Source organism: Nocardioides sp. WS12 (assembly GCF_014108865.1).
Taxonomy (GTDB): domain Bacteria; phylum Actinomycetota; class Actinomycetes; order Propionibacteriales; family Nocardioidaceae; genus Nocardioides.
Genome location: NZ_CP053928.1, coordinates 629,169 through 685,758, shown reverse-complemented (window position 1 = coordinate 685,758; position 56,590 = coordinate 629,169). Strand labels below are relative to the sequence as shown.

General features: G+C 66.3%; 54 protein-coding genes and 1 riboswitch (2 of these 55 only partly in view). Of the genes, 19 read left to right on the top strand and 35 right to left on the bottom strand.

Annotated features, from left to right (window positions below; all coding sequences use genetic code 11):
- The 4 genes from HRC28_RS03085 to HRC28_RS03070 form a co-directional block, all read right to left on the bottom strand.
- On the bottom strand, positions 1–1,128 hold the 5' portion of the coding sequence (locus HRC28_RS03085; protein ID WP_182378732.1) for a choice-of-anchor P family protein. It extends 5,547 nt beyond the left edge of the window; 1,128 of the gene's 6,675 nt are visible here — the first part of the coding sequence; the start codon lies at positions 1,126–1,128; its stop codon lies beyond the left edge, outside the window.
- A 217-nt stretch (positions 1,129–1,345) separates the two neighbouring features.
- Positions 1,346–1,687 (bottom strand): DUF2784 domain-containing protein, encoded by a 342-nt coding sequence (locus HRC28_RS03080; protein ID WP_182378731.1) that lies wholly within the window; start codon positions 1,685–1,687, stop codon positions 1,346–1,348.
- Between the two features lie 48 nt (positions 1,688–1,735).
- Positions 1,736–2,008 (bottom strand): hypothetical protein, encoded by a 273-nt coding sequence (locus HRC28_RS03075; protein ID WP_182378730.1) that lies wholly within the window; start codon positions 2,006–2,008, stop codon positions 1,736–1,738.
- Positions 2,009–2,050: 42 nt separating this feature from the next.
- Positions 2,051–2,851: an SDR family oxidoreductase gene (locus HRC28_RS03070; protein ID WP_182378729.1), complete on the bottom strand. Its 801-nt coding sequence runs from the start codon at positions 2,849–2,851 to the stop codon at positions 2,051–2,053.
- Positions 2,852–2,939: 88 nt separating this feature from the next.
- Between HRC28_RS03070 and HRC28_RS03065 the strand changes: the two genes are divergently transcribed.
- Positions 2,940–3,800: an aldo/keto reductase gene (locus HRC28_RS03065; RefSeq protein WP_202033206.1), complete on the top strand. Its 861-nt coding sequence runs from the start codon at positions 2,940–2,942 to the stop codon at positions 3,798–3,800.
- Here HRC28_RS03065 and HRC28_RS03060 read toward each other — a convergent pair.
- Positions 3,797–4,468: a DUF305 domain-containing protein gene (locus tag HRC28_RS03060; RefSeq protein WP_182378728.1), complete on the bottom strand. Its 672-nt coding sequence runs from the start codon at positions 4,466–4,468 to the stop codon at positions 3,797–3,799. The two genes, HRC28_RS03065 and HRC28_RS03060, sit on opposite strands and share 4 nt — an antisense overlap.
- Before the next feature lie 90 nt (positions 4,469–4,558).
- Here HRC28_RS03060 and HRC28_RS03055 point away from each other — a divergent pair, with 90 nt between their 5' ends.
- From HRC28_RS03055 to HRC28_RS03035, 5 genes are all read left to right on the top strand, one after another.
- Positions 4,559–6,076, top strand: a complete 1,518-nt coding sequence (locus HRC28_RS03055) for a hypothetical protein (RefSeq protein ID WP_182378727.1) — start codon at positions 4,559–4,561, stop codon at positions 6,074–6,076.
- Positions 6,077–6,171: 95 nt separating this feature from the next.
- Entirely contained in the window at positions 6,172–7,659 is a 1,488-nt protein-coding gene (locus HRC28_RS03050) for a DHA2 family efflux MFS transporter permease subunit (RefSeq protein ID WP_182378726.1), read from the top strand.
- A gap of 112 nt (positions 7,660–7,771) precedes the next feature.
- Positions 7,772–8,221, top strand: coding sequence for a DoxX family protein (locus tag HRC28_RS03045; protein ID WP_182378725.1), 450 nt, complete (start codon positions 7,772–7,774; stop codon positions 8,219–8,221).
- Positions 8,222–8,263: 42 nt separating this feature from the next.
- Positions 8,264–8,932, top strand: coding sequence for a hypothetical protein (locus HRC28_RS03040; RefSeq protein WP_182378724.1), 669 nt, complete (start codon positions 8,264–8,266; stop codon positions 8,930–8,932).
- Between the two features lie 47 nt (positions 8,933–8,979).
- Entirely contained in the window at positions 8,980–9,711 is a 732-nt protein-coding gene (locus tag HRC28_RS03035) for a hypothetical protein (protein ID WP_182378723.1), read from the top strand.
- A 60-nt stretch (positions 9,712–9,771) separates the two neighbouring features.
- On the opposite strand, the gene HRC28_RS03030 is transcribed toward HRC28_RS03035, so the two are convergent.
- The 3 genes from HRC28_RS03030 to HRC28_RS03020 are packed head-to-tail and all read right to left on the bottom strand — an operon-like array spanning position 9,772 to position 12,114.
- Positions 9,772–10,533, bottom strand: coding sequence for a MerR family transcriptional regulator (locus HRC28_RS03030; protein WP_182378722.1), 762 nt, complete (start codon positions 10,531–10,533; stop codon positions 9,772–9,774).
- Positions 10,534–10,537: 4 nt separating this feature from the next.
- Positions 10,538–11,326, bottom strand: a complete 789-nt coding sequence (locus HRC28_RS03025; protein ID WP_182378721.1) for an ABC transporter permease — start codon at positions 11,324–11,326, stop codon at positions 10,538–10,540.
- Positions 11,323–12,114 (bottom strand): ATP-binding cassette domain-containing protein, encoded by a 792-nt coding sequence (locus tag HRC28_RS03020; protein ID WP_182378720.1) that lies wholly within the window; start codon positions 12,112–12,114, stop codon positions 11,323–11,325. Before HRC28_RS03020 ends, HRC28_RS03025 begins: the two co-directional genes overlap by 4 nt.
- A 76-nt stretch (positions 12,115–12,190) precedes the next feature.
- Between HRC28_RS03020 and HRC28_RS03015 the strand changes: the two genes are divergently transcribed.
- The 3 genes from HRC28_RS03015 to HRC28_RS03005 are packed head-to-tail and all read left to right on the top strand — an operon-like array spanning position 12,191 to position 13,643.
- Positions 12,191–12,565: an MmcQ/YjbR family DNA-binding protein gene (locus HRC28_RS03015; RefSeq protein WP_182378719.1), complete on the top strand. Its 375-nt coding sequence runs from the start codon at positions 12,191–12,193 to the stop codon at positions 12,563–12,565.
- A gap of 59 nt (positions 12,566–12,624) precedes the next feature.
- Positions 12,625–13,002 (top strand): DoxX family protein, encoded by a 378-nt coding sequence (locus HRC28_RS03010; protein WP_182378718.1) that lies wholly within the window; start codon positions 12,625–12,627, stop codon positions 13,000–13,002.
- A 14-nt stretch (positions 13,003–13,016) separates the two neighbouring features.
- The gene (locus HRC28_RS03005; RefSeq protein WP_182378717.1) at positions 13,017–13,643 is read left to right on the top strand and encodes a hypothetical protein; all 627 of its coding nucleotides are present in this window, start codon (positions 13,017–13,019) and stop codon (positions 13,641–13,643) included.
- Here HRC28_RS03005 and HRC28_RS03000 read toward each other — a convergent pair.
- Positions 13,615–14,694 carry a HAMP domain-containing sensor histidine kinase gene (locus tag HRC28_RS03000; protein WP_202033205.1) on the bottom strand — a complete coding sequence of 360 codons (1,080 nt, stop codon included), beginning with the start codon at positions 14,692–14,694 and terminating at the stop codon, positions 13,615–13,617. The genes HRC28_RS03005 and HRC28_RS03000 overlap by 29 nt on opposite strands.
- Positions 14,687–15,361: a response regulator transcription factor gene (locus tag HRC28_RS02995; protein ID WP_182378716.1), complete on the bottom strand. Its 675-nt coding sequence runs from the start codon at positions 15,359–15,361 to the stop codon at positions 14,687–14,689. Before HRC28_RS02995 ends, HRC28_RS03000 begins: the two co-directional genes overlap by 8 nt.
- Positions 15,362–15,451: 90 nt before the next feature.
- Between HRC28_RS02995 and HRC28_RS02990 the strand changes: the two genes are divergently transcribed.
- The 3 genes from HRC28_RS02990 to HRC28_RS02980 are packed head-to-tail and all read left to right on the top strand — an operon-like array spanning position 15,452 to position 16,813.
- Complete coding sequence (locus tag HRC28_RS02990) at positions 15,452–16,051, top strand: M15 family metallopeptidase (RefSeq protein WP_182378715.1); 600 nt, start codon at positions 15,452–15,454, stop codon at positions 16,049–16,051.
- Entirely contained in the window at positions 16,048–16,665 is a 618-nt protein-coding gene (locus HRC28_RS02985) for a VanZ family protein (RefSeq protein WP_182378714.1), read from the top strand. Before HRC28_RS02990 ends, HRC28_RS02985 begins: the two co-directional genes overlap by 4 nt.
- 7 nt (positions 16,666–16,672) lie before the next feature.
- Positions 16,673–16,813 (top strand): hypothetical protein, encoded by a 141-nt coding sequence (locus HRC28_RS02980; protein WP_182378713.1) that lies wholly within the window; start codon positions 16,673–16,675, stop codon positions 16,811–16,813.
- Here HRC28_RS02980 and HRC28_RS02975 read toward each other — a convergent pair.
- The 12 genes from HRC28_RS02975 to HRC28_RS02915 all read right to left on the bottom strand — a co-directional run bounded on the left by HRC28_RS02975 (position 16,785) and on the right by HRC28_RS02915 (position 31,840).
- Entirely contained in the window at positions 16,785–17,474 is a 690-nt protein-coding gene (locus HRC28_RS02975; protein ID WP_182378712.1) for a (2Fe-2S) ferredoxin domain-containing protein, read from the bottom strand. The genes HRC28_RS02980 and HRC28_RS02975 overlap by 29 nt on opposite strands.
- On the bottom strand, positions 17,471–18,238 hold the full coding sequence (locus HRC28_RS02970; protein WP_182378711.1) for an ABC transporter ATP-binding protein: 768 nt from the start codon (positions 18,236–18,238) through the stop codon (positions 17,471–17,473). The genes HRC28_RS02975 and HRC28_RS02970 overlap by 4 nt, the downstream gene beginning before the upstream one ends.
- Positions 18,235–19,308: an iron chelate uptake ABC transporter family permease subunit gene (locus tag HRC28_RS02965; RefSeq protein ID WP_182378710.1), complete on the bottom strand. Its 1,074-nt coding sequence runs from the start codon at positions 19,306–19,308 to the stop codon at positions 18,235–18,237. Before HRC28_RS02965 ends, HRC28_RS02970 begins: the two co-directional genes overlap by 4 nt.
- On the bottom strand, positions 19,308–20,315 hold the full coding sequence (locus HRC28_RS02960) for an ABC transporter substrate-binding protein (RefSeq protein WP_182378709.1): 1,008 nt from the start codon (positions 20,313–20,315) through the stop codon (positions 19,308–19,310). The genes HRC28_RS02965 and HRC28_RS02960 overlap by 1 nt, the downstream gene beginning before the upstream one ends.
- A 57-nt stretch (positions 20,316–20,372) precedes the next feature.
- Positions 20,373–20,556, bottom strand: a riboswitch (cobalamin riboswitch).
- 119 nt (positions 20,557–20,675) lie between these two features.
- A complete protein-coding gene (locus HRC28_RS02955) occupies positions 20,676–21,701 on the bottom strand; it encodes an RNA polymerase subunit sigma-70 (protein ID WP_237111676.1) in 1,026 nt (341 codons plus the stop codon).
- Between the two features lie 70 nt (positions 21,702–21,771).
- Positions 21,772–24,264 carry a hypothetical protein gene (locus HRC28_RS02950; protein WP_182378708.1) on the bottom strand — a complete coding sequence of 831 codons (2,493 nt, stop codon included), beginning with the start codon at positions 24,262–24,264 and terminating at the stop codon, positions 21,772–21,774.
- Between the two features lie 181 nt (positions 24,265–24,445).
- On the bottom strand, positions 24,446–25,372 hold the full coding sequence (locus tag HRC28_RS02945; protein ID WP_182378707.1) for an alpha/beta fold hydrolase: 927 nt from the start codon (positions 25,370–25,372) through the stop codon (positions 24,446–24,448).
- 112 nt (positions 25,373–25,484) lie between these two features.
- On the bottom strand, positions 25,485–27,989 hold the full coding sequence (gene hrpB, locus HRC28_RS02940) for an ATP-dependent helicase HrpB (RefSeq protein ID WP_182378706.1): 2,505 nt from the start codon (positions 27,987–27,989) through the stop codon (positions 25,485–25,487).
- Between the two features lie 357 nt (positions 27,990–28,346).
- On the bottom strand, positions 28,347–28,487 hold the full coding sequence (locus HRC28_RS02935) for a hypothetical protein (protein ID WP_182378705.1): 141 nt from the start codon (positions 28,485–28,487) through the stop codon (positions 28,347–28,349).
- A 10-nt stretch (positions 28,488–28,497) separates the two neighbouring features.
- Positions 28,498–29,088: a hypothetical protein gene (locus HRC28_RS02930; RefSeq protein WP_182378704.1), complete on the bottom strand. Its 591-nt coding sequence runs from the start codon at positions 29,086–29,088 to the stop codon at positions 28,498–28,500.
- Between the two features lie 918 nt (positions 29,089–30,006).
- Positions 30,007–30,375 carry a hypothetical protein gene (locus HRC28_RS02920; RefSeq protein ID WP_182378702.1) on the bottom strand — a complete coding sequence of 123 codons (369 nt, stop codon included), beginning with the start codon at positions 30,373–30,375 and terminating at the stop codon, positions 30,007–30,009.
- Between the two features lie 181 nt (positions 30,376–30,556).
- Entirely contained in the window at positions 30,557–31,840 is a 1,284-nt protein-coding gene (locus HRC28_RS02915) for a hypothetical protein (RefSeq protein WP_182378701.1), read from the bottom strand.
- A 392-nt stretch (positions 31,841–32,232) separates the two neighbouring features.
- On the opposite strand from HRC28_RS02915, the gene HRC28_RS02910 reads away from it, so the two are divergent.
- Genes HRC28_RS02910 through HRC28_RS02900 form a run of 3 tightly spaced genes read left to right on the top strand, consistent with a single transcriptional unit; the run spans position 32,233 to position 33,876 of the window.
- Complete coding sequence (locus HRC28_RS02910) at positions 32,233–32,604, top strand: TIR domain-containing protein (RefSeq protein ID WP_182378700.1); 372 nt, start codon at positions 32,233–32,235, stop codon at positions 32,602–32,604.
- Positions 32,605–32,614: 10 nt separating this feature from the next.
- On the top strand, positions 32,615–33,595 hold the full coding sequence (locus HRC28_RS02905) for a caspase family protein (protein ID WP_182378699.1): 981 nt from the start codon (positions 32,615–32,617) through the stop codon (positions 33,593–33,595).
- Positions 33,595–33,876 (top strand): hypothetical protein, encoded by a 282-nt coding sequence (locus tag HRC28_RS02900; protein WP_182378698.1) that lies wholly within the window; start codon positions 33,595–33,597, stop codon positions 33,874–33,876. Before HRC28_RS02905 ends, HRC28_RS02900 begins: the two co-directional genes overlap by 1 nt.
- 149 nt (positions 33,877–34,025) lie before the next feature.
- Here HRC28_RS02900 and HRC28_RS02895 read toward each other — a convergent pair whose 3' ends face one another.
- The 7 genes from HRC28_RS02895 to HRC28_RS02860 all read right to left on the bottom strand — a co-directional run bounded on the left by HRC28_RS02895 (position 34,026) and on the right by HRC28_RS02860 (position 43,494).
- On the bottom strand, positions 34,026–34,304 hold the full coding sequence (locus HRC28_RS02895) for a hypothetical protein (protein ID WP_182378697.1): 279 nt from the start codon (positions 34,302–34,304) through the stop codon (positions 34,026–34,028).
- A 1,616-nt stretch (positions 34,305–35,920) separates the two neighbouring features.
- Positions 35,921–36,712, bottom strand: a complete 792-nt coding sequence (locus HRC28_RS25275; RefSeq protein WP_237111675.1) for a hypothetical protein — start codon at positions 36,710–36,712, stop codon at positions 35,921–35,923.
- 689 nt (positions 36,713–37,401) lie between these two features.
- Complete coding sequence (locus tag HRC28_RS02880; RefSeq protein WP_182378694.1) at positions 37,402–38,397, bottom strand: AAA family ATPase; 996 nt, start codon at positions 38,395–38,397, stop codon at positions 37,402–37,404.
- Positions 38,394–40,559, bottom strand: coding sequence for a hypothetical protein (locus HRC28_RS02875; RefSeq protein WP_182378693.1), 2,166 nt, complete (start codon positions 40,557–40,559; stop codon positions 38,394–38,396). The genes HRC28_RS02880 and HRC28_RS02875 overlap by 4 nt, the downstream gene beginning before the upstream one ends.
- Positions 40,560–40,623: 64 nt before the next feature.
- Entirely contained in the window at positions 40,624–41,715 is a 1,092-nt protein-coding gene (locus HRC28_RS02870) for a hypothetical protein (RefSeq protein WP_182378692.1), read from the bottom strand.
- A gap of 3 nt (positions 41,716–41,718) precedes the next feature.
- A complete protein-coding gene (locus tag HRC28_RS02865; RefSeq protein ID WP_182378691.1) occupies positions 41,719–42,201 on the bottom strand; it encodes a hypothetical protein in 483 nt (160 codons plus the stop codon).
- A 972-nt stretch (positions 42,202–43,173) separates the two neighbouring features.
- Positions 43,174–43,494: a hypothetical protein gene (locus HRC28_RS02860; protein WP_182378690.1), complete on the bottom strand. Its 321-nt coding sequence runs from the start codon at positions 43,492–43,494 to the stop codon at positions 43,174–43,176.
- 135 nt (positions 43,495–43,629) lie between these two features.
- Between HRC28_RS02860 and istA the strand changes: the two genes are divergently transcribed.
- The 3 genes from istA to HRC28_RS02845 all read left to right on the top strand — a co-directional run bounded on the left by istA (position 43,630) and on the right by HRC28_RS02845 (position 46,674).
- Positions 43,630–44,910 (top strand): IS21 family transposase, encoded by a 1,281-nt coding sequence (istA, locus tag HRC28_RS02855; protein WP_237111674.1) that lies wholly within the window; start codon positions 43,630–43,632, stop codon positions 44,908–44,910.
- Entirely contained in the window at positions 44,910–45,719 is an 810-nt protein-coding gene (istB, locus tag HRC28_RS02850; RefSeq protein WP_182378689.1) for an IS21-like element helper ATPase IstB, read from the top strand. Before istA ends, istB begins: the two co-directional genes overlap by 1 nt.
- Before the next feature lie 331 nt (positions 45,720–46,050).
- Positions 46,051–46,674, top strand: coding sequence for a DUF998 domain-containing protein (locus tag HRC28_RS02845; RefSeq protein WP_182378688.1), 624 nt, complete (start codon positions 46,051–46,053; stop codon positions 46,672–46,674).
- A 104-nt stretch (positions 46,675–46,778) separates the two neighbouring features.
- On the opposite strand, the gene HRC28_RS02840 is transcribed toward HRC28_RS02845, so the two are convergent.
- On the bottom strand, positions 46,779–47,759 hold the full coding sequence (locus HRC28_RS02840; protein ID WP_182378687.1) for a hypothetical protein: 981 nt from the start codon (positions 47,757–47,759) through the stop codon (positions 46,779–46,781).
- 352 nt (positions 47,760–48,111) lie between these two features.
- Here HRC28_RS02840 and HRC28_RS02835 point away from each other — a divergent pair, with 352 nt between their 5' ends.
- Positions 48,112–48,453: a hypothetical protein gene (locus HRC28_RS02835; RefSeq protein ID WP_182378686.1), complete on the top strand. Its 342-nt coding sequence runs from the start codon at positions 48,112–48,114 to the stop codon at positions 48,451–48,453.
- A 189-nt stretch (positions 48,454–48,642) separates the two neighbouring features.
- Here the strand turns inward: HRC28_RS02835 and HRC28_RS02830 are convergent, their stop codons facing one another.
- The 5 genes from HRC28_RS02830 to HRC28_RS02810 form a co-directional block, all read right to left on the bottom strand.
- Complete coding sequence (locus HRC28_RS02830; RefSeq protein WP_182378685.1) at positions 48,643–49,824, bottom strand: DUF3322 and DUF2220 domain-containing protein; 1,182 nt, start codon at positions 49,822–49,824, stop codon at positions 48,643–48,645.
- On the bottom strand, positions 49,821–53,309 hold the full coding sequence (locus HRC28_RS02825) for an ATP-binding protein (protein ID WP_182378684.1): 3,489 nt from the start codon (positions 53,307–53,309) through the stop codon (positions 49,821–49,823). The genes HRC28_RS02830 and HRC28_RS02825 overlap by 4 nt, the downstream gene beginning before the upstream one ends.
- Positions 53,306–54,115 (bottom strand): DUF4194 domain-containing protein, encoded by an 810-nt coding sequence (locus HRC28_RS02820; protein ID WP_182378683.1) that lies wholly within the window; start codon positions 54,113–54,115, stop codon positions 53,306–53,308. Before HRC28_RS02820 ends, HRC28_RS02825 begins: the two co-directional genes overlap by 4 nt.
- Positions 54,112–55,614, bottom strand: a complete 1,503-nt coding sequence (locus HRC28_RS02815) for a DUF3375 family protein (protein WP_182378682.1) — start codon at positions 55,612–55,614, stop codon at positions 54,112–54,114. Before HRC28_RS02815 ends, HRC28_RS02820 begins: the two co-directional genes overlap by 4 nt.
- 318 nt (positions 55,615–55,932) lie before the next feature.
- Positions 55,933–56,590, bottom strand: partial view of a hypothetical protein gene (locus tag HRC28_RS02810; RefSeq protein WP_182378681.1) — the 3' portion only. 134 nt of this gene lie beyond the right edge of the window; 658 of the gene's 792 nt are visible here — the last part of the coding sequence; the start codon falls outside the window, past its right edge; the stop codon is at positions 55,933–55,935.

The window sequence follows — 56,590 nt, the reverse complement described above, 5'->3', positions numbered from 1 at the left end:
GAGCCCGGTTCCACAACCGCTACCGGGGCCGGACGTGAAGGATCCGGGCATCACGGCGGAGTAGGTGAAGACCTGGGATGCGCCCGCGGCGATGCTGGACGTGGTGCAGTTGAGCACCTTGTTCGTGGTGCCGGCCGGCGTACACGTGCCACCGGAGGGGTTGCTCGTCACCGCAGACGGCGTGATGTTGTCGGCGTGGTCGTCGGTGAACGTCGTGGACGCCGGCTGACCGCCCGTGTTCTTGACCGTGACCGTGTAGTTGACCGTGTCGCCGGGAGCGGCGGTGGTCGGGTTCGCCGTCTTGGTGATGCTGAAGAGCGGCGGTGGCACGGGGCCGGTGGCGCTGGCCTGGATCGTGTTGGCGGTCGCGCCCGTGGAGCCTCCGTCGATCTGCTCGAGCTTGAAGGCGTACGGACCGCCGCTGACCGAGCTGGCACCGAGGTTCAGGCCCCAGGCGCGCGGGAGCGTGTTCGGGCCACCCACAGCGAGGTGCCCACCGAACAGCAGGACGACGTCGCGGGCCACCGTGGGCGTGGCGTTGCGGAAACGGACGGTCACGGTGACGAGGTCGTCGCCGCTGGTCGGTGAACTGTGGGAGATCACGGCGTCCGAGGTCAGCACGCCGCCGTACAGCGTCCACATGCGGTCGGCGGCCGGGAGCTGGTGGGCGGAGACGGCCGTGGAAATGGGGGACACGGACGGCGGGATGTTGGCCCCGTCAGTGGCCATGGGCAGGGTCGAAGGGGCGCCCGCACACAGGCTGGCGGCCAGGCTCTGACAGGGGTCGGCGTCGGAAACGGTCTTGTTCCACGTCGCGAGGGAGTCGTACGCGTGCACGTTGCCCTTGCGGTCCTGGTAGGTGAAGGTCAGCGAGTGTTCGGCGTTGTCGGCCGGCAACGAGAGGAGGGCGCGCTGCGGCACGACCTGGTCCTCGTTGTAGTGGGAATTGCTGTTCTGGATCGCCCCGTTGATCCAGCCGCCGGCGCAGGTCAGCGCCGTGCCGGTCCCGTTGGCGCATTGCGAGAAGCCACTGACGGTGGCGTTCGCTGCGACGGCCGGCGGAGCGGCGACGGCGGTCAATCCGGCTGCGGACACAGCACCGGCAAGAAGAATTCGCAACGCACGCATATTCAGAGCCCCCATGACTCGGTTGGAACAGAGCCCCCCGAGAGCACGACAGGCGAGGAGCCGCCTGAACCGGGCCAGTGCACAGAAATCTCCGGCACTATCGAGGGACGCTACGCGCGCACGACCCGATGCGAGAGCCTCGATTCCGCCCCTTGCAGAGCCCGAATCGATGTGTTATTTGAGATGGCTCGACAGAACGGGCGCGACGAGACTCGGGTCAGCGGACGACGAAGCCGAGCCACGAGCCGACGACGAGCGTCCCGACCAGGACCTCGACCCGGCGGGCGATCTTCGCGGGGTAGACGTTGCCCTCGAAGTAGTGCGCGATGAAGCCGCGCTCACTCATCAACGGCCGGCCCGCGCCCTCGCGGCCCCAGTCCTCGATGCGGGACAGCGGGCATGCCGCGCGCGAGATCGACATCCGGCCTCCCCAAGCCGCAGCGGCGAGGTGGGGAAGGAACACCCACGGCATCATCCAGGCGAGGAAGCCGCCGAGGATGGTGAAGGCAACGAAGACCATGTGGACGCCGCACGCTGCGGCGGCCACGAGTCTGTGCATGCCTCGACACTAGAGCCGCCGTGGTGGCGTCCCCTCATCCGCGCAGGCTCAGCGGAAGAACCCGCCCGGCCGCTCGGCCGTGTCGTCGAGGGCGCTGCTGTTCTTCCACTCCGCGAAGGTGCTGCGGGCGTCGAGGTCGATGCCCGGATTCGCGCGGGCGTACTCCGCGACGGCGACGGCTGGATCGACGCGTTCGCGGCGTTCGATCAGCCGCTGGTAGGCCACCAGCTGCCGAATGGGATAGGCCGTCGCTGGGCGGTGGGTGTGCGTGCTCGGCCGCGTTGCGGTGTGCACGCCGGTGCGTTCATGATCCCGAGTCATGTGCTCCACGCTAACCGCACCCTCGGTGGAACGCGCAACCCGTCAGCGCAGGCCGGGGTGGCTCTTCGTGAGGATCGGCAGCAACAGCGTGCGGGGTGTGACCTGCGCGAGCGCGGCGGCGGCGCGGTTGACCTTGCCGGGGATCACGACGAGGCGGCCCTTCTCCATGCCCTCGACAGCAGCAAGGGCGACGTCGCGCGCGGACACCCACATCACGCTCGGCAACGCGGCCTCGGCTTCTTCCTTGGTGAAGCCGGCGCGTTCGCCGAAGCCGGTGTCCACCGGGCCGGGGCACAGGGTGGTCGCACTGACGCCGGTGCCGCGCAGTTCACCGGCCAGGCTCTGCGTGTACGACAGGACGAAGGCCTTGCCGGCGCCGTACCCGGCCTGACCGGGCAGGGGCTGGAAGGCCGCCGTCGACGCGACGTTGAGGACGGCCCCCTCGCCGCGCTCGACCATGCCGGGCAGGACCCGGCTGCAGAGGTCGGCCACGGCGACGACGTCGACCTCGATCATGCCCATCTCGGCGATCGGGTCCGACGCACTGACCGGCCCCATCGTGGACAGGCCGGCGTTGTTGATCAGGATGTTCGGGACGCGGCCGTTGGCGGCGACCCGGTCGAGGAGCCCGGCGCGGCTCGGTCGGTCGGACAGGTCGGTGGCGAGCACGTCGGCACCGCTGGTCAGTTCGGCGGCCAGGGCCTCGAGCTTGTCAACGGACCGGGCCACCAGGGTCACGTGGTGCCCGCGGCGGGACAACTCACGCGCGATCTCCGTGCCGATGCCGGAGGAGGCCCCAGTGACGATCGCAGTGGTGTCGGGGCCGGGCAGGGGCAGCGTCATGCGCACACCCTAGGAGTCCCCTGGGGCTGGCTTCGTCGAAAGATCGCCGGTTGACCTCAAGTCTGATTGAGGTCCTAGCCTCACGATCATGACTCCATCGCCGCTCTGGTCGGCCGACAACCCGCCCCGCCAGGGCCTCGGCCTGATGCGCTTGCGGGACCCCGAACCGGGTGGCGCGAGGGAGCCGGACCGGGATCCCGTGGCCGTCGTCCACGCAGCGCTCGACCAGGGCGTCACCCTGCTCGACACCGCCGAGATGTACGGAAACGAAGAGCTCGTCGGGCGCACCATCGCGGGACGGCGCGACGAGGTACTCCTCTGCACGAAGTTCGGCGTGGTGTGGGGCGACGGCGGCGACTGGAGTGTTCGCGCCGATGCCGCGACCGTCGTGCGGTCCTGCGACACGAGCCTGCAGCGGCTGGGTGTCGACGTCATCGACCTCTACTACCTGCACCACCGAAGCGATGAGACCCCCATCGAGGAGACCGTCGGCGCGATGGCGGACCTCGTCGCCGCCGGGAAGGTCCGCGCCATCGGGCTGTCCAACGTCACCGTCGAGGACGTGCGCCGGGCCGATGCCGTGCACCACGTCACCGCTCTCCAGGAGCAGTGGTCGCTCGTGGCCAACGCTGCGGAGGCCTTCCTCCCCGTCCTGAAGGAGCTGGGCATCACCCTCGTTGCCCACTCGCCGCTGGGACATGGCCAGCTGTCGGGCGACGACACTCCCTCAGCCCTGCGGGCTGCCCTTGCCGGGCCTGCGGCCCGACTCGAGGTGCCGACGGGCCAGGTCGCGCTGGCCTGGGTCCACCACCAGCAACGCAGGCACGACCAGGCCGTTGTGCCCCTTCCGGGCGCGACCAGCATCAGCCACGTGCGGGCCAACGTCGCGGCCGCGTCGATCAGCCTGACCGACGACGAGCTCGCGATCCTGGACGCCGTCCGCTCCTAGAGCTCGGCCAGCAACGCCTTCATCCGGTCGATCTCGGCGCCCTGCCCGATCACGATCTCGTTGGCGATCTCGGTGACCTGGACGTCGGTGCCGCCCGTCGCGACGGTGTCCGCCATCGTGATCGCGCCTTCGTGGTGCTGGATCATGCCCTCGAGGAACAGCCGGTCGAACTCCGCGCCGCGGGCGGCCTTCAGGGCAGCGAGCTGCGCATCGGTGAGCATGCCGTGCATCGTGTCGTGGCCGTGCTCGCCGTGGTCGAAGTCGGCCGGGTCGTCCTTGGCCGACGGTACGGCGACGCCCTTGTTCTCGAGCCACGCCGCCATGGTCAGGATCTCGGGACGCTGGGCGGCAAGGACCCGGCGCGCGATTGACTTCACGGCGGGCGACTCCGCCCGCTTGGGGGCCAGCTTCGACATGGTCAGCGCCTGCGCGTGGTGGGGGATCATCATCTGCATGAAAGCCACGTCGTCGTGGGCGAAGTCGGACTGCTTCACGATCTGACCGGGATCGACCGTGGTGGCATCCTCCCCCGGCCCGCCGGGCTGCACGACCTGCGGCGAGGACCCGCTGGCGGGATCCGCGTCGTTCTCCTTCTCCAGACAGCCACTCAGGGAGAGCGCCGCCACGAGGACGACGAGGGCAGAGCCGAACGACCGAGACCGAGACACCGAGAAGCTCCTCAAAGGGGTTGCGTGAAAGCCTCACCATAGGCGAGGGTCGAAGTTCGGATCCGCAGCCAACTTTTCTCGGGAGTGAACATGGCGATCCCTGTCCCTCTGCGCCTGCGCAGGCTCGGCGTCACCACGCTGGGCGTGCTGGCCCTCGGCATCACGGCAGTGACCCTGCCCGCCGACGCCCATGACGGCGACCACGACAAACCAGCCGCGGCCTGTCCGCCCGGCCAGGAACGCGCCGCCGAAAGAGCCGGCGACAACTTCGACGACGCCTGCCAGCCCGGCCAGGACATCGCGCAGCTCGACGACAGCGCCGCGGTCCTCAAGCCCGGCGAGGTCGACAAGAGCCGCAACATCACGTTGCTCGCCAACCTCCCCAAGTCGGGGGCGTTCACGGCCGAGTCATCGTTCGAGACCGACCTCGCCTTCCAGGGCGACTACGCCTTCCAGGGCAACTACGACGGCCTGACCGTCTATGACATCCGCAAGCCGCACAAGCCGAAGATCGTGACCCAGGTGCTCTGCCCCGGGTCGCAGAACGACATCTCGGTCTACGGCGACCTGCTCGTCCTCAGCGTCGACTCCAGTCGCAGCAACAACACCTGCGACAACGTGCCCCAGTCGGCGACGATCAAGGAGTCGTGGGAGGGCATCCGGGTCTTCGACATCAGTGACCCGACCTCCCCGCAGTACGTCGCCGCGGTCGAGACCGCGTGCGGGTCCCACACCCACACGCTCGCCCCGTCGAAGGACAACAAGGACGTGTTCGTCTACGCGTCGTCGTACGCACCGAACGCGAGCTTCCCGGACTGCCAGCCGCCGCACGACCAGATCAGCGTGGTGAAGGTGCCGGTCGATGCACCCGAGGACGCGGCGATCGTGAGAACGCCCGTGCTCTTCCCCGAGGGCGGAAACCCCGCGGGTGGCTACTCCCGCGAGACCTCCGGCTGCCACGACCTCACGGCGTATCCCAGCAAGGACGCCATGGCTGGTGCCTGCATGGGTGACGGCGTGCTGCTCGACATCTCCGACCGGGCGAACCCGGTGGTGACCGAGTCGGTCCGTGACACGGAGAACTTCGCGTTCTGGCACTCGGCCACGTTCAACAACGCCGGCACCAAGGTCGTCTTCACCGACGAGCTCGGCGGCGGCGGTGGCCCGACCTGCAACCCGACCGTGGGTGACGTGAAGGGTGCCGACGGCATCTACGACATCGTCGACGGCAAGCTGCAGTTCCGCTCGTACTTCAAGATCCCGCGGACCCAGGCCAACACGGAGAACTGTGTGGCCCACAACGGTTCGCTGGTGCCGGTCAAGGGTCGCGACATCATGGTCCAGGCCTGGTACCAAGGCGGGATCTCGGTGTGGGACTTCACCGACTCGGCCAACCCGAAGGAGATCGCGTACTACGACCGCGGCCCCCTCTCGGAGGAGCGGCTGATCCTCGGCGGATCGTGGTCGGCGTACTGGTACAACGGCCACATCTACTCCAGTGACATCCAGCAGGGCTTCGACGTGTTCAAGGTCAACGACCCGCGCGTCGCCCCGGCCCAGGGTGTGTCCATCGGCGAACTGAACGTGCAGTCGCAGACGTCGTACTGATCGCCTCCGACCGCTGGAGCCCCCGCCAACTCTGGGCGGGGGCTCCAGTGCGTTCGACTTGACCTCAACAGAAGTTGAGGTTGGACGGTAGGTCCATGACCGCTGTCGCCAGTCCCTCCGTCGCGTCACGGAGCGCCACCACCGTCGCCCTCACCGTCATCGCCGGGACGGTGATGATCCCGCTCGATGTCACCGTCGTCGCCGTCGCCCTCGCCCCCCTCGCCCAGGAGATGGATGCCTCCCTGCCGGTGATCCAGTGGGTGAGCACCGGCTACACGCTCGCGCTGGCCAGCGTGATCCCTGCCGCCGCCTGGGCGATCAGGAGGTACGGCGCCCGGTCGGTCTTCCTCGCAGCGATTGCCCTGTTCACCGCGGGCTCTGCGCTGGTCGCCACGGCCTGGGACGCACCGAGCCTGATCGCGTTCCGGGTGATCCAGGGCTTCGGCGGCGGATTCGTGATGCCGGCCGCGATGACCCTCGCGCTGCGTGCCGCACCGGTCGGGGACAAGGGTCGGGTGATGGCGCTGCTCGGTCTGCCCATCCTGGTCGGACCGGTGCTCGGTCCGCCGCTCGGTGGCTGGGTCCTGGACACCCTGTCGTGGCGCTGGATCTTCCTGGTCAACGTGCCCGTCGGCCTGGTCGCGCTGTGGCTCGGGCGACGCAACCTGCCCGCACTGCCGGGCGACCCGACAGTGCCGCTCGACCGCGCCGGCCTGTTCCTGCTGGCTCCGGCGATGGCGTCGCTCGTGGTGGGGACGTCGCTGTCCGAGGGCAGCCTCTCGGACCTCCGCTCGGTGCTGCCGATCGGGCTGGGACTGGTGCTGCTCGCGGCGTTCGTGCGGCATGCGCTGACTGCCGTCGTACCGCTGCTGAAGGTGCGCCTGCTCGGGGTACGGGCGACGGGCGGCGGTGCCTTGCTGCTGGTGCTGTTCGCCGGCGGCTACTTCTCGACGCTCATCCTGGTGCCGCTCTACTTCCAGGTCGCCCGGGGCGAAACGGCAACCACGGCCGGGCTGCTGATGGTTCCGCAGGCTGTCGTCGCCGGGATCTCGATCCAGGTGTCCGGCCGACTGATCGACCGGGTGCCGCCCGTGCGGGTCATCTCGACCGGGATCGCGCTGGCCGTGATCGGCTACGGCGGCTTCACCCTGCAACTGGCTGCCGATGCGTCGTACTGGTCGCTGGTGCCGTTCCTGATGCTCGGCACGACCGGGGCCGGAGCGACCATGCTGCCGACGATCACGCTGGCGACCCGGGACCTGGCCGACGACGACATCCCGTCCGGCAGCACGATGATCAACGTCCTCAACCAGCTGGCCACCTCGGTCACCACGGCCGCTGTGGCGGTCCTGCTCGCGGGCCAGTTGTCGACGCGGCTCCCCCAGTTGGGCGACGACGGGATCGGCGACCTGCAGCGGCTGTCTCCGGCGGAACGACTGGTCCTCGCACCCGACGTCAGCGCGGCGGTGCAGTCGGCGTTCTGGCTCCCGGTCACCATGATGGCGGCGGCGCTGGTCGTTGCCCTGGTGGTGCTCCGGCCCCGCCGAAGCCCGGACCGCACCACCACCAGACCGGAGACCTGACCGGAGGTGCACGGGATTCCTTCAGGAACCCCACAGGTTCGTGCGGCAGCATCTGGATGAAGGTTCAACTACCTTGAGCCGCTCATCAATGACGCCCTACTCGGAGGCCCCCATGCACGCACTTCTCGGATTCAGCACGCCCGCTGCCCTGCGCGACATCGTCCTGCTCGTCGCCCGCCTGGGTCTGGGCGTCGTGCTGCTCACCCACGGCCTGGACAAGCTCGAGTCGGGCTTCGGCCCCACCGCCGACGGCTTCGCGGCCATGGGGATCCCGATGCCGGAGGTCGCGGCCGGCTACGCGCTGGTGGCGGAGATCGGTGGCGGCGCCCTGCTCATCGCCGGGCTGCTCACCCCGCTGGCCGGGCTGCTCGTCGTGGGCCAGATGGCCGGCGCGTTCTGGTACGCGCACCGCGGCACCGAGGTGCTCTCTTCGGCCGGTGGCTGGGAACTGGTCGGTGTGATCGGGTTCCTCGCCCTCGTCCTGGCCGGCACCGGAGCCGGCCGGATCTCCCTCGACCGGCTGATCGTCGGGCGCACCGAGCCCGCCCCGATCACCAGCTGACCCCCGGTCGAATCGGCCCGGGTCCGGTGGGAGGCTGGATCCATGCACGACGAGTCCCACGCCTGCCAGTCGACCGCTTCGGGGACCACCGAGGTCGGGACGCAGCTGGCGGGGTGGCTCGAGGAGCTCGACCTCGCCGAGCACCTGAGCGAAGCCGGCCTGCCGACCTTCGAGCGGGACGCCGACGGGAACGCACAGTGGCGCGACCCCGCGACCGGGCTGCCGATGAACGACGAGCAGATCCAGGCACTGGACCAGATGCTGCACCAGGACGGCGACGACCCGGCGCACGCGGTCCCGCTGGCGCTCGTGCAGTTGCGGCGGCAGGCGCAGGTCCGCACGACCCTGCTCGCCACGACGTCGCACAGCTACGCGAGCCTCGCTGAGGTTCGGGGCACATCGGAGAACGCGACCCGGTTCGCCGTACACAAGGCCGCGGAGCGGAAGGCCCTGCTGGTCGTGTCGCACGACGGCGGAACCCTGATCCCTGCGTTCCAGCTGGACGATTCCGGCGAGGTCCGGGCCGAGCTCGGCCCCGTGCTCGAACCGCTGCTCGCCTCGACGATGGATGCATGGCAGGTGTGGGCGTGGCTCACCCAGCCGGCGGGCCTGCTCGGCGGCGCGGTCCCCCACGAGGCGGCGCGCGACGGTGAGGAAACCGCGATCGTCCAGCACGCCGCCGTACGACTGGCGGAGCGAGCGGGTCGTTGACCGACGGCCCGGTGGACGCGGACCTGGAGGATCGCATCCTGTCTGTCTTGCCGTACGGGTCGGCGGAGGATCGAATTGCCCTGCTGTTCACGCTGGGCCGTGTCGGCGGCACCCGCGCCCTCGAACTGCTCGTAGCCATCGTCGATGGCTCGGCGAAATCGTCTGGCGCGGAGCGCGACTCCGCGTTGCAGGCTCTCGGCGCCCACCAATCGGCAGCGGACCACGTCCACCTCTATGCGCTCGCCCTCAAGGAGCGGAACCTGCACAACCAGACCGTCGGCCTGATGCTGCTGCGGCGCTGGGACACGAGCGGAGCAGCCGCTCCTGCGGTGACGGAGTGGGTCCGACGACGGCTGAAGGGCCGCGCGGCGCGGAAGATCACCGACTTCGCCGAGTTCCCCATGTCTGTCGGCTACTTCGCGGGCATCGACGACCTCGCCCCTCTGGCGTCGCTGTTCGAGCAGTACGACGACCAGGTGGATGGTGTCGATCGTCTGGTGCTGGAGTTCATGTGGCCGCGCGAACAGCGGCAGCGGTGGGCGAACGGAGCCGAAGGCGACCGTCCCGACCTCACTGGTCTCGGAGACTTCGGCCACTCGCACCAGTTCTACCTCCGTTTCGACGCGTCGTTGGCCGGGATCGAGAACCTCCAGTTGCCGCCTGAGATCACCGCCGAGGAGGTAGCGCAATGGGTGGCTGAAGGACAAGCGGAATGGGACGCGGAACTCCCCCAGCTCCTGACCAGGCTGGAGCGACGCCGGGACAAGGCTCGCTCGTAGCCCACAACGTCAGACGAATTGGCTGCTTGAGCGACCAATTCGTATGACGTCCTGAGCCACTCAGATCCGCTCGAGCTTCGTCCACCCGGTCCAGCCGCGCTCCTCGAGGAGTCCGAGCAAGGTGCGGGCGAGCGGCACCGCGTCGAGGAACACTGCGTCGAGCAGCTCCACCAGGTCGCCTGGCAACGGGAAGTCCTCCCACTCCTCGACGTCGGCGGGCTCGCCAGCCTCGAACATCGCCACCATCCGGTCCGCGAACCCCGGGAGACGCGGGTCGTCGGGCGCCCAGTCGAGCGCTTCGTTGAGGTCACGGTAGAAGTCAGCGACGACCGGTTCGTCCAGTTGGTTTCCCTTGAGCTCCATGAACAACGGCATGTGCTCCGGCAGTTGCGCCGCCACGAGGATCCAGGCATCGCGCTCACCCTCGATCAGGCGTTCCGAGACGCCGGCGGCCCGCAACCGGTCGAGGTAGGCCACCGCTTCGGGCGGCAGGGCGAGGTTGTCGCCGGCCGCAAGCTGGGCGATCCGCTCGCGGTGCCGCTGCCGCTCCCGGATCTCGGCCCGCAGCCGCTGGTCGATGTCGGTCACCGCAGCCGCGAACTCGTCCGGCTCGGCGGCCAACAGTTCCTGGACCCGCGCGAGGGGGACGCCGGCCTCCGCCAGCGTGCGGATCTTGATCAGATCGGCGACCGCCCTGGCGTCGTACCGCCGGTAGCCGGAGTGGTCCCGCTCGGGCTCCGGCATCAGCCCCTTCGCGTGATAGTGGCGTACGGCGCGCACCGTCACTCCGGCGTACGACGCCAGCTCACCAATCGTCAGCATGGGATCAGCGTGCCTGAGCCCGGGCGAAGAGTCGGCGCGCCCACGCGAAACTCAGCACGGTGATCAGCACGCACCAGCCGATCGCCCACGCCAGGTCGGCACCCGGAGCACGGCCCTCGAAGCAGGCACGGAGGGTGTCGATGATCGGCGTGAAGGGCTGGTTCTCCGCCACCCAGGCCAGTCCGGTCGACATGGACTCGGTCGGCACGAACGCGCTGGAGATGAAGGGCAGCAGCACCAGGAACATCGGGCTGTTGCTGGCCGTCTCCACACTGTCCGCGGCGAGGCCAAGGGCAACGCAGAGCCAGGTCAGCGCGATGGCGAGCAGGGTCAGGACGCCGATCGCCCCCAGCCAGCCGACCGGCCCGGCATCCGGACGCCAGCCGAGCGCGACGGCGAGCAACAGCACCACCGTCAGGGCCAGGGCGGTCTGCACCAGCGCAGCGAGGACGAGTCCGGACAGCACCGACGACTTCGCGATCGGCATCGTCCGGAACCGGTCGATGATCCCCTCGGTGGCGTCCTTGGCGGCATAGATCGCGATGCTGAGCGCGACCGAGCAGACGGTCACGAGCAGGATGGCCGGCGACACGTAGGCGAGGTAGTCGTCGCGACCGCCGCCGCCGGGCAGTCCGGCGCCCATGGTGCCGCCGAAGACGTAGACGAACAGCAGCAGGAAGAGCACCGGCTGGGCGATCAGCATGATCGTGAGCGACGGGTAGCGGACCATGTGCTTGAGGTTGCGGCGCAGCATGGTGACCGAGTCGCGGGCGGTGAGGGCGAGCGTGGTCATCGGACCGTCTCCTTGTCGTTGTCGTCGGTGTCGTCGGTGCTGTCGGGGGTGGCGGGGTGACCGGTCAGGGCCAGGAAGACGTCGTCGAGGGTCTCCCCTCCGGCCAGGGCCTTGAGCTCGGCTGGGGTCCCCTCGGCGACCAGCCGGCCGTTGTCGAGGAGCCCCACCTGGTGCGCGAGTTGGTCGGCCTCCTCGAGGTACTGGGTGGTGAGGAACACCGTCACCCCCTCGGTGAGCAGTTCGCGCACGATCTGCCACAGGTCGCGGCGGCTGCGCGGGTCGAGCCCGGTGGTCGGCTCGTCGAGGAAGATCAGCCGCGGCCGACTCACCAGCGTCATGGCCAGGTCGAGGCGCCGCTTCATGCCGCCGGAGTACGTCGCCGCGCGGCGATCGGCGGCGTCGGTCAGGCCGAAGCGCTCGAGCAGTTCGCTGGCGCGGGCCGCGGCGTCCCGCTTGGGCAAATGCGCGAGATCGACCATCAGCCGGACGTTCTCCCGGCCGGTCAGCAGCTCGTCGATCGCCGAGAACTGCCCGGTCACCCCGATCGAGCGTCGTACGCCGTCCGACTGGGTGCGGACGTCGTACCCGGCAACGGTGGCGACGCCGCCGTCGGCCGAAGTGAGGGTGGAGAGGATGCGGACGATGGTGGTCTTGCCGGCGCCGTTGGGGCCGAGCAGGGCGTAGACGGTGCCCTCCGGGACGGAGAGGTCGACGCCGTCGAGGACGGTGTGGTCGCCGTACGCCTTGCGCAGTCCGGCGACCTCGATGGCAGGTGCTGTCGTGTTCATGCACCCACCATCAAGGGTTGACGCTACGTCAGGGTCAAGCCCTGTTGTCGTAGGCCGGTGAGAGGCTGGGAGAACCATGGCAACGATCGAGGACGTGCGCGGGCTGGGCTCCGAGCTCGAGCGCTCCTACGAGGTCTACGTCCGCCATCGGTTGAAGTTCCGGGTCAAGCAGATCGTGTACGTCGCGTTCTCGCTCGACGAGACCGTGATGGGCTTCGCGTTCCCCAAGGAGGAGCGCGCAGGCCTGGTGGCCGGCAACCCCGACAAGTTCCAGATGCCGCGGGAGTCCGACCTGCGCTTCCACTGGGTGCACGCGAACCTGGCGGCGCTGGACCCGATCGAGGCACGTGAGTTCGTGGTCGACGCGTGGCGGATGGTGGTACCGCAGAAGGTCGCGCGGGCCTACGACCTCACCCATCCCGAGGGACCGGGCGAACCGCCGGACTCGTGAGTCAGGTCCACTAGCCTCGACAGAGACCGGAACACTCGAGTTCCGCTGAAGGAGTCACCGTGAACGTCGTCGTCTGGATCGTCTCGGGCCTGCTGGCCGCCCTCTTCCTCATGGCCGGCACCATGAAGCTGGCCAAGTCCAAGGAGCAGATCCTCGCTGACCCGAAGATGGGCTGGGCGGAGGACTTCTCCCCAGGCATGCTCAAGGTCATCGGTGCAGCAGAGGTCGCCGGCGGACTCGGTCTCATCCTGCCGGGCGCCTTTGACATCGCCACCTGGCTCGTCCCGGCCGCGGCGATCGGCCTGGCCGTGACGATGGCCGGTGCAGCGCTGACCCACGCTCGCCGCAGTGAATGGTCGAGCGCCGTGTTCACCGTGGTCCTGCTGGCCCTCGCCGTCTTCGTCGCGATCGAACGGATCGGCCCCCAGGCCTTCTGATCGATCGACGTCTCATGCCCGCCGCCGTCTTTGCCCACGTCAGGGACGCGATCCTGCTCGAGCTGGCCCTGTACGGGTGCCTGGCCCGCTGGATCATCCGGCGTCCCGCCGTACCCAGGGGCGCGACGCCGATCGGCTACGCCCAACTGGTCGGCCCGATGCTGTGGCTGTGGATCTTCGGCTCCGCGACCGAGGCGGTCGTGGTCGAGGTGGTGCTGCGCCAGATCGACACCGGGTGGGCCGAGGCGATCCGGCTGCCGTTCCTGGTCGTCGGGATCTGGGGCGTGCTCTGGATGCTCGGCCTGATGGCGTCGTACCGGATGCGTCCGCACCTGCTGACCGACGACACGTTGCGCATCCGCAACAGCGCACGGACCTGGGTCGACGTACCCCTCGCTGCGATCGCCAGCACCCAGTCGGCGGAGCACGAACTGCCTGGCATCGTGAAGTCGGTGCACCTCGATGGCGGCCTGCTCCTCGTGGGCGTCGGCAGCCGCACCAACCTCGAGTTGAAGCTCACCGAAAGCACCGTGCTGCGGACGTCGAAGGGCGACGTCACCGCCGACCGTGTCGACCTCTGGGTCGACGACCCGCGGGGGGTCGCCGCTCAGCTCAGGGCCGGGCTGGCAGCACCACGCTGACGACCAGGCCGCCCTCGGGGCGTGGCGTCAGGGTGAGCGTGCCGTCGTGCGCGTTCACGATGCTCTGGACGATGGCCAGCCCGAGGCCGATGCCGGCGTGATCGGTGCGGATCCGCTGATTCCCGCGCTGGAACGGCTCGACGAGGGTCGCCACCAGTTGCGGCGTCAGCGTCTCGCCCGTGCTCTCGACCGTGAGTACGACGCCCGCGGGATGAGCACCGGTCCGTACCCACACCGCTCCGTCGGCGGGCAGGTTGTGCACGATCGCGTTGTGGACGAGGTTCGTCGTCATCTGCAGGAGGAGGGCCTGCGAGCCGGTGGTCAGCGCCTGGTCGCCGGACGTCTCGATGGTGAGACCGCGCTTCTCGGCCAGCGGGAGCAGCGTCTCCGTTGCTTCTTCGGCAGCGAGTGACAGGTCGACGACGCCGCGCGCGAAGGCCTGCCGGTCGGCGCGGCTGAGCAACAGCAGCGCCTCGGTGAGGTCGATGGCGCGCGCGTTGACGTGGTGCAACCGGTCGATGAGTTCGTCGACGTTGCGGGTCGGCTCGTTGCGGGCGACCTCGAGCAGGGTCTGCGTGATCGTCAGGGGCGTGCGCAGTTCGTGCGAGGCGTTGGCGGCGAACCGCTGTTGCTCGGCGACGTGCGCCTCGAGGCGCGCGAGCATCGCGTCGAAGTCGTCGGCCAGTTGGCGGAACTCGTCGTTGCGCCCCTCCATCTCGATCCGGTGGGAGAGCGAGCCGGTGGTGGCCTGGCGGGTGGCGCGGGTGATCCGGTTCAGCGGTGCGAGCATGCGTCCCGCCAGGAACCAACCCCCGACAAGACCGAAGACGAGCAGGAAGGACATCGCCTGGATCGCCCGCGGGGTGAAGGCCTTCTGGAGATCGGTACGCGACGGCCCGAACGACGGCTGGAACGCGGCCTGGTCCGGCACGTAGCGCAGGAGGAACACCCAGACGGTGGCGAGCAGCAGGCCGCCCGCGACCATCAGGAAGCCCGCGTAGCTGAGGGTGAGCTTGAGGCGGACGCTCGGGCCCCACGGCCGCCTAGCCACGGTCCGCCACGTCCTCGATGCGGTACCCGACACCCGGCACCGTCGCGATCAGCCACGGTTCACCGAGCCGCTTGCGCAGGGAGGACACCGTGATCCGCACGGCATTGGTGAACGGGTCGGCGTTCTCGTCCCATGCCCGCTCCAGCAGCTCCTCGGCACTGATCACACCCCCGTCGGCACCGACGAGCACCTCGAGTACGGCGAACTGCTTGCGCGTGAGCGCGACGTACCGACCGTCGCGGTAGACCTCGCGCCGGAACGGATCGAGGCGCAGACCGGCGATCTCGCTGACGGGCGGCCGGTTGTGGGCGCGCCGGCGGTCGAGCGCCCGGAGCCGGAGCACCAGCTCGCGCAGGTCGAACGGCTTGGTGAGGTAGTCGTCGGCGCCGAGCTCGAACCCGGTGGCCTTGTCGTCGAGCCGGTCGGCCGCAGTGAGCATCAGGATCGGCATCCCGCTTCCCGACGCGACGATCCGCTGGGCGACCTCATCGCCCGACGGACCGGGGATGTCGCGGTCGAGCACGGCGATGTCGTAGGTGTTGATGCTGAGCAGTTCCAGCGCCGTGTCACCGTCGCCGGCGATGTCGGCCGCGATCGCCTCCAGCCGCAGGCCATCGCGGATGGCAACGGCAAGCAGGGGTTCGTCCTCGACGATCAGCACGCGCATGGCAATGCCGATGCTACGAGTCCCCGCATATCGCCGGCATATCGAAAACCCGATACGCCCCGGCAACGCCGCCTTGCCTTGGCTGGACCCATGACCTACGCCAAGACAGTCGCGATCGGGACGATCGTGCTCTTCGCAGCGATCGCGGTTCCGCTGAGCCAGCAGGTGCTGGGCTCCACCGCTTCCACGATCACGACACCGTTCGACGCCTTCCTCGGTGGCAACAGTGGTGCCCTGGGTGAGGACGGCGGTGAGCTCCCCGATGGCGTCACCGTCTTCGACGACACCTACCCGGCCGTGGCCAACCTCGACTCCGACCTCCTGCAGGCGCTCCGCGATGCGGCCGACGACGCCGCCGCCAGCGGCATCACCTTCCAGGTCAACAGCGGCTGGCGCTCCGAGGCCTACCAGGAGAAGCTGCTCGACGATGCCGTCGCCGAGTACGGCTCCCGCGAGGAGGCGGCCCGCTGGGTCGCCACCCCCGAGACCTCGGCCCACGTCTCCGGTGACGCCGTCGACATCTCCCAGGGCGAGGCCACGAGCTGGCTGGCACGGCACGGATCGTCGTACGGCCTCTGTCAGATCTATCGCAACGAACCCTGGCACTTCGAGCTGCGGACCGAAGCGACCCGGATCGGGTGCCCGCGCCCGTACGCCGACCCGACCGAGGACCCGAGGTTGCAGCAGTGAGGGTCCACGGCGTGCAGGACATCCTGGGTACGGCGACGGGTATCGCCGTCGGTGCTGTGGCCCTGGTTCCCCTTGCCCTGCTGGGGATCTGGGCACTGGCCCGGCTGCGCATCTCCGCTGGTGCGCCGCCGGCGCGGGCCTGGCGCAGGTCGCTCGCCGAGGTCGGACTCGTGTACGGAACGGTGCCGTGGGTGTGGATGACGATGCTGCCCGGCAACCAGGCGGGACTGGTCACGGGAGCGGTGAGTCTGGAGCCGTTCCGCGACCTCGAGACGATGTCCGACATCCAGGTGGTCGGCAACCTCGTGCTGCTGTCGGCGCTGGGCTTCTTCGCCCCGCTGCGGTTCCGGGCGCTGGCGTCGCTGCCGCGGATCGTCGTGCTCGCGGCCTTCTCTTCGGCAGCGATCGAGACCGCCCAGTTCGTGCTCAGACTGGACCGGGTCTCGTCGGTGGACGACGTCCTCCTCAACACCGCCGGCGCAGCCGTGGCCGCCGTACTGTCGTGGCCCTGGTGGGGACCGGACAGCCCGGACCTCCCCCACCCGACCACGGATCGGCAAACGCGCGCGTCGTCCGTCTGCTTGGATGCGGGAGAAGTCCACTCCGAGCGATGAGGAAGTCATGTCAGCGGACAAGAAGCAGCAGCGCAAGGAGCAACTCACCCTGCTCAAGGAACTGGCCAAGGGCGCGCGGAAGGACCCCAAGGGCGCTGCGATCTTCTTCCGGGACATCATCAAGGAGAAGATCTCGAAGAAGCGCTGAGACCCGGCGCCGGGCGCTGGCGCGACGCCCGCGGCAGTTCGAACGGTGACGCCGTCCCGTCACTGAAGGCGTCGGTCAGGGCAGGTACGTCGTCCGGGTGAACCCGCCCGAACCACCGGTCGTCCGGTTGTACGACGACCACCGGGGCCTGGTTGCACGGGAACATGCACCCGGTCTGGGTGACGAGCACGTCGTCGTCACCCAGTCCGCGGGCCCGGAGTTCGGCGTCGATCGCTGCGCTCGTGTCGGCTGATCCCCTGGCCGCGCAGCGCGGTCCCCGGCAGACCAGGACGTGGTGCCGGTGACCTGGGACCGCTTCCCAGCCCGGCGAGGTGAGCGTGTCCTGCGACTGTGCGTCGCGCCCCTGGATCTCGACGTCCGCATCCGGGTGGGTGGTCAGCCAGAACGCGACCACCCGGGTCAGCCAGGACCGGGCCGGTGCGGTGCCACCGACCGGCACCCGGGTGACCCGGATGCGGCGCTCACCGGCGGCGTGGAGGCGATCCAGTTCGGCCGCCAGGGACGGGGAAGCCCCCTGGAGGTAGGCATGGGTCGCGCCGACGGCCTCCGCCAGTTCGGCCAGTTCCCGGTCCCGAGCCGCCGCATCGACGGCCATCGCAACGAGCACGAGCGGCGTCGACGGCCCGGTCATCCCGGTCATGCGCTGTCCCGGTGGTGCCACACGACGTGCAGCCGCCCCGACTCCGGGTGCGGGCCGACGGACGTCTGCACGCCGTAGACCTGCTGGATCGTGGCCGGCGTCAGCACGTCGGCCGCGGCACCCGACGCCACGACCGCGCCGTCCTGGAGCAGCACCAGCTGGTCGCAGAACGCGGCCGCGAGGTCGAGGTCGTGCAGCGCCGCGATCACCGTGAGCCCCAACCGCCGTACCGTGGTGAGGAAGTCGATCTGGTGGCCCAGGTCGAGGTGGTTGGTCGGCTCGTCGAGGATCAGGATCTCGGGTTCCTGCGCCAGCGCCCGGGCGAGTTGCACCCGCTGGCGCTCGCCGCCGGACAGGGTCTGCCATCGGCGGTCCAGCAGGTCGCCGACCTCGGCCAGCCGGATGGCCCGGTCGATCGCGTCCCGACCCTCGGTGCGGGACGCGGGCCAGCGGCCGCGGTGCGGGATCCGCCCGAGCTCGATCACCTGGCGGACCTGCAGGTCGAGCCCGGTGACGGAGTGCTGTTCGAGCACCGCCACCCGGCGTGCCCGGTCCCGTGCGTTCAGGCGATGCAGGCTCTGCTCACCGAGGTGCACCTCGCCGGCGTCCGGGCGACACAGCCCGGCAAGGATATGCAGCAGGGACGTCTTGCCTGAGCCGTTCGGCCCGAGCAGGCCGGTGACGGTGCCGGGCGAGCACTCGAGGGACACGTCCTTGAGGATCGTCCGCTCGGGGACGCCCCACGTGATCTCCGCGGCCCTCATCGCGCCCGCTCCCGTCGCAGGAGTACGGCGAACACGGGTGCACCGAGCACGGCCGTGACCACGCCGATCGGGATCTCCTGGCCGTCGATGATCGAGCGGGCCGCCGTATCGGCCCACACCAGCAGGATCGCTCCGACCAACGCACTCAACGGCAGCAGCCGACGGTGGCTCGGTCCGACGAGGAGCCGCACGACGTGAGGCACGACGAGTCCGACGAACCCGATGGCGCCGGTGTAGGCGACGAGGCTGGCGGTCACCAGCGCCGTACCCGTGAGCAGGATCCAGCGGGTCCGGTTCACCGCGACCCCGAGCGAGTTGGCCGCCGACTCACCGAAGGCGAAGGCGTCGAGGTCCGAGGTGAAGGCGAGGACGGCGACGGACGCCACCACGGCGACGACGAGCAGCAGGATCGCCGAGTCCCAACGGAGGCCGGCCAGCGATCCCATCGTCCAGGCCAGCACGCGGCGGGCGGCGTCGTGGTCGCCGCTCATGATCGTGACGAAGGACGTGTACGCCGCGCACACCTGCCCGATCGCCACACCCGCCAGCACCGTGCGGGCCGGCGGCAGGTCGCCTGCCCGCCCGGTCGCGAGCAGCAGGACCGCGGCGAGGGCGCCGAGGGCGCCGAGGAACGAACCGAGGGTGAGCATCGTGGTGGCGAGCAGGCCGCCGACCGAGACACCGAGCACCAGCACGCTGACGGCACCGACGGCCGCGCCGCCGGAGATGCCCAGCAGGTAGGGATCCGCGAGGTCGTTGCGGGTGAGTGACTGCAGCACCACACCGACGAGCGCCAGCGCCGCGCCCGTGGCCGCGGCACCGAGGACCCGGGGCATCCGCAACTGCCACACGATCTGGTCGTCGAGCAGGGAGACGTCCCCGCCGAAGCCCGAGCGCTGGGCGATGACCTCGAGCACCGTCGAGGTCGGGATCGGGACCGACCCGATCCCCACGCCCATCACCACGCTGACCACCAGCACACCGACGAGCAGCGCGCCCAGGCTGATCACGCGCAGGCCACCGGTCGCGCCGAGCCCGAGGGCCCGGCGCGACGAAAGCGCCACGGACATCAGCGCTTCAATTCCTCGAGCTGCCCGGCGACGTTGACGGCGCCATCAGCGAGCCGCACTCCCGGCGTGGTCTCCGAGAACGGCAAGGCGACGAATGCCCCGGCCTTCACGGCACGCATCGTGCTGAGCACGGGATCATTCTTGAGGTAGGCGATCTTCTCCTTCGCCGTCGACCACGAGGCGTCGGCCAGGACGATCACGTCGGGGTCGGCCGCAATGACCTTCTCCCACGCGACATCGGTCCAGCCGTGCGGGATGTCCGCGAACACGTTGGTCGCGCCGACCGCATCCAGGATCAGCTGCGGGCCGCCCTCCCCGGTGCCGACGTACGGCGTCTTGTCGCCCGAGTCGTACCAGAACACGTCGACGCCAGCGCCGGGCTTCTCGGCCGCGAGTTCCTCGAGCACCGCCGCTTGCTCGGTGCGGATCGTCTCGGCCCGCTTCGGGACGCCGAACGCCTTCGCCACCAGGTCGATCTCGTCCCAGACGGTCTCGAACGTGGTGCCACCGACGGGCTTCGCGTCGCCGTCGCCGCACCCGAAGAGCGAGGTCATCGACGCGATGCCCAGGTCCTCCAGCTGCTTCTGCGAACCAGCGGCCTCGTCGTCGTACGCACTGATGTAGGAGCCGTAGACGAAGTCCGGCTTGGCGCTGATGACGGTCTCGTGGTCGGGGTACTGCTCGGAGAGGACCGGCACCGCGTCGTAGGCCTCCTTCCACTTCGCGGGGACGGCGTCATCGATGTACGCCGTTCCTGCGAGCTGGTCCTCGACGCCGAGAGCGAGCGCGACCTCGGTCGCGCCCTGGTTCATCGTGATCGCCCGGGTGGGCCTGGCGTCGAGGGTGGAGGTGAAGCCACAGGTGGTGACCTCGACCGGGTACCCATCCGTGGTGGACGACGCCTTCTCCTCGGACGGAGCGCCCGCGCAGGCGGTGAGCACCGAGGTGAGCACCGTCAGGAGCGAGACGGAGGCAAGGGTCGCCAGGGGTCGGGAAATGCGCATCATGAGTTCTCATCTCATGTCGAGACCTTTGTCGCGAGGCCTGTTGGACAGATCACGCGGACGTTGTCGCCCACGGCCAGCAGGTCTTCGGACTCGGGATCATCCAGACGAAGCGCCTTCCCGGATCGCATTGATCCAGTGGCAAAGTGCCTCGCCCGTCACCCTCACCGCTGCGCGTCAGTCCCGGATTCTCACCGGGTTCCCTGACTCCCTTCGGAGTACGACTGGCGCTGCGAACTTAGCAGGGCCAACTCAGGCAACCCTCAGTCGCACGTCACTCGTGTGCGTCGTACCAACCATTTTCGGGGCGGTATCAGCCGAGGTGCCCCGAATTTGGTTGGTACGACGCCCGGCAGGTTCGGTTCACAGCTCCTCCGGCAAGCCGAAGCGCTCGAACATCTCGGGCCCGAAGGTGAGCATCTCGGCGACCAGCCCACCCTCGACCCGCAGCACGTCCAGGGCCAGCGCTTCGTAGGTCGTGGCGCCGGGCGAACGGTGGTACGCCGCCACGGCCGGCTGGCCGTTCGCCGTCGTGATCAGGCACCGGAACGCGGTCGGCTCCAGCTTGTCGAGCCCGCCGTCGATCCAGGTCTGGACGACCGCTGCGCGACCGACCCACACGCCGACCTGCGGCGGCATCGCGAACCTCACGTCGTCGCGCAGGAGGTCCGCCAACCCGTCGAGGTCGAGGTTCTCGAGATGCTCGACGTACCTCGACACCAGGGTCTGCTCCGCCTCGCTCAACCCTTGCCCCGCGCGGGCACTCCAGTCGAGCCGACCATCCGGCAGGTGCTGGCGCATCGTGGCCCGGGCCCGCGCGAGCGCGCTGTTGGCCGAGGCCAGCGTGAGTTCAAGGGCGTCGGCCGTCTGCTGGGCCGGCCAGCCGAGCACGTCGCGCAGGATGAGTACGGCGCGCTGCCGTGCGGGCAGGTGCTGCACGGCCACGATGAACGCCAGTTCGATGGTCTCCCGGGCCACGACCTGGGTGTACGGGTCGTCCGGCTGGCCATCGGGCCACGGCTGCAGGTAGAGCACCTCCGTGCCCGTCCCGCCCACGCCGTGCAGATCGGCCGGCACGGGCGTACGGTCACGCCTCTTCTCGATGAAGTCCAGGCAGGCGTTGGTCGCGATCCGGTACAGCCAGGTGCGCAACGACGCCCGCCCCTGGAAGGACTCCCGCTTCGCCCACGCGCGAAGGAAGGTCTCCTGCGTGAGGTCCTGCGCGTCGTCGTACGACGCAAGCATGCGGTAGCAGTGGACCAGCAGTTCGCGTCGAAAGCGTTCGGTGAGCAACGCGAACCGACCACCGTCATCGGTGCGCGCTGCCTGCATGAACTCGGCTTCATCGGCGCCGATCGGCCCGGTCGGGGTTGGTGCGGTTGTCTCCACGGTTCACTCCTGTGGTCGCTTGAACTGTCGCAGGTAACGACGGTCGAGCTGCGGAGAAGTGATCGGTCCGCTACCTGCCGCGTACGCACCTGATCGCGGTGTCGCGGTGGCCGACACGGTCCACCGCAGTGACCTTGAAACAGGTGCGGCTGGGGCTTCGAACGCGACTGACGGACGTCTGGGTGAGGTGGAGCCACCTCGCGCTTGCCATCCACGGCGCGGAGTTGGAGCCCAGGCGGTAGCGAACGACGTAGTGGCTGATGCCGTAGGTGTCCGTTGCGCGGTAACGGAAGAGAAGCCGGTCGAACCGCGACGTGTCGATGGAGGCGCGGGTCAGGACCGGAGGCTCCCCGTCGATGGTGGTGCACCTGCTCGTCGACCACGAGGACAGGTTGCCAACTCGGTCCCTGCCGCGGACCTGGAAACAGGCTGTCTGCTCGTCACGGAAGGTCCGGGTCATTGAAGTCTGCGTGTAGCGGGAGACCATCGACCACGCCGACCAGGCACCGGCCGGCGTAGCGGTGCGCCACCGCACGTCGTACGAGGCGACGCCGGACGGAGCGACCTCGCCGCTGCGGACCGGGTCGGAGTACCTCCAGCCGACGCTCACGGCGCGTCGGCCGTCGACGCCACGCACGTAGCGAGCCGAACCGCTGCTGGAGACCAGCCGCGGTGCCGTTCGATCGGGAGTGAGTAGCGGCGGGACCGTCACCCAGTCCAGGTCGGTACGGGTGAGTCGCCCGAACGCGTCCGTCCACACCAGCGTATGGCTCCCCGCGTCGTCCGCGACCACGTGCACCACCCCTTGTCCGATCTCACGCGTGACATGCGTCGAGGAGAAGTCCGTCACCCTGACTGCAGGGACCCGGTAGCTCGACACGGTGTAGGCGAAGTCGGTGCCGAGGCGCCAAGAGGTGGACCCGTCGAGGTAGTCGAGGAGGACGCGGGGCGCCGCGCCACCATCGAGATCGAACAGCGTGGGCTGGCTCCCACAATTGACCAGCGCCCAGCGGCCCCGGACCTGCAGTCCTGAGGCGAAGCACTCGGAGCCGAGACCCACCTGTCGGACGGGTCCCGGTTGGGAGGTGTCGACACCTTCGAGCGTGTGGTCATCGGCGAGGCGCCAGACCCAGGTGCCGTCCAGAGCCGGGCCCGACGAGTCGGGGGTTACCCCGGACCACACCTGCGCGCCGGTGCGCAGGTCCTGCACGTCGGTCCGCCACAGCCCATCGTCAGAGCGAGTGAGTCCGACCAGCTGACCTCGGTGACCCAGCGTGAATGCCGAGGACTCCACGGTCCGGGCGCCGTCCGGCCAGACGACCCTCCACAGCCCGGCAGCTTTCTCGGTGGCGATGCTGTCGCCAGCCACCAGCAGGCCGCCGCGGCGCCTTGTGCTCTGGGAGAGGGGCAGACCCGTCACTGGGTCATCGACCGCCGACCATGCACTGCCGGCGTACTCCCGGACGGGGTCGGTGCTGATCTCGCGCGACGACACCACGACACGGTCCCCGGAGAATCCCACGTCGAGCGGCTCCACCGGTTGGGCCGGGAGTGTGGTGAAGAACCGCGGTTCCTCGCCCGCCCGGAGAAGTGCCAGCTCACCGGTCCCACCGTCGTCGACCGTGACGTGCAAGCTGCCATCGCTTGCCGACAACTTCGCGACGGCGTGCGACAACAGGACCTCGCCCAGGGATCCAGTCGCCAGGTCGACGGCGCGCAGGTCGGCACCGCAACGAGTGGCATCGCAAGGCTGCGGCTCGTCAGCCACCAGACCATCGCCGAGCACCTTGAGGGTCGTCCCCTGGTCCACCGCCACCGTCGTCGTGTGCGTTTGCGTCAGATCTGTCCGCGGAGCCCAGGTCACCTCCTGCTCGCCCGGGACAGGGCGCAGGTTCAGGACGCGATTGGGGGTGAGCACCAACCCCGGCGCCGACTCGACGGAGCCAGTGGCGGGATCAAACAGGAAGCGACCCTGGTCATCGCCACAACTGAGGCTGAAGATGACCCCGCTCTCGTCGCTGTCCCACAGGTTGACGGTCGAGCAGAACGGGTAGGGCCCCGCGATCGCCGAGCTCGTGCCGTCAGCTCGGTGAAGGAACACACCCCTCCGGCCGTCGTTGAAACGCTGCGTCGTCACCGCCCAGTCCGGGTAGGTGACCGCCGCTTCGTGGGCAGGAATGGTGTAGGCGTGGACCAGCCCGGACGTCAGGTTGTCGACGGTCACCGTCTTGCCCGAGCCCGAGCCCGCGGTCGCCCGGGTGACCAGGTGGTCGCCCACGATGGACGGCAAGTCGAACGACGTCGTCAGGCTGGCCACGCGCACCGTGCGGACCACCGCGCCGTCAGACACACGGATCACTTTCCTATGCAGCTCATCGGTCCCCTCGATGGTCGTCACCGGACTGAGCGCGAACGTCGATGAACCCCGCGACGCGGCCTGCGGCGGGTCGCTCCGGTAGGCCACCGGCAGGACGACCCCGTCAGATGACTCCGCGACTACCGCGACGTCGACTGCTGCGCTTCGAGCGGGCGCCAGCCCGACCCCCGAACCGATGAGTGCCATGAGGAGAACCCCACCGACGCTGCGCCCGAGAAACATCGAGACCCTCCCACTGCGATTCGTGGGCGCCTCGCCGCACAAGGGCACCCATCCTAGTTCCCGGACGTCCGTGTCGGACGAGTTCGCAGATTGTCGAGGTGCAGCAAACGATGATCGGTCGGAATCCGTGCGCTGGCCGCTCAGTTCACAGCCACTGGATGCCGTAGTCCCAGCAGACGGGGTAGAACCAGGACGGTCCGTCGGTGAGCGCGTTCAGTGTCAGCTGCATGGTCGGTCCGTCGAATGCCAGACCCGCGTGACCGATGTTGTCGTTCCAGCAGTAGTCCTGGACGACGAGGTTGCGCACGTTGGTGCCCGCGAGCCGCTGGCTGGAGTACGGCGTCACGACGGCGTCCCAGCGCGACATGATGACGGTGTACTTCGGGCCGGTGGGGACCGTGTTGGTGTCGGCCCAGAGCGCCTTCGTGTAATCGCTGGTCACCATCTGGTCGGTGACCCCACGGGTGCCGAGGTAGGCCGACGCGTCGTTGATGAAGCCCAGCGAGTCGAGGTCCTCCGCCAGGTCGACGAGGCCGTTGAGGTCGGTCCCGTGCGAGGACGGCGCCAGGCCGACGTAGTGGGCCGTCTTGGCCGCGCCGCCCATCCGCTTCATCCAGTAGATGGGGACGTTGCCGCCCTGCGAGTGCCCGACGATGTCGACCTTGGCGGCGCCGGTCGCGGTGCGCACCCTGGCCACGAAGGCGTCGAGCTCACGGGCAGAGTCCACGATCGGGCCGAGGCCCCCGACCCGGCCGTTGGAGAGAGCCGTCATGCCGTAGTTGAGACCGAAGACGCAGAAGCCGTTGTTCTTCAGGCGCGGCGCGAGCTTGGTGAAGTTGGCGCCGAGGTTCGCGAAGGTGCCAGGCACCAGCACGACGGGATGGGGCCGGGCAGCAGTCGGCTTGCAGGTCCAGTCATTGCCGCCGGGCAGGTAGTCGGGCCGGTGGAGGTAGTTGTAGACCGCCTCGCTGAGACCGCCTTCGGGTACGGCGGCCTGTGCCGGCAGCGTTCCCCCGACGAGCACCGAGAAGGTCACCCCCACGGTGACGAGCAACTTCCTGAACGAGCGCATGGCGGCTCCCTTTCCTCCCGTGATGTGACTGGCGTCACAAGGCCTTGGAGGACAAGTTACTGGCGGGTTGCGTTGCTGGGAACCCCAGCACGTGGCTGTCGCCCACCCGCCATCAGGTGCGGCGGACGCCGCGGGTGGGTGGTGCGGTCCAGGGGTCCTCGGGCCAGGCGTGCTTGGGGTAACGCCCTCGCAACTCGGCCCGCACAGCCGGATAGCCGGTGCGCCAGAACGACTCCAGGTCCGCGGTCACCGCGGCCGGCCGGCGGGCGGGTGAGAGCAGGTGCAACAGGAGCGGCACGCGACCGTCCGCGAGGCGAGGGGTGGCGGTCCAACCGAACGCCTCCTGGATGCGTACGGCGAGGACGGGCTGCTCCTCGCCGTACGCCACCCGCACCTGCGACCCGCTCGGCACCTGCACCCGCTCCGGTGCCAGCTCGTCGAGACGCCCGGCGTCGGGCCAGGGCAGAAGGCGCCGGAGCGCGGAGAGCACGTCGACGCGGCGCAGGTCGCGGACTCCCCGGATGCGGCTCAGTTCCGGTCCGAGCCACGACTCGACTCCCGCCGCGAGCGCCTCGTCGGACACGTCGGGCCACGGAGGGCCCAGGGCTCTGTGCAGGAAGGCCATCCGATCGCGCAGTGCGGACGACGCCTCGGTCCAGGGCAGTACGGAGACCCCCTCGATCCGGAGGCCGTCGCGCACGGCAGCCGCGACGAGTTCCGGTGCCGGCGACTCCAGACCCGCGGTGGTGAGCTCGATCGCTCCGAGTCGGGTGCTGCGCCGCGCCACGACGCGCCCGTCAACCCAGTCGACCTGTTCGTCCTCGTGCCACAGGGCCGCGGCCGCCTCCAGCGCCAGGGCCTCCGACAGCGGTGCCGCGGACCGGATCGTCGCGTCCCGCATGCCGGGCCGGCGGTCCACGTCGGCGACCGCGAGCCAGGGCTGCCCGACCAGGGCGGACCCTCCCGGACCGAAGACGGCGCCCGTCCCGGAGGCCATCAGGTAGGCAGTCGTTCCGCGACGCAGGCGCGCGACCCGGCCCGGGTGGGCAAGGGCCACGACGAGGCCGACCGCCACGTCGTCGGTCAGGCCATGCTCGCCGTCGTGCGAACGGACGTCAGGCGGCAGCGCGGCCTGCAGTTGTCGTACGACCGACGACCAGCCCGACGACGCCGGTCCGCCCCGGCGCAGCGACCGCAGTGCTGCGACCAGGTCACCGTCGGGGCTGCGGACGTCTTCGGACAGCAGTGCGACGACCTCCGCGGCACGCCGTGCCCCGACGACGGAGGCGCCGTCGAGCAGCGCGCGCGCGAGCCGCGGATCGGCAGCGATGCGGGAGATGGCCCGGCCACGGTCCGTGACAGCCCCTTTGTCGTCGACGGCCCCGAGGTCGAGCAGGGTGGCCCGCGCGACGAACAGGGCGCCTTCGGGCGGTGGGTCCAGCAGGGCCAGCCCCGCTCCGTCGGTGCTGCCCCAGACCGCGAGTTCGAGGGCGAACGACGTGAGGTCGGCCGTGGCGATCTCGGGCTCCGGGTGCAGGGAGAGGTGGGAGTGTTCGGCCAGCGACCAGCAGCGATAGACCGCTCCCGGGCCCTCGCGGCCGGCCCGCCCGGCCCGCTGTTCGGCGGCCGCCCGGCTGACCCGGACGGTCACCAACCCGGCCAGCCCGCGACGGTGGTCGGTGCGAGGCTCGCGGGACAGTCCCGCATCAACGACGGTGCGGACTCCGGGAACGGTGAGTGACGACTCTGCGACGGCGGTGGACACGACGACCCGTCGCCGTGGCCCGCCGGTCAGGGCCAGGTCCTGCTCGGCGGAGGTGAGCCGTCCGTGCAACGGGAGTACGTCGACTCCGGAGCCGCCGAGCCGCCGGACCACGCCGGACACCTCGCCGACGCCGGGCACGAACACCAGCACGTCCCCGGGCTGCTCCTCCAGCGCGCGCCGTACACACGCGGCGACGTGGTCCAGGAAGCGCGGTGTGACACCCCGGTCGTCCGAGCGGAGTACGCCGCTGGGCAGCGGGCACCACTCCTCGACCACCGGGTGCAAGGCGCCCGGCACGGTCACGATGGGCGCGTCGCCGAGCAGGGCCGCGGTCCGCGTTGCTTCAACCGTTGCGGACATCGCCACCAGCAGCAGGTCGTCGCGGAGGTTCTCGCGCACGTCGACCAGGAGGGCCAGGGTCAGGTCAGCGTCGAGTTGCCGTTCGTGGACCTCGTCAAGGACGACCGCGGCGACGCCGGGGAGGGCCGGGTCCCGCTGAAGTCTGCGGAGCAGGACGCCGGTGGTCACGATCTCGATGCGCGTCGCGTCGCTGGTGCGACGCTCACCCCGGACGGCGTACCCCACCGTCTGACCGACCGGCTCACCCAGCAGATGCGCGATCCGGCGAGCCGCCGCGCGAGCCGCGATGCGCCGCGGCTGGGTCACCACGACCCGGCCGGCGGGGCCGATCAGGGCGGCGACCGCGGGGGGCACCAGCGACGTCTTGCCGGTGCCCGGCGGGGCCTGGACGACCGCAACACCATGGGCGCGCAGCGCATCGGCGATCGCCGCCAGGCCAGCCACGACCGGCAGGTCGGGAGGTGCCTGGAGGAACTCGCCCGGCTCGCTCATCTGCACTCCTCCGGCGTAGCTGACGTCAACCTACCGCCGGATTCCGACGGAGGACGGGCCCCGCAATCCGGGTTGCTGGGAGTGACGTTAGTACGCGCAATCCAGCGCCCCAGTGCGGCCATTTCACGCAATTGTGCGGCAACTAGTTCACACGGGTCCCGATCCAGCCGTGCGATGTCACGGCGTCCGGGAAGCCTGCCACAGGTCACTACGAGGTGGCGACGGTCGCCCCGCGGGCATGTTCGCGATGCCGTGGGAGAACAGGATGTCGCGACAACTGATAGGAGTGGACTGCGCTGCGCAAGAGAGTGATGTGGCCGGAGCAGTCGGCGGTCGATCGCTCCGGCCACGACTCGGTCAGCCGCGTTCGCGCTGTTCGCGGGTTTCGCGGTCGTCTGCGTTTTCGCGGGTTTCGTTGCCGCGCTTGTCGAATCGATCTGGTTCGCGGGGGCCAACGTCGGTGGTGGTGTATTCGTAGTCGTCCTCGTCGCCGGGCATGTTTCACCTCCTATTGGTGGGCAAGTTGTTGGTACATGAGGCAGAGCAGCGCTGAGAGGCAGACGAGGGCGGCGAGCATGGCTGCGGCGGCTGCGACAAATCGGTTGGCGCGCTTGTCTGCTCGGGCGTAGGCAGCGCCGACTGGGAAATCCTTGCTGACGGTGTCGTGCGCCATCAGGTAGGAGTCGGTCACGTAGCCGAGGATCTTTCCTCTGCCATCGCCGCCGAGCCATTCGATCCATTTGGTGCGCACTTCGTCGACGCCTGGAGCTGTTGAGGGGCCGGGGAGGATGGTGAGGAGGCAGCATAGGGCGCATGCGAGTAGGCAGACGATCGTGCTAATGGCTGCGATGGTTATCCAGAGCGACACGTCGATGCCTTTGGGGATCGGGCCACGGAGGAGAAGGACGAGTATGACGCCGGTGAATCCGAGGAGCGCAGTGGCTCGGGTGGTGAGGGAGTCGCCTCGTTTGTCGTGGTAATCGATGAGCCATCGTGCGTGGGTGGTGAAGGCTTCGAGTTCGGACTTAGTGACCGCTGATCGATCACGTTTTTGGGCGTCGGGAGGCGATGCCTTCTGACTGCGCTTCTTGAGGGTCATGGTTGTTTCTTCGGCTGGACGGCGGCGAGGGCCTCGGTCTGGGTTAGACCAGTCATGACGAGTCGAGTTGGATCTCTCCCGTCGTTAGCTCTGCGTCGGTCCTCCATCACAGTCGGGTCCTCCATCACAGCAGAGCGGTCGGATAGTCGGAACGCGAGTTAGCTTGAGTCGAGGTCAATCCGCACGTAGAGACCGACGTCGTCGGCTCCGCAGCCGCCTATGCCGCGGCTGGTGATCGCGATAAGGCGTGGTTCGCTACCGGCGACGTCGAACAAGGGTCCGCCGGAGTCGCCCTGACACGTATTTCGTCCGGTGGTGGGAAGCGCGCAGATCTGCCAGGGACGTTCCGTCTGTTCGAGTCTTGCTAGCGCGGCGTCGCATGCTGATTTGGTGGTTGTCGCCAGGTTCGCTGTGACACGCCGGCAGGGGTCCTTTGCGGCTCGCTGGTTTCCCCATCCGACGGCCAGTAGTTGCGCTCCGTCACTATCGGGATGGGCGAAGCGGACTGGTTCGACATGTGTTGGGTGTTGGAGGATGAGGTCCGCGATGTCCGCGACCTTGGAACGCCGGATGCGTGCCACACGTATGCGCTCACCCTTGATCGGGGCAGTACTGCAGAGGTTGTCGGCGCCGACGACCACGTCGAGGTGGGCGGCGGTGAGTCTGGCTACGCAGTGTCCAGCAGTTAGTACGCGGTCGGGCGCCACGAGGATTGCCGCGCATCGGAATCCTCCGAGCAAGTCGTCCGGGAGCGCCGAGTGGCTTACTAGTGCCGTCACGGATGGCAGGTTTGCGCCGCGTGCCGCCGTAGTCGTAACAAAGCTTGCGCCCTGTTGTGTTGCGCTTGAGCCCGCTGCCAAGAGGCATGTTGCTAGGGCGAGGCCTCTGTGGAAGCGACGCAACACGACGTGCCAAGCGTCAGCAGACGTCACGGACGGCAAGTCCCATCTCCGACTGCCACCCGAACTCTTCTCCGTCAACCTCATAGGTGAGCCGAATGCCGCTAGCTGAGGGTTGGGTGGATCCCGAGTCGAGGTGAAGTACGAGGTTGTATCGAACTCCGCGGGCTGCCGTTGCTCCCGGAATGGGTTCCCGGTGGTCCCACGCCAACTCGGCTGCGGTGATGATCTGTTCGGGAGGCGGGAACGTGCTGTGATCACCGACTGCTGCACCATTCATTGGCACCAGCCATGCCTCCTTGAGTGTCAGCGCCACGGGGTCGAGGAGGCTAATGTCTGTGACGGCTGCGGGCTTGTCGCCTGCGTTGGTCACGACGTTGAAGCCCATTGTGAACGCGTGCGCGGGGCCGGGGCGTGCTCGGAGGCAGCTTGTTCCAATTTCGGGGCTGGACTGTATCGGGCCGCCGATTTTTGGCGGACGGGACTTGGTGACCTCGTCGTTTGTTGACGAGGAGCACCCGAGCACGAGTGTGAGGGCGCAGGCGATCCCCACGCCCTCACACAGCGCTCTACGAAGTCGGGCGGTATTTGCGTGCAACGAGAGTCCTTGGGGTGCCGCCGGGATCGCCACCCGTGCCGCAAAGCCACCCCTGGGTCTTGAACTTGAACGAAACCTTGGCGTCAGTCGTGTACCCGGTTCGAGCTGAAACGTCGATCCCGATGGCTCCGCTGAGCGCGACACCGTTGGTCCATGTAACGGCTGTGGATGTTGCCTTTGTCGCGCCGCTGCCCGTCTCTTGGAAGACGCAATAGTCACGAGGGGTGTTAGGCAGCGTAGTGGAGCCGTAGGTCGTCGCGCCGCCTGAGTAGTTGCTGGGCCGAGCCTCATACTGGGTCGCTGAGCCGCCGCCGTAATAGACACAGAAGATCTCGTACTTCTTGTATCGGAAGTTCGTCTTGCGGGACCAGTAGCCCGTGCTCTTGAGCGGGAACTCCGTCGAAAGTGTGCCCGACGATGTCCTTTCCTTGGACGAGGTTCCGCTCGCCTTGAAGGACCCATAGGAGCCGCTGGTCGAAACTCCGACACCCAGGGTGGACATTGCACCATCGGTATAGACGAAGTCGGTGGTCGCGCCGCTCCATCCAACGCCAGCGGCGTTGACCTGAGTGACACGCTGTCCGTAGTCCTTCTTCACGTAGGTGCTGCATGCCTTATCGACCACGGGCTCCGGCTCTTCGACCGGGACGAATTCGGACTCGGGAACCTCATCAGCCGCCACGTCTGCCGTTGGGAGCGCAGAATCGATGATGCCGCCAATCCCGGTGCTTCCAAGCAGCACTCCAGTCAGAGGCACCACAACCTGTTGCGTGAGGCCGGAGATGAGTGTGTTGATCAGGTTCTGCGGCATCTCAGGGTCCACAAGGGCCTCAATGACGCTCAAGCCCAAGACGCTGGTGTTCACCAACCGGCGTGAGAAGGCGAAGCGGCTTGATTCCCCGTTCGGGGAAGTAGCGACGAGGCTGAAGTCGACGACGTTGTCCCCGACTGCACCAGGCGCGAGGTCTGAGATCCTTGGAAGGACCAACTGGAAGTCGCCGCCGCTGGTCGTGCTGGCGGACGCAACAGTGACCAAGTTGATGGGGTCACCTTCCTGCGCTGCATCCAACGTCGCGTCGTTCGGCCACATTTGAAGCTCGACCGAGGCGCCGCTGACCGGGACGCCTAGCGCATTGACAACTCTTCCGATTGCGATGGTCAGCGGGGTTCCGCTGGCCTCGGCGGGTGCCATTGTCGGTGAGAGCGACAAACTCCCACCGACGACCACGAGCGCAGCCATCAGTCGTTTAAGCATGTGCGACTCCTTCGGCAAGACAGATTGAAACAGCGGTTGTTTCCAGCAAATGCTCGATCCCACCTGGGTCGGAACGGCGGGAGGAGATGTCGTACTCGATGGAGACCCTCCGGCCGAGGGGTGACCATTAGTACCGCACCGAGGCGCTTCGCTGGGCATGTACAGACACTATTTGAGACAAATTTTGCCGGCGTTTCGACAACAATGCCGCAACGAACACGGCTCTCGCCTACTCCGAGGAGTCTGGTTGTCCTCACCGGAGTTGGAGAATCGAAGCACCCGCAATCAACAAGACACCCGCACGAGTGGGTTGTCGAAGATTGCCAGTAGACTTGTCACGAGCTTCAAACGCGGTCGAGACCGACCCGGCTCGAACAGGTGGGACGGCTCGGATGACTGAGAAGAAGATTGTTTTCGTGGCGTTCGCGATCGAAGACGAGAGGCAGCGGGACTTTCTGAAGGGCCAGTCGCTGAGCCCACGCGCTCCGTACGAGTTCGTTGACATGTCGGTGAAGGAGGCCTACGAGGAAGCCTGGAAGGACAAGGTCCGCACTCGCATCCGCCGCTCGCACGGTGTGATCGTCCTCGTTAGCAAGAACTCGCTGACGTCGGAGGGACAGGGATGGGAGATCCAGTGCGCGAAGGACGAAGGCAAGGAGATCCGTGGGATCTGGGCGTACAGCGATGACCGGACGCAGCTCGCCGACGTGACTACCGTTGCCTGGAGCGACGCGAACATCTCGACATTCATCGACTCGCTCTGAGGCAGGGAACATGCGGAAGGCGCTTATTGTCGGGATCGACTACTACGAAAACCTTCGGTCCCTGAACGGCGCAGTCAACGACGCGTACAGCGTCAAGGCAACCCTTGAACGCAACGCCGACGGCACCCGCAACTTCGCGCAACCCAATCTAATGACGAGCACCGGCGGTGGTTCGGACGTCACGCGCGCCGAACTGCGCGAAGCGATAGAACAACTCTTCAAGGACGACGCAGAGATCGCGCTGCTGTACTTCTCGGGTCATGGCCACATTGACGGCATCGGCGGCTACCTCTGCGCGAGCGACTTTGCCACCGAGCACGACGGCCTCTCGTTCGCGGACGTCATGAGCTACGCCAACCAGTCACCGGCGAAGAACAAGGTGATCATCCTCGACAGCTGTCACAGCGGAGCGGCCGGCAGCAACCCCATTTCGGGGAAGGTCGCAGAGATCTCCGAGGGCATCACAATCCTTACCGCTTCGGCCGCAAACCAGTATTCGATTGAGACCGGCGGCTCAGGAGTGTTCACGAGCTTGCTGATAGACGCGCTCAGCGGGGCCGCGGCCAATCTCATCGGGGATGTTACGCCGGGCAGCGTTTATGCACATGTCGACCAGTCCCTCGGCCCGTGGTCCCAGCGACCGATCTTCAAGACAAATGTCAAAGAGTTCGTCTCGCTGCGGAAGGCCGATGCCCCAATCGAGCTCGGGAAGCTGCACAAGCTGGTCGATTTGTTCGAGGACCCCACCACCGAACTCATATTGGATCCTGGCTACGAACCTGAGCGCAGTGGGTCCGAGGAGGTCTCGATCCCGAAGCCGGACCCAATCAAGACCATGGACTTCGCCGTCCTGCAGGCACTTAGGAGCGTCAACCTGGTCCGGCCAGTCGGGGCGCCGCACATGTGGCACGCGGCCATGGAGTCAAAGGCTTGCGAGCTGACCGTGCTTGGTCAGCACTACTGGTCGCTCGTCAAGAGGGACCTGATCTGATGCTGGACTCGGTCAGGGTCCGAGCGGCACTTGAAAACGATCGCGCAATCGATCAGTTGGCGGCAGTCGAGCACGAGCGCTGGGCTGGCTGGCAGCAGTTCCTGCACGATCGTTGTGAGCGTCGGGACGATGGCTCATTGGTGATCCCCGCGGAACTCGTTTCCCGATGGGAGAAGCAAATACGAACTCCCTATGCAGAACTGTCGCCAGAGGAGCAGGAGAGCGACCGTGAGCAAGTCCGTCGATACCTCCCCACTGTCGTCGAGGTCCTCACCAACTGACTCTGGCTCGACCGAAGCTTGACCTGTAACCGGTTCCCGGGACACCAGCATTTCCGGAGAACCGGGTCGGGCCACTTTCGCTTGTGGAGTTTGTTGCAACATGCTGGCCGTTAGTTGGGTGGTGTGATGACTGGTGGGGTCAGCTCCGGTCATTCGTCACCTCGCTCCGCGATGCCCATCTTCATCTTCATGAACTGCGCGACTTCCCACGGCTCAATACCCATGCGCCGGGCCTCAAGGCAGGGTCCTCGGTTGGCATGCACGATGTCCACGGTCTTGGATGCCTCGCATTCCAGACCGTTCATGAGGCAAATGACCACGCCTGCAAGCCACACTTCATTCGTCATTCGCACCATGAGCGGGTCTATGAGTTCTACGCCTGCCGCTTCAGCCTGCTCGAACCGTTCGGCCTCGCGGATGAGGATCAAGGTCGTTCGGTGAAGGCTTTCTCGCTTAGGGCTCATGGGGCTGCCGTTTCTGTTGGTCTGCTGCCTGGGTGTTGTTGACCGCTCGCGTGTCGAGCGCGGTGCTGACAGTCGAGGACGTCGACCAATGGCATTCGTAGGTGGGCCATTCATTCGCCGATACGGAGGTCGGGGATTCAGTTGCTCCGACCTGAGCCGGACAGGGGCACCACCCCCTTCCGCATGGGGGGGTGTACATCGATGCGAGGCTGGCGCTGGGATCGGTTCGTTTGTCGCGGAAGGTCACCGTGGGTGGGCAGCGATCCATCCGTCGGGCGAGTTCGGCGACCTGTCTTAGGAGCGCGGCTCGGTGTTCGGGTGGTGTCTTACCGATGGCGTTCCGTGACCGAGTTCGCCCACTAGCGGGGACCCATCCGAGTGCGAGGGCACCGTCGGTCCAGGTGCCGGCGAGGAGTCGGGCCAGGCAGAGGCTGGTGAATGCTTGCTTGGCGGGGTCGCTGAGTCGGGCGACATGCCTGAGCGTCTCTGGGATTCCGCAAGCCCAGAATCGTTGTGGGAGTTGGTCTGCGGTGTAGCCCCATAGGGGATCCTGTGGCCGGGTTCTGGTGATGCGGGTGCTGAATCGTCCTGATTGGGACAGCGCGACTTCGACCAGTTGAGCCATTGCGGGTGTGGGTTGTTTGGGGAGTCGGTCACGGAACCAGTGGCGGTCCGGTTCAATGCCTGCGGTGCGGGCGATTCGGAGGAGTTGATCTGCACCCTCAGCGGCCGAGTCGGCGGAGAGGACTTGTATCGAGGTCGCGACCAGACGTCGGGCGGTTCCGGCGGACCGAGGGGCCGAGCGGAGGGGGCGCGGTTTCAGTTGGTCCCGGGTGTGGGTGAGCCATGCGGAAAGTGTCGTCAGTTCTCGCCATAGGCTGAGCGCCTCGCCGGATGATGTTGTTCGTCCCAGCAGGGTGGTGTCGCGCCCGGCGATGGCCGCAGCGATGCGGCCGTCAGCCGCCGACGCTGCAATCGGGTCGCTGTGGGGCGTGGAGAGGTCGGCGCCGCAGGGCATGGCTGCTCGCCCGGTACCACGGCTGGAGAAGTGCTGGGAGAGATAGCAGCGCGTGGGATCGCGCCATTCGCCTTGGAACGAACGTGCCGACGCGGTGTTGTCGTGACCTGAGCGCGGCCATCCGCCACAGCTGGGGCAGGAGTCTCGGAGGAGTAGGCCGTGCCGCGAACATCGTGTGTTGAGGGGTAGGCGCCAGTCGATGCGCCATTGGCCAGTCTCGTCGAGGCAGCGTGTGCAGTAGCGGCTGCCGGCAACGAAGATCCAGCGCTGAGCTGCGAGGCGCCCGAGTTCCTCTGGGCTGATCGTTTGGGGAAGTGAGAGCGGAAGGGTGTACCTACGCAGCGTCATGCTTTCGATAATCTGCGGCGAAAGGTCCAGTCCCACGGCCCATGCAGCGACGTGACCTGGGGTCGGCCACAGGAGACGCGAGCTGAGGCCGGTTGGGTCGGCATCGATACCGACCCGTTTTACTAGTGCCTCTGGGCTGCTCCGGAGCAGCCGGGCGCAGCGTTCGATGTAGCTCTCGAGCGACTCGTCGGCGCCTGGGCCGGAGGGAGGCAGGCTAGGCAGTCTGAGAACCATCTCGACACCCAGTGTCCGCAACCGCGGCGGCCGCTTTGAGTCGCTCCTCGATGAGGTTCCAACGACCGCAGGTGTCGGACCTCCGTGCATGGAACTCGGAAATACCCGCATCCCTTGCACGAGTTGGCGACCACCCAAGACGAGCCAGATAGTCGACACACCTGTGGTCCCTGAGGAACCACAGGACGGCAGCATCCAATGGCAAGTCGGCACAGGAGTCCTGTCGAAAGTTGACCGAAAATAGGTCGACATCGGACAGGGTGGCGCCGAACACCTGCGGGTTGCGACGCAACGCTTCCGTCGCTTTGGTGAGCGCGCGAAGCCACGCCTCGAGTTGGCCCCGCTCCTCGAGGCGCTCCCTGACCGCCGAGACAGCGCGGCTCCGAGGTTGGTCGAAATCATCGAATGCTGCCATTGCTGCGATGCGCCGCGATCGTTGAAAATGCAGACCCTTCGGGGTCTTCCAACTGTCGTAGATCAAGTCCGATGTGTATCTGACGTGAAGGTCGACCGGCATGAAATGCGGTACCGAGAGCCGTACCAAGGGCCCCGACTCTCTTGGCTTCGGGCGTGCGGCCCGCATTTCGGCGAGCACCAGACCCGAAGCTTTGCTCAACGCAACACTTCGGTACGGGCGGCCGGCTTCCTTGTTCAGCGGGTGCTTACACGTGCGGCGAAATTCGGGATCGCCAGCGACGGCCGCGGGGTTCATCTCGGACCAACCAGAAGCGATGGCCAGTCGACGCCCAATCTCCGCAGGCGACTCCGTCACTGACAAGCTCCGGGCATTCTTCTTGGGCGACCGACATAGATACCAGAGATAATCGAGGGTTGCCGAGAGAGCATCAGTCTCTTCGGATGACCCTGCCGCGAGTAGGCCAGCGAGGCGCCGTTGGGCAGCCATGACCTCTGACTTTGCGGGCTCACCATCAACGAACTTGCAGCGACCGCGGCAATATTTCTGGCGGTGCGTCCCTACATACAGGATCCGGGCGGGCGCTTGATGGCATCCAGCACACGAGGATGTTAGATAGACCTCGTGATGAAGGCATGCAGGGAAATAGCCGATTCGCCATGACACCGGGAACGTCAACGGGTCCTCTCTCAGACAGGGCATGCACGCCGGCGATGAGGTCCTGTGGATTCCCCGGCAGGCCCAACTCTTGCCCCATGGATCAACTCCACTCAAGCCACCTAGACGCACGAGCGCTGGGTACCGGCCGGGCAGAGTCAACGACCCGATCTCCTGCGTGGTCAATCCAGTACTCGCCGTCAGCGTGCGGAGTTCGGCGCTGCCGAACCCCCAAATGTCGAGCAGGCCGGGCCCTCTAACCGGCAAGGAACTGAGACCTAGCGTCTGGATTGCACCCAACTCGGTCAGGCTGTGCATCACGGCTAGACGACGCACGAGACTGGTGAAGGACTCGCCCTCTGGCAGACGGGGGATCGACGGAATCCTCGTCACGAGTCGCCCTCAAGGACTCGTGCGGCTTCCTCTAGACCAGGTCGGTCAATTCTTTCGGAGCCGCCGACGGCTCGGCGTGACGCAAGGATCATGGTTTCGAGCAGTTTGACGCGGTGCCCTTGACACATTTGCAGGAGCCAGGCGTAGTCGACACCGGTGAGGGTGTGGTCGTGCTGGAGGACCGGCGCATCAAGACACAACTGCACCAATTCGATCCACTCTGACTGGCCGGCAGCGCTCACAGGGACAGGCACGTAAGTCGTAACGATCTTTCGCTCCGCCAGCTGTTGCGCGGCCTTCTGATTCTCTGGATCGCTCCCTGATGGCTTGAGCAGCCAGGTCTCGTCGAGTTGGTCGGCGATGAATAGCAAGGTGACGGGAAGGGTGGAGAAGGTCTTCTTGAAGAACTTGGTCACGTGGCGGCCACGTCCCACCTGAATTTGGTGCGTGTCGTCAATGCACAGCAATTCTGTCCGGCTGCGTCGCATCTGAGCCGCAATCAGGTTCAACACCGCAGTGGTCGTCGTAGTGTCCCTACGTGCCGGTTCGGGCATGTCGAGGGCAAACATCATCTGTTCGCACAGTTGACGCTCGGTGTCGTTGGCGCCGGCAACGACATAGACCACTGGGTAGATGACGTGACGCCCCTCGGCGTCCTCGACCTCGTGTCCGAACTCCCCCCAAACGTCTCGACAGACCTTCAGCGCGAGCATCGCTGCCGTCTCCGACTTTCCAGTGTGGAAGGCTCCTTCAAGACCCAGCCACCGGGCTGGCATTCGGCCTTCGTTGATCTCCATCCACTCTTGACCGGTGTCGAGGAATGCGCGGTTGGCCCGATGTTCCAGGAAGGAGATTCGGCCGTTGTAGCGGCGGCGCATCCGGTCAGAGTCGTCGACTCTTGGCCGGTCGTTTTGGAGGAAGTCTTGATGGGCGACGAGGTCCTTCAGGCCGCTGAGGCTTGTGGGGTGGGTGGCCGATCGTCGTTCGGTCATCCTTGCTTCCTTTCGCCAAGAATTCGTTCGAAGCTGGCGGCCAGGTCGTCAGCCGGTGAATCGGGTTGGCTGCTCTTGGTGATGCGCTCGTCGGCTCCCGCAGCGGCCGGGCGCTTCGAGCGTCCGGTACGTCCAGCGGGTTGGGTGGCGAGCGCCGTGTCGGCGGACTCAAGTGGCGATCGCTCGTCAGAGGTGCTTGCTTTGATCCGCCCAGACTTGGCCTTTGGCGCCACGCAAGTGACCGCGAGCGTGTTGGCTACGTGGATGAGCGCCTGCTGTGCCTCGTCAACCTGTTCACGGGTCTCGACTCGTTGACTGCCGAACAGCGCCTCTACGCCTACGGCGTCACGCAGTTCACGATCCAAGAGATCCGCGAGGGGTGGAGCGGGCGCTATCGAATCGATGTCTCTGATGGCGATGGGTGCCGTGACGTTGGGGGGCAGCGCGTAAACGAACTCAGGGTGCCGGTCGTCGATCCAAGCCTGAACGCGTAAACCGGGGCGGCCTTTGTCGCCAAGGTTCCGGTCCTTGAGGTCGTCCAGTTCCTGGGAGTTGTACCAGCGGTGGTCGATGAATAGACCCTTCTGCTGTAACGCGAAGTTCTTCGTTTCCAGCAGGCCGAGAGCCACGGACAGGTCCTGATTCATTGACAGCCGTCCGCCCGGACCCTTGACCAGGTGGTCGAAGTACTCGAACGGGCTGAAGCGCCTCCCAGGGAAGTCTGGGTAGTAGAGCTGTGAGTGTTCTCGCCGGTGATAGATCTGGTCGATGAACCATCGGACGAGTTCGAGCATGTCCTCGACACGGAGCATCGGGCCGCGCTCGACGTGGCGGCCGCGGTCCATTGTGTTGGCACCCTTGTAGCCGGGCATTGTCTGGAAGAAGGCGTCGAATGTCCGGTGGACGGCCTCGACATGCGGTTTCTGGTAGCCCGTTGCGGGGTCGTTGAGGCGGGCATGGGAGCCGAGGTTGTTCAGCGCGCTGATGGTCCCGAAGCAGTTGAACTGGGCGCCGCGGTCGGTGTTCGCGGCACCGAAGCGCGTCGGGAGCGTTGGGGTGGGATCGATGTCGACCCAGGCTGGCAGGTCCAATGCACGAAGGGCACTTCTCGCGGGGCCGATGGAGCCGCGGATGCAGTCCCAAAGCAGGCCGCGGACTTCGCGTGAGTCATAGGGATTCGAGCTGGTCACAAGGCGCAGGCCGGCAACGATTCGAGTGACGGCACACACCGCGACTAGGCAGTGCGTCACGGTGACCGTCTTGCCGTACTGATCGATGACGACCGCGTTGACGGGCGTGCTGTCGATCTCCATCCACTTGAACGGCACGACCTCGCTCCACTGCCCGGCACGGTCGCGCTTGGGTCGGCCGTCCTTGCCTTGCTGGGTCGAGGAGTGTTGATAGAAGCCACGCCCTTGAGCTGAGCGTTTGAACGTTTTCTCTAGTCGTCGCACTGAGGTTTCGTCGGAAAGACCTGCTCCGGTGATCGCCTCACGCAATAGCGACACGTGGCTCTTGATGCTCCGTTTGGACCCGCCTACGTGCTTTGCGACGTAGTCATCGACGATCTTCTGTACCTCGTCAGGCACCGGTTGGGACTTGGTTGTCCCTTGGTTGCCGTGGATGAGGAGGCGTTTGTCGCCGGTGCGCCGCACGAGCCTGAGTTGGCCCCTGAGGGTGTCCGGGGCGGACCCGCCGTAGACCTTGATCCCGTCGCGTTTGCGTTGGTCGATGTCGTGCGACATCCGCGCATACCGCTCTTCGAGTGTGACGTCTCGGGGGTCAAACCGCGGAACGACGAAACGTTCACCGCGGGCGGTGCCGTTAACGATGTGACCGAAGGGATCGCCGGTCAGGATCATCGCGAGGTCCTGCATACGCTGGTCGATCTGCTGCTTCTTCTCCTCGGTTTGGCTGTTCCAAAGGTGGTCGTCAACCGGGATCGGTGCCGGCTGGTCCAGGATCGAGTTCTCCAGTTGAAGGGTGTGAACGAGCCAGTCGAGCGTTTTTGTAACCTCGTCGCCGTTCGGCAGGCGGAGGAGCACTCTCAGTTCCATGTCATCCGTACGAATGAAGTCAATGACGCGCGAAGGTCCGTCAGGCAGGGCGACGATGAGGTCTCGGCCGATGATGAGTTTGGGTACAGCGGGGCGACGCGGCATCAGCTCGGCCCACCAGCGGCTGTCTGCATGCTCGTCTCAAATCGAATGGTGTGGTTGTTGCGGCTCATGCGACCACGACCTCTCGCCAGGGTCCGTCGAGGACCAGTCCCGGTTCGTGCTCGTCGCTCGGGAAGAGTTCGGTGTGCATTTGGATCGCGCAGGTCAGGTCGGTCTGCACGTAGCCGCACCACAGCGCGTGCTTGAGGGCAGCAGTAGCGTCCCCTCGGTCGAGTCGCGATTGTGCGTAGGCCCTGAAGCCAGCCACCGTGCGGAACCCGTCGGGACAGTGACCGGAGAGGTCGCGAGAGGCGTCGCCGACTGACGTCTCCACGATGACGAAATTCTCAAGGTCGCGCAGATTGCAGTCGAGTTGCTTGGGCAAGCGATCCCACAGCTCGTATCGCCAACCGATCTCGCGGCACAGTGACGCAGTCAGAGCCACCTGTGCAATGAAGGTTTCGTCATCTCGGTAGTCCGCGTCGCGACAGTCGATAACCATCGTTTCTCCGGATCGAAGTTCCACAATCAGGTCCGGAAGGTGCTGGAGTTCCATTCCCTTATGGCTCCATTGGAGGTCCAGTGCCTGGGTCGTGAAGGCAGCGAATCGTGCGTCGGCCGCGACCACGATGAGGTGCCCGTTCTCAAGTGCCGATTCGTGCCAGACCATGTAGTCGTCGCTACCTGGCACCTGTCCGCCGGTCTCGTCGTCGAGCACTTTCGCGCGTTGGATGAACAGGCCCGATGGGGTCGAACGTCTAGCCCAGGCGGCTGGTCGTCGGACCTCCTGCATGCTCCGGACATTCGCTTCGACCAGATCGCTGAGGTCGACCTCCTTCGCCTTGCCACGTTCCCGGATCTGGATTCGTGTCTGTTGTGCCACCGTGCGCCTCAGCTTGTCGTCACTGAGGAGCTCGAGTAGCAGCGGAAGGCGAGCGGCGCCCACGACCGAACCGGTCCGGCGTTCGGTGAAGGCTGACTTCGTTCCTTTGCGTTGTCCAACGATGGGGGCCCGCAGAACGGAAGGCGTTCGGTATCGATCAAGCGGGGGGACCTGCAGCGTCTGCCGAGAAGCCGGGACAGACCGGTCGACCTGATCCTTCGATCGGGAGCTGCTGTTGGCCCCGCTGTCGTCGAACGCCGGGAGTTGGGCGGACATGCGTCAACTCAGGTGCGAAGCTGCCGGGACCACTTCGATGACCTTCCATTGCCCGACGGATTCGTTGACGTCGGCCAGATGGCGGGCCATCAACCTCGCCTCGTACATGCATCCAGCAACGTCAGCGATGTCACCGTCCAACAACACAAGCCAAGGTCCGTCATGCGGCCCGAGTCCTGCCGGCCCCGCCTGTTCGTTCGGGTCGGCATGGTCGAACTGTTCGACGACAGCGGTTCCATTCGCGCTGCGGCAGTCTCCGGTCGGCTGCTCCCCCGCGCCTTCCGAGTGGGGCTTCGGCCTTATCGGCGCCCGGTTATCCGGGACGGGCTGATGAGGGGTCGTGTGGTCGCGATGAGCAGCCACCTGTGCCTCGTCGAGGGTGGCCGGCGCGGGCGCTTCGGTCGCGGATTCCTGACGACACGCGTAGGTGCTTCCGAAGTGGTGCGAAAGGGTTGCATCCGCCAAAATGGGGTCGGGCGTTGTCATTGTGCTCCTTAGGTGGTGTCCCAATGACGTCGTCAAGCGAGGCCGGTGTGGACTGCGCCAACAGTCCCCGGCCTCGCGCCCTCCCCTTTTTGGGCGCAAGGTCGGTTCCGGCTCTTCAAGAAAATCGTCAGTTGTTGATCGGACTATAACCCCTCCGTCTCCGCAGCGCAGCCCTCGAACCGTGGCAAAACATTCTTCGTCTACCGGCTTCCGGTCTGCTCGACGCAACAGAAGCGCTGCACTCTGAGCCTCGGACTGCCTTGACAATCGGGATGCATAGGCGGTCGTCTGACAGAAACTGATGTCCTTTGACGTGGACGTCTGATGGAACCAGATCTCCCCTAAGGAGATGGCATAACCTTTGCATCAGTCCCGACAACCGGCAGAATGTGGCTATGGGCCTGACAAGTCTCGAGAAACGATACGCACACAGGATGCTCTACGAGGGCACTCTGTGCGACGATCCCGACTTGGCCTGGCTGCATTCCGACCGACGACGTGGCCTCACCTACACATGTCGGCTCCCGGAGTGCGGGATCCTTCTGCTGAGGACTGCAGAGAAGCGCCTAGCCCGCTTTTGCGGTGAGGCACACGCCGCCGAGGCACGCCGCCGACTACGCATACTCAACGACAGGATCGGAGCGCTGGAGGACGAACTCTCCGCACTCCCTGTAAACAGCCGCGGCCGACAAACGACCGCTCGCGGCCGCAGCCTCACTGCTGACCTAACATTCCTTCGCAGCCAGGTCCTGATGCACCAGTAGCGACCGCGGCCCCCGTCACCGGGGAAACCAAAGGAACGTGACAGCCAAAACTCTCTGACGCACCTTCAGTGCGGGTTGGACGGTGTTCCATCGAGGATCACCGTGTACGCCTTTCGTGGTGCCCTTGGGGATATCGAGGCCGCACTGCTGCTCGACGCGTCAGCAGACCCTGAGGTCGTCAGGGTCTGCCCTTGGCTCAGGGTCTGCCCTAGGCATGACCGGCATCACTGACCGTGCTGCCTGAGGCCAGAAGGTTGCTCGCCCGGATCACCGCCCTGGCAAGGTCGTTGATGTCTTCGCGCAGGTCATCGTCACTGCGGGAAGCCATCTTCATCGATCCGTTGACGAGAACCGACACGGTGTCTGCACCTTGGTCGATGACCCAGGGCGAGTGCATCACATGATTCCGTGCCTTGTTCGCACGTCGGGCAACAGCGACCCAACTCGCCAAAGCGATCGGGTCCAGGTTCCCGCAGTCGCGCCGATCGGCAAGTTCGGCCAGAACCTGCAGTGCAGCCGCCTGTCCCATCTTGCTCGCAAGAAGACGACCACTTGATTCAGAAACGATCAGAGCCCGCGCTAGCAACTGAGCTGTTGTCGACGACGCTTGAAAACGAGGCCATAGCGACGGTCGGAAACGAGGCCACCCAGACAGATTGGATGGGTGATCTCTGTGGAGGATTGGGCTTTGATCCGGCGGCTGGTTGCGGACGGTGTTCCGCAGCGTCAGGTCGCACGGGACCTGGGCGTCGGACGGTCGACCGTGGCACGGGCGGTGGCATCGGACGCGCCACCGAAGTACGAGCGACCAGCGGTGCCGACATCGTTTGCTGCGTTCGAACCAGCGGTGCGTCAACTGCTGGCCAAGACGCCGGACATGCCGGCGACGGTCATCGCCGAACGCGTCGGCTGGACCGGGTCGATCACTTGGTTCCGTGACAACGTCCGCCAGCTGCGGCCTGACCACAGACAGGTTGACCCTTCGGATCGGTTGACGTGGCTGCCAGGTGACGCGGCGCAGTGCGATCTGTGGTTCCCGCCGAAGAAGATCCCGCTCGAGGACGGCACGACAAAGTTGCTGCCAGTCATGGTGATCACCGCGGCGCACTCCCGCTTCATGGTCGGACGAATGATCCCGACCCGGCACACCGAGGACCTGTTGCTGGCGATGTGGATGCTGCTGCAGCTGCTCGGCCGTGTCCCACGCAGGCTGATCTGGGACAACGAGTCCGGCATCGGCCGCGGCAAGCGGCATGCCGACGGGGTCGGTGCCTTCACCGGCACCCTGGCCACCACGCTGCAGCGACTCAAGCCCTATGACCCCGAATCGAAGGGCATCGTCGAACGCAGGAACGGATTCTTCGAGACCTCCTTCATGCCTGGTCGTGACTTCACCTCACCGGCCGACTTCAACGCCCAGTTCGCTGATTGGCTGACCAAGGCGAACACCCGCATCGTGCGCACGATCAAGACCCGACCGGTCGATCTGCTCAACGCCGACCGGGCCGCGATGCTGCCCCTGCCCCCGGTGCCGCCGACGGTGGGGTGGATCAACCGGGTCCGGCTGGGACGCGACTACTACGTCCGCGTCGACAGCAACGACTACTCGGTCGATCCCGCGGTGATCGGCAGGTTCGTCGACGTCCATGCGGACCTGACCAGGGTCGAAGTCCGCCACGAAGCTCGCCTCGTCGCGGCCCACGACCGGGTCTGGGCACGCGGGATGACCATCACCGACCCCGCCCACATCGCTGCGGCGAAGGTCCTGCGCGAGCAGTACCAACAACCCCGACCCGCACCAGACCCTGATGACGGCCTGGTGCGGGACCTGGCCGACTACGACCGCGCCTTCGGCCTCATCAACGGCGGCCTCACCAACGCCCTGAGCGACGGTGGCGTCAGCGATGGTCCTGCCGATGGTGTCGATGGTGAGGAGGTGGCCTGATGGCGACCAGCAGTAGCAAGACGAAGAGCGACGCAACCGAAGCACTCAAGCAGCTGACCTACCTGGCGTCGGCGCTGAAGGCACCTCGGATCACCGAAGCCGCCGGCCGGTTGGCCGACCACGCCCGCGATGCCGGATGGACCCACGAGGAGTACCTCGCCGCTGTCCTCGACCGCGAGGTCGCCGCCCGCAACGCGTCCGGTGCCCGACTGCGGATCCGTGCCGCGGGGTTCGCAGCACCGAAGACGATCGAGGAGTTCGACTGGGACGCCCAACCCTCGGTGCGTCAACAGATCGGATCACTGGCATCAGGCGGATTCCTCACCGAAGCCCGCAACGTCGTCCTGCTCGGCCCGCCCGGCACCGGCAAGACCCACCTGGCCACCGGCCTGGGAATCGCTGCGGCGAACCACGGCCACCGGGTGCTGTTCGCAACGGCGACCGAATGGGTCACCCGACTCACCGAAGCACACCGCGCCGGACGACTACCCCAAGAGCTCGCACGGCTGCGGCGCTACGGGCTGATCATCGTCGACGAGGTCGGCTACCTGCCCTTCGAGCAAGACGCCGCCAACCTGTTCTTCCAACTCGTCTCGTCCCGCTACGAACACGCCTCGCTGATCCTCACATCCAACCTGCCCTTCAGCGGCTGGGGCGGCGTGTTCGGCGACCAGGCCGTCGCTGCCGCGATGATCGATCGCGTCGTTCACCACGCCGACGTCCTCACCCTGAAGGGCGCCAGCTACCGACTACGCAACCGCGGAATCGACACCTTGCCCAGCATCAGAACCCAAGACCCGGCAGACTAGAAGTCAACGAACCGGTGGCCTCGTTTTCGAGCGTCGCATCGGCCTCGTTTTAGAGCGTTGCCGACAGCTGTACATAGCTCGAGTTGCTGACTCCTCCCAGTGGCTTCACCGAGAAGGCGCAGATGCTCGTCATGATTCATGCCTTGGAGGCTAGTCCGAAACAGTGGTTGCGGCGATCGGCCAGACGTCTTCGTGAGGGGCGCGCGTCGATCGCCCAAGCGGGTAATGCAATCCCCGACGGCAGGAGGCGAATCAAAGCATGTTGCAAGCTAGACGCACTACGGTCAGTTGGGTGAAGCCTGGATTGCTCCGCCTTTGTGGACGAGCTGGAATGATTGCCAGCGCCTTGTTGCCGGGGGTCATGGCCGGACTCACGTTAAGGCAGCGCGACTTCCTCGATCGTGTGGGCTGGTCTCCCGTTGGACGTACCGACACGCAGTGGCCAAGTCTGTTGGCGCTCGGGCCGGACGGCTGGGTGTTGTCTGCAGCGTTCGCATGTTCGGCGGTTGCGATTGGTGCCCAGGCCGCCGCAGTGTTCCAGGCATCGGGCGACCGTCGAGGTCGAGGGGTTGGCATGCTCATTGGCGCTGGGGCCGTCGGGCTGGCAGCGGTTGCCTTTCCCGCCGACCTACCTGGCACGGCGAACGGGTCGTGGCACGCCGCGATTCATAACGGCTTCTATCCACTTATTCCGTTGTGTACGACTGCCGCGGCCGCGCTGCATGGCTATGGACGTCCGGCCGGTGCAGCGCCATCCGCGATCAGGGTCTCCCAAGTCATGGCGCCTCTGATGTTGGTCTCATTTGCCGGCACCGCCGTCGATGAAGTTGCGCAGCTCTCGCGCTACTTCGCCTTCACGCTTTTCGCCGCCTGGCTGGCAATGATCGGCGCCCAACTCGTCCGGCAGGGAGATTTCGCGGCGACTCGCCTCGGCAGGACTGGCGCCGCTACGTGACGGCCCGCGGACGAGGCTGTTGAAACTGCCGCTGTGGTGCTGGGCGGCTGACTAAATGCGCGTCCGTGTCCATATCGAGAAGCCAGCAAGCAAGCAACCGTCAATCAGTCGCCGCCCCACGGAGCAGGCACCGACTTAGCCCCAGCAAGGGTGCTCGCGGACGGGTTCCTGAAGCAGTACCAGTTCATGCCCATGCAATCTGCTGGGCCCACGCACGCGGGAGCCGTGCGGGAAGAGGTGATCACATCGGACAACTCACCGATCTTGATCAATGTGCCTGGCTCAACGAACTCGGGCGCCGCCATTGCCTCTATCTGGGCAAAGGTCTTGTAGTTGGCACCTTGGATCGAGACGTCGATGATCAAAGCATCTTCGAGCTGGTGAGACCGAGGGTCCGGCCGTACCTTGATCACCCGCGCAACACGAACCGGCGGACTCAAGAAGTAGGCAAAGGCCGAGATCACATCGCCGCCGACGCGGCCGTAGCCGATCGAGAGCGCGGCACCAAGAATCGCCCACGCAGCTCCTTCAGCACCGCTGTCCGAGGTCGACGCGAGATAGCCAGGGATACCGGCAAGGATGACTGTGACAATCGCCGTTGCTGCTGCCCGATGGGCGAACCAAAGTTTGGTCACTAGTCGGAACTGACCGTCGGCCACGTTCACGCAGGGCAAGGGACCTGTAATGCCGGAGATCTTGGGAAGGACCCAGTACCAGTCGACGAGAGCAGACACGAAGACAGCTGCCGATCCAAGCATTGCGCCCACAAGGAGCGGTGTGACCGGCGTCGGAACTGCCTCAACGTGCCAACCCTCGAAAGAAGTCAGTGCGACGGCTCCGATGCAGGCCACTGCCTGGCCGACCCACTGACCTGCTACCCACCGGTCTAGCTCCTTTCGGTGCGCCATCCGCCGCTTGGGGTACGAGCGTGTTCGAAATCGATACGACAACCAGAGGAAGAGGCCGGACGCCCACACACTGACCGATGTCCAGACCACGAACTGCGGGTTGGACAGCACGCTCACGGCGATCCCGGTGACACTCATGACAACCACATATGCGGTCAGGGAGAACTTCGGCTCCACGTCGCACCTACTTCCTCACACCAGTCAGAAGATTGATCTCGGGTGGAGCGCGACGCTGCGTCCGGTGCGCAAAGATATCCGTTTGGGTTCCGGCCGACTGCGGAAACAGCGAGGCTCGCAGCGCACCGGGCGAATGGAAGCGCCAAGGGTTCCACGGCGTCTTGGGTTGTCGCCCACGTTCGGGCTGCGGGATCCGAGCCAGATGCATACCTAGGGTCCCCACCGGCGGGCATCTGGAGTCAAGATTCCTCACCGCCGCGTGGTTGCCTGAAACGCCTCGTCCCGCCAATGAAATCACTAGACTTCGAATCGACGTCACTACCCATGTCGGCGCGAAATAGGGAGCAACGAAATGGCGAACCTTCCCGATTTTCTTGCGGTAACAACTCCGAATCCCGCCGCACCCATTGCTCAAGAGGATCCAAAAAAGCAGCCGTTGTTCCTGACCGCCGGCAACCTGACATTTCCCGGTGTCACGGTAGTCGCCGGATCCATTCTCAACGCCGTCGCCAGCGACTCGGGTACGACTCGGGCTTGGGCCACTGTCGTCATCGCGCTTGCATTCGGGGGATTCATTACTTGGCTCAGCTACAGCGACGCCGATAGCACGAAAAAGAAGGCAACCGACATCTTCATCGGTGTCGTCAACACTGCGCTGTTGGCAATCTCCATGTACGGAGTTTCTTCGATCTAGCCGTGGCACTGCCTGTGCAGGTCGTCATAAGTGGTGATGCACCGACATGATCGTCCTGGCGCACCCGTGACTGAAGCACGTTCGGATACGGCTTGTGGCTTTCAGCCGCGCTGCGGAACACGTACACGTCGGGATACGTAGAACCACGCTTGTGATAAGCCCCTGAGCACGAAGTCGGCTCTGCTGCACCTACTTGTCTACTAGGGCTAGCAGCTTGGCAAGCGCGACACCGAGCGGAATGCGTTCCTGTTCGACGCGTCGGAAGTGCGGCCAGTCCGCAGAGATGAGCGCCGCATACAGCGCCCGCTCTGGTCCCTCTAGGTGCTCAACAGGTTTCGGGTCGCGCGCCCCCAACGGTTGGTCGTATTTGTCCACGTTGGTGCCGAACCGGGCCCACGCCTCGAAAGTGCCGAGGTCCATGAGCATCGAGGTCTTGGCGACGCCAGCGCCGCGGAACTGGTTGAGGATCTCCAGTCCGTCGGCGTCCATGTCGCCCCAATACACAACGACGGGGGCATCCAGGATGAAGTCGAACTTGGCGTGGGTGGTTGCGCCGCTTCCGCCGCCCTCAATGGCAATGCCGCCGGGAACGGACGGGAATCCGACGGCAGTATCCTTGTTCTCGCTGATCAGGACCACCCGCGGTACGTACGGCAGCGCGACAGGGTCCCCCACGGATGCAGAGTCGTATTTTCGGCCGCCAGTGGTGAGGTAGTCCTCGTCGAGGTAGGTGAAGTGGATACGTGCTGGGTGGTCGGGCATCAGGCCGAGGCTCTCGAGTCCTGCGAGTTCAGCGACGAGGGCCTTTCGCTTGCTGAGCCACTTCGCATGGATGCCCTCGACCGGAACCTGACGCGGGGTCCGCTGCGCACGGTCCTCGGCTGTGCTGTCGGCGAACCATGCGGCGACGTCGAGCAGCAAGCCGAACTCAACGTCAAAGAGCCCGGCGGTCGCGTTCAACATCCACGCCGAACGCGTCTGGTTCGGAAACCGCTCCAATAACTCCCCCGCGCGCCTACGCCCCCGCTCTAGGCGCTCGGGCCAGCCGTCGCCAGCAACCCGGGCAGCGTCATCCAGACTTTCGACTCGGATGTGGGTGTGGATCTGATGGGCGACTCCGGATACCCGTCGAGTGCGCTCGATGAGTTCCACCCCATGGGCGGCGGCCCAGTCGCGCCACGCGTGGAGTTCTTCGACGACATCGGAGAACCCGGTGGCCATTTCGGCCGACTTCTTCCGTCCCAGGGGGAAGTCGTTCGGCCACGCAGCTCGGTCGGCCGCAATCCCGCGCGCTTCAGCGAGGACGGCTTCAGCCCACGAAGTCTGGAGCCGCCGTCCGATGCTCGCGACGACTTCCGTCTCTCCCTTCACAGGACGGCCGCCTCAGCCTCTTCGGCGCCGCGGTGGTCTTCGACCGAGTCGATGAACGAGTACCCGGTCCGCTGGTCCTTGGCCACGACGATGAACTTCCGCATGTGCCGTTCCAGACCGGTGAACTTGTCCTCCGGAGCGCCCACCACGATCTGGAAGCCGAGTTCGCGCCACGCCGACACTGCTCGTCCAGCGAACTCGCTGTCTGCCTTCACAAAGCCCTCGTCGAGAAAGACCGGTCTGAACCGGGGTCGGTCTCGCAGTTCGTCGCCGAGACGGAACCGCAATGCGGCACCGAGGACAAACGCGATGAGCTCCTGTGACTCGCCACCCGACGCCGAACCGAGCTGCCGGTGCTCGCGGGCCGGCCAGATGTCTGCGCCGACGGGGTACTCGACGGCGTACACCTCGACGTGACGTCGCACGTCAAGGAACAAGTCACGGTTGGACCTCTCACCCACATACTTCGGGTCCTTCGGCCCACGCAGGGAGTCCATGAAGACTGAAATCTCGTCGAAGGCTTTCCTGGCCTCTTCGTAGGTCATCTGCTTGGTGGCCAGCTTCACCATCCCCCGAAGCCTCTTGCGGAACAGTCGCACAGATTCGTTCGATACGTCGTCGACCTTGAGCTTGAGGCGGCCCCGTCGCGCACCGAACGCCATTCGTTCCAGCGCTGTGTTGATGGGGACAACGCGTGCCTTGATGGCCTCCACCTCGCCCGACATCTGCTGCAGCAGCAGAAGCAGGTGGTTGCTGGCCCACCGGCTGATGTCGCGCTGCCACTCCTTCCGCTGCTCGTGCAGGCTGTGCTTCTCCAAGTCTTCGAGGATGCGGAGGTAGTCGGGGTACGACGTCGCCGTCTCACCGTGGTTGGAGTCTTCCCAGGTGTGGGCGTAAAGGCTGAAGGTTCGTCCAAGGGAACGCTCCGCTTCGGCTGCCGCAGCCTGTGCTGCGGTCGCTTGGGCCAGCAGTTGACGCTTCATCAGCGTTGTTCGCTCGTTGAACTTGTTCGCGGCTGCGATGGGGTCCTCGACACCGTCGGCGACGAACGTGCTGGCGTAAACGGCGTCGAGGTCCTCGCTCTGCTCAAGGGTGAGCTCGAAGACGTCGTTGTCCTCGAGGGGCCTCAGGTGGTCGACGACGCGGTCCTTGCGGTCGGTCAGGTCGAGCCACGCCTTGTGGAGGTTCTCCGCCTTGTTCGCCGCCTCGGCCTGAGCACGCAGGGCGGCCTCGTGGCGGCCCTTGAGCTCCTCGATCTGGTCGAGGAGCGTCTGCAGCTGGTTGTTCGAACTCAGGAACTCAGCCTGACGTGCCTCCAAGGCAGCGATGGCGTCCTCAATACCGGCGACGTCGACGCTGTCCCACCGGACCTGCAAGATGGCGGTGTAGGCATCGCGGCGGGCGTTGTGCGTCCGGTTCTCCTCCTCGACCGCGGCGATGTCGGCGAGCAGGACCCCAAGCTCCCTCTCCGCCTCGTACAGCTCGACCTCGACTTGGGCGATGGCGCCGGCGCTGGAGAACCCGATGATGTCGTCGCGGTTGTCCCGGCCGATGGACGACCGGATGCCGCTGCGTGTTTGACCCGACTGGGAAACGCGAAGGCCTCCGCCATCGAGCTCGTCGGTGGACTCCACGCACACAGCGTTCAGACCAGCGCCGGACAGGTGTTCCTGTACCCAGCCGGCGTACGGGTGGTCAGCGAACTGAAGCTTGCCCAGGATGCGGCCGGCCTGGTCAGAGGTGACCGCACCAGTGAGGGGGTACTTGGGACTGGTGCCGGCGGTCCCGTCGAGCAGCCGCACCTGGCGGGAGACGTTCAGGTCATCGAGGGTGCGCGCGAATTCCCGGCGGCGCTCGACGGGGATGACGATGCGGCTGGCGTCTCCGCGCAGCACGGTCTCGATGGCGGTTCGCCAGCCCTCCTCGTCGGGGCGGACGTCGATGAGTTCTGCCAGGAAGGGCAGGTCGGTCGGCTTCATCCCGAGGCGCTGGGCCACGCGGTCGCGCTGCTGCCCGAGTTCCCACTTGATGCGGGTTCCCGACTTGTTCAGCTGCTCGAGGTCCTTCTCCAATCCCTCACGCTTCTTCTGCAGCGGTGTGAGCTTGTCGCGCAGAGCGTCTCGCCGCGCCTCGTACTTCTCGTTCCAGGTCTCCCTCTCGGCTCCGAAACGGCGCGCGTCAGCGAGCAGGGCATCGAAGTCGCCACGGCTGGCGACGCTGGCACCAACGACGGCGACGTGCTCGCCGAAGTCCTCGAAGTTGCGCTTTACCTCGATCAGGTCGCCCCGACGAGCGCCGAGCTTGACGTCGAGGGTGGCCAGCTCGTCGCCGCCTTTGGCTCGGCAGTCAGTCCGCGCGCCTTCGAGCTCTTCCCAGAGGCCGTCGACGTGCTTGCCGTGCTGGCGGGCCACACCGTCGGCATCATGGTGCTGGGCGCGAGCGTCATCCGCGGCAGCATCGAGAAGAGCAGCTTCCTTGCGCAGCGACCACACCGTCAGCTTGGTGGTTCCCGGCTTGTTCAACCCGTAGAGGTCAAGCGCATCTGCCCGTACGCGGGCCTCGACCAGTTTGGCGTGCACTTCACGGATATCACGCAGGGTGTCGTGCTTCGTCTCGGCGACGACCATCTGCGCCAGGCTGTCGGCGGCCTCGTCGAAGGCACTCAAAGCAAGGTCCGCGTGCCCGAAGGTGGCGGGCTTGTCGAGCACCATGTCGCGGTAGAGCAGGTTCACGCTGTTGACGGGGGTGCCTGCCTGGATGCGCGATAGAAGGTCGAGTGCCATCTTGCCGTCGCCGTTGGCTCCGATGGCGAGCTTGGTGTACATCGCGTGGAAGAACTCGCCCGGCTTCGCGTACGGCTTCATGCCGGTAAACGTGCTCGGGATGACGGGCGACAGCTGCTTGGCTGCCGTGTGGGTCGACATGGCATCGAACAGGTCACGCAGGTCGATGGCCCCGGGGCCGAGGCCCATCCTGATGGTGATGTCGGAGTCTGCAGTCGCGGAGACGGGCACGAAGTAGAGCCGCATCACCGAATATTGGGCGCCTTCGCTGCTGACGAAGACACCGGCAACCGCGCCCCAGGTTGCGCGGCCTGTGCCGCGCAGGAGCTGTTCGCTTGACGCGCCCCCGGAGTCGTCGTTGGTGCCCTGTTTGCCGCGCAGGTAGGACAGGAGCGTCCGTCGCCCGCCTTGGGCGTTTCGGGCGCGTCCGGTGCCGGAGCTGTTGGAAGCGCCGTTGAAGTCGACGTACGACGGCATCATCAACGCGGTGTAAGCGTCCAGCAGCGTGGACTTTCCGGTGCCCGAACCTCCGGAGAGGAGCGTCGAGTCCGGGTCCATGTCGACCTTCTCGAAGCCTTCGAACCCACCCCAGTTCACAACCTGAAGAGACTCGAGAAGCCACTGGGTGGTCGCCCCGGTTTTGTCGTCGACCAGGTCGGCGACCTCAGCGGGTGCGAGGAGTTCGCTCTGGATGCTGCTCACGCCGGCTCCTCGTAGGTGTCACCGGAGTCGCCGCGTTGCTCGACCTCGTCGTCTTCGTCCGTCGCGTCCAGGACTTCCTCGGGCGCCGCGTGCTTGCCTGCGTAGTCGTCGGCCTCGAGCGGCTCTCCGGATTGCAGTCGCCGGAAGGCCTCCAGCAACTGGTTCAGGCGGGTCACCGGCAGAAGAGCCTCGATAGCCCGGTGAACACGGAAGCGGCCCTCGTCGTTGGTCTTCATCAGCAGACCGTCCTTCACGAGGCCGGCGATGGCGTTGGTGACCCGCTTCTCGTCTCCGACCCGGTCGGTAGCCGAGTCGGGTCGGAACCTTTGGACGTAGTCGAACATCGCAACACCGTCGGTGAAGACGTGTGCCTCACCTGACGCGGTGCCAACACGGAACCGTTCACGGAGAAACAGCAGGAGCAGGGTCTCTTCACGGCTGTTGGGTGCGTCTCGGACCAGGGTCCGGAACGGGTTGTCAGCCGTTCGCGCCGGTGAGGCGTAGGCGACCTCGGCGCGTTCGTCGATTACGAGGTTGAAGTACAGATTGCTCAGGTTGGTGGCGACGGCGTCACGGTGCTGGAGCAGCGCCTTCCACTCGACGTCATCGGAGGACACGAACGCCTTCTTGAGGAGGGCGACGAGCGCGTTGCGGGGCTTGGCGTCCATGTTGCCGGTGTCGCCGTCCCAGAGCCGCGGCTCGTCGACGAGGTAGCTCTCTTCGTCCTCGTCGTCGAACGCACCGATGCTCGGGGCGTCGAATTCGTTTGAATCGTCAGGTCCTTCGGTTCGGTAGTGCTCGCTCATCGGTGTCCCTCCCCGGCAACAGCCGAGTCGTCATCGGGCGGTGTGGTGCTGGCGTATCTAGGAACGTCAAGTAGGCGGCGAGAACCGTCTGGTCTGACCGTTTCGTAGACCTCGACCTCGCCGGTTGGTTCCAGCCCGCTGCGTCGAGCCAGCGGCAGAACGCCGAGAACCTCGACCGGTCGGCGCAGATCTTCGGGCAAGGAATGAAAGAGCTCGGCAAGGGACTCAACCGAGTCTCCGAGGTACGCCTCGAGCTCGTCGCGAAGCGCGGCATGGGACGGCCCGCCCCGGGCCCTCAGCTCAGCCAGGGTCACGTTCCCGACTCGATCTGGCCTCTCGACCTGGGTCATTGGCAGGGGAGGTTCGTCGTTGGCGGGGTCGTACATCTTGGTTCGGAGATGCTGAACGTCCAGCTTGCCGGGAAGTAGCTCCATCGGCGCTTTGGCTCGTGGACCGGCCGTCTGCATCCACTCCTGTGCGGCGCTCTCCAGGGCACGCAGCGTCTCGGCGAGCTCGTGGTCCCGCTCCACATCATGGGAGGTGATGTAGTCGTTCAACGTCCGGGAGACCCGGGCCCGACGCTCGAGAACCTGTTTGAGGCCTTCGCGTATGAGGAGAACTGCGTTCTGGACCTGGCTGCGCTCCTCGACGTTCAACAGGGCCGCAGCACGCTCGTCGGCCAAGAGCGTAGAGATGTACCGGTTCACCTGGTCGAGCAGCTCCGGATCCCGCAGCAACTCGAGAGCTCCCTCGAAGCCCCGGCCGGCAGCGGAGGACGTTGCCAGGTCCTGAACGTGAGCCAGATACCGGCGAACAGCCTCACCCGTGGCTACCGACTCGGTACGGAACTCGGAGATGAGCTTGACCTCGAAGTCCCTGTAGGACTCCGAGACGCGGGAAAAGTCGCTGGGAAGTTCCGCGAGAAAGCGTTGCAGCTCGGTAAAGCCCGCGATGATCTGGTCCTCCGAGGCCTCCTCGACCGCACCACCGTCTAGTACCCGTTTGATCTCGGTCTGGATGCGTACTTTCTCCGCGGTCAAAGAGGTGATGTAGTCCCCAACGTCCGGCGAGATTGATGCCGAGAAGTCGCGAAGATGCCGGATGAGACCTGCGATGAGATGACTGCTCAGCGAAATGGACCGGTCCTTCGTCAGCCGGTCCACCGTCCGCAAGCCGTCGAGGGCATTGGCGGTGAGCGAGTAGATCTCGTCGCCATTCGCGTCCGACGTGCGGTTCAACCAGCCGTCATTCATCCATCTCTTGCACGCGTCACGCCCGTTCGCGTCGGGCACGTCCGGAATGCCGGCTCGGCGCAGGTCAGCCAGAAGGCCGTTGACCTGGTCGTGCATGCGCGCGGTAGGAACGTTCGGTTTCTCAGTGCTGAACATCGAACGGAACACCGCGATCACCGCCGGGGAGGACTTACGCGAGATGAGAGACAGTGTCGGCTGGGCATACGCGGACTGCACACGCCTGAACTCTGCGGTCACATCGACCACGCTCTCGACCTCCTCTCGGTCCAATCACGGTAGAACGCCCATCCGACACAAATCACGGGCTACTAACGGCGGTACTCACGCCTGCGCCAGCATGCGGCGACGCACGCGGAACAGCTGGTGCCGAAGCAGGTTGTGCTTGGCTTCTTGGACCGGATGATGCGGCGCGCTTGGTCGACGGCTGGGACACTTCTGGAGGTCGCCACGTGTTGGAGGGTGCCTCGAGCGCTCCTGACAACCTCTTGCTTTGACTTCTGCGTATGTTTCGTCGGTGCCGACGACAAGGTCGAGGATGCGGAAGTTCAGTCAAGTGGAGACCACTCACGCGTATTCCGCATCGTGGGTTTCACCGAAGAGGACGTAAAGCGGGTACCAGACCTGAGCAAGGAGTAGTTCTTCGACCAGTGCGGCGACCAGTTCGAAACGCATCTCATCTGTCTCGGCGGTGCTCACTCGCGCTGCAGCGTCGGTAACCGTTTGGGGCACAACGAACCCGCGATGGGGTAGTTGACGGCACAGTCTGGGCAGTTGAACGAGGTCCGGAAGGCGGTCTGCGAGACCTCTATCAGCTAGTTCGCGCAACCGGTTCGCCTCGCGCAGCATCCGTCTCTGGACGATTACCCAGCATCTCATCTGGATTTGCATGAGCGCTTCGCTCCGCAGGCGCCACGAACGTGCTGTGAGGTCGTCGACCGCTCCGGTCGGCGAACCCGACTGATCCGAGACCTGAGCTTCGCTCAACCAGCCTGTGAACCGGCTCTGAAACATTGATCCGGTGAACATGCGGTCGGCCAGGACCGGACCCGCAAGTCCGAAGATGAACCAGCCAAGAAGGTTGCGGTCATTTACGAAACTGACAAAGAACCGTGGTTCCGACAGCGACAGGAAGGCTGCGACGACACCCAGGATGAGTCCCCCGAGGGCGTCGACTACGACCGTAATGAGGAGACAGTCCAACTTGCCGAGCACCGCATGGGCC

What these genes read in the sequence shown, in the direction of transcription:
- HRC28_RS03080 (WP_182378731.1), bottom strand. Translation starts at nt 1,687, where the DNA reads ATGCACAGACTCGTGGCCGCCGCAGCGTGCGGCGTCCACATGGTCTTC.
- HRC28_RS03075 (WP_182378730.1), bottom strand. Translation starts at nt 2,008, where the DNA reads ATGACTCGGGATCATGAACGCACCGGCGTGCACACCGCAACGCGGCCG.
- HRC28_RS03070 (WP_182378729.1), bottom strand. Translation starts at nt 2,851, where the DNA reads ATGACGCTGCCCCTGCCCGGCCCCGACACCACTGCGATCGTCACTGGG.
- HRC28_RS03065 (WP_202033206.1), top strand. Translation starts at nt 2,940, where the DNA reads ATGACTCCATCGCCGCTCTGGTCGGCCGACAACCCGCCCCGCCAGGGC.
- HRC28_RS03055 (WP_182378727.1), top strand. Translation starts at nt 4,559, where the DNA reads ATGGCGATCCCTGTCCCTCTGCGCCTGCGCAGGCTCGGCGTCACCACG.
- HRC28_RS03050 (WP_182378726.1), top strand. Translation starts at nt 6,172, where the DNA reads ATGACCGCTGTCGCCAGTCCCTCCGTCGCGTCACGGAGCGCCACCACC.
- HRC28_RS03045 (WP_182378725.1), top strand. Translation starts at nt 7,772, where the DNA reads ATGCACGCACTTCTCGGATTCAGCACGCCCGCTGCCCTGCGCGACATC.
- HRC28_RS03040 (WP_182378724.1), top strand. Translation starts at nt 8,264, where the DNA reads ATGCACGACGAGTCCCACGCCTGCCAGTCGACCGCTTCGGGGACCACC.
- HRC28_RS03030 (WP_182378722.1), bottom strand. Translation starts at nt 10,533, where the DNA reads ATGCTGACGATTGGTGAGCTGGCGTCGTACGCCGGAGTGACGGTGCGC.
- HRC28_RS03025 (WP_182378721.1), bottom strand. Translation starts at nt 11,326, where the DNA reads ATGACCACGCTCGCCCTCACCGCCCGCGACTCGGTCACCATGCTGCGC.
- HRC28_RS03020 (WP_182378720.1), bottom strand. Translation starts at nt 12,114, where the DNA reads ATGAACACGACAGCACCTGCCATCGAGGTCGCCGGACTGCGCAAGGCG.
- HRC28_RS03015 (WP_182378719.1), top strand. Translation starts at nt 12,191, where the DNA reads ATGGCAACGATCGAGGACGTGCGCGGGCTGGGCTCCGAGCTCGAGCGC.
- HRC28_RS03005 (WP_182378717.1), top strand. Translation starts at nt 13,017, where the DNA reads ATGCCCGCCGCCGTCTTTGCCCACGTCAGGGACGCGATCCTGCTCGAG.
- HRC28_RS02995 (WP_182378716.1), bottom strand. Translation starts at nt 15,361, where the DNA reads ATGCGCGTGCTGATCGTCGAGGACGAACCCCTGCTTGCCGTTGCCATC.
- HRC28_RS02990 (WP_182378715.1), top strand. Translation starts at nt 15,452, where the DNA reads ATGACCTACGCCAAGACAGTCGCGATCGGGACGATCGTGCTCTTCGCA.
- HRC28_RS02980 (WP_182378713.1), top strand. Translation starts at nt 16,673, where the DNA reads ATGTCAGCGGACAAGAAGCAGCAGCGCAAGGAGCAACTCACCCTGCTC.
- HRC28_RS02975 (WP_182378712.1), bottom strand. Translation starts at nt 17,474, where the DNA reads ATGACCGGGATGACCGGGCCGTCGACGCCGCTCGTGCTCGTTGCGATG.
- HRC28_RS02970 (WP_182378711.1), bottom strand. Translation starts at nt 18,238, where the DNA reads ATGAGGGCCGCGGAGATCACGTGGGGCGTCCCCGAGCGGACGATCCTC.
- HRC28_RS02965 (WP_182378710.1), bottom strand. Translation starts at nt 19,308, where the DNA reads ATGTCCGTGGCGCTTTCGTCGCGCCGGGCCCTCGGGCTCGGCGCGACC.
- HRC28_RS02960 (WP_182378709.1), bottom strand. Translation starts at nt 20,315, where the DNA reads ATGATGCGCATTTCCCGACCCCTGGCGACCCTTGCCTCCGTCTCGCTC.
- HRC28_RS02950 (WP_182378708.1), bottom strand. Translation starts at nt 24,264, where the DNA reads ATGGCACTCATCGGTTCGGGGGTCGGGCTGGCGCCCGCTCGAAGCGCA.
- HRC28_RS02945 (WP_182378707.1), bottom strand. Translation starts at nt 25,372, where the DNA reads ATGCGCTCGTTCAGGAAGTTGCTCGTCACCGTGGGGGTGACCTTCTCG.
- hrpB (WP_182378706.1), bottom strand. Translation starts at nt 27,989, where the DNA reads ATGAGCGAGCCGGGCGAGTTCCTCCAGGCACCTCCCGACCTGCCGGTC.
- HRC28_RS02935 (WP_182378705.1), bottom strand. Translation starts at nt 28,487, where the DNA reads ATGCCCGGCGACGAGGACGACTACGAATACACCACCACCGACGTTGGC.
- HRC28_RS02930 (WP_182378704.1), bottom strand. Translation starts at nt 29,088, where the DNA reads ATGACCCTCAAGAAGCGCAGTCAGAAGGCATCGCCTCCCGACGCCCAA.
- HRC28_RS02920 (WP_182378702.1), bottom strand. Translation starts at nt 30,375, where the DNA reads ATGGGCTTCAACGTCGTGACCAACGCAGGCGACAAGCCCGCAGCCGTC.
- HRC28_RS02915 (WP_182378701.1), bottom strand. Translation starts at nt 31,840, where the DNA reads ATGCTTAAACGACTGATGGCTGCGCTCGTGGTCGTCGGTGGGAGTTTG.
- HRC28_RS02910 (WP_182378700.1), top strand. Translation starts at nt 32,233, where the DNA reads ATGACTGAGAAGAAGATTGTTTTCGTGGCGTTCGCGATCGAAGACGAG.
- HRC28_RS02905 (WP_182378699.1), top strand. Translation starts at nt 32,615, where the DNA reads ATGCGGAAGGCGCTTATTGTCGGGATCGACTACTACGAAAACCTTCGG.
- HRC28_RS02900 (WP_182378698.1), top strand. Translation starts at nt 33,595, where the DNA reads ATGCTGGACTCGGTCAGGGTCCGAGCGGCACTTGAAAACGATCGCGCA.
- HRC28_RS02880 (WP_182378694.1), bottom strand. Translation starts at nt 38,397, where the DNA reads ATGACCGAACGACGATCGGCCACCCACCCCACAAGCCTCAGCGGCCTG.
- HRC28_RS02875 (WP_182378693.1), bottom strand. Translation starts at nt 40,559, where the DNA reads ATGCCGCGTCGCCCCGCTGTACCCAAACTCATCATCGGCCGAGACCTC.
- HRC28_RS02870 (WP_182378692.1), bottom strand. Translation starts at nt 41,715, where the DNA reads ATGTCCGCCCAACTCCCGGCGTTCGACGACAGCGGGGCCAACAGCAGC.
- HRC28_RS02865 (WP_182378691.1), bottom strand. Translation starts at nt 42,201, where the DNA reads ATGACAACGCCCGACCCCATTTTGGCGGATGCAACCCTTTCGCACCAC.
- HRC28_RS02860 (WP_182378690.1), bottom strand. Translation starts at nt 43,494, where the DNA reads ATGGGACAGGCGGCTGCACTGCAGGTTCTGGCCGAACTTGCCGATCGG.
- istB (WP_182378689.1), top strand. Translation starts at nt 44,910, where the DNA reads ATGGCGACCAGCAGTAGCAAGACGAAGAGCGACGCAACCGAAGCACTC.
- HRC28_RS02845 (WP_182378688.1), top strand. Translation starts at nt 46,051, where the DNA reads ATGATTGCCAGCGCCTTGTTGCCGGGGGTCATGGCCGGACTCACGTTA.
- HRC28_RS02835 (WP_182378686.1), top strand. Translation starts at nt 48,112, where the DNA reads ATGGCGAACCTTCCCGATTTTCTTGCGGTAACAACTCCGAATCCCGCC.
- HRC28_RS02820 (WP_182378683.1), bottom strand. Translation starts at nt 54,115, where the DNA reads ATGAGCGAGCACTACCGAACCGAAGGACCTGACGATTCAAACGAATTC.